Raw genomic sequence first — 57,671 nt, forward strand, 5'->3', positions numbered from 1 at the left:
GCAAATGTATGGACGAGCCACTCTCCCGCTCCTGCGCAAGCGCGTCCTACTCGCATGACGCTCCGTCACCGCATCACGAAAATCTTGACTGAACCTGTCGACGACACCGGCGCGCGCCCGAACCTGGGGACGCCGTGGCTGCACCCCTGTCGTCCGGGTGCGCGGCCGCTCCCGCCGGCGGGTCTCGATCGCCGCCCTGGCCTGCTACAAGCCTGGTGAATGATCCCGGCTGATCTATCGGCCCGGGCCGGACGACAGTCAGGGCCGGGCCAAAGGCCGCAAGAGCTTCGCTTGGACCGACTACCGAGACCTGATCGTCGCCGCGCACAACCAGCTCGGCGGCCCGATCGTCCTGATCTGGGACAACTGTGAGACTTGCGACGTGCCGCTGGGACCGGAAGCCTGACCCGTGGGACAACTGGCCGCAGTGCCCTGTTTAGGATCTGTCGGTGACCAATCCGGCGCTGGTCGCCACCTGCGTGGCACTGGGCGAGGATCGAGGTGAGGCCGTCTTCACGATGCGCCTGCTCGCCCGCCGGATCCAGAACCTTGGTCAGGAGATCAAGGAGTTGACCCGGCGAATGACCGCAGCTGTCCGGTCCAGCCGGCCCCAGCTCCTGAAGCTCGTCGGCGTCGGCCCCGACAGTGCCGCGGTCCTCCTCTCCGCCGCGGGTGACAACCCGGACCGGCTCACGGACGAGGCGTCGTTCGCCGCATTGTGCGGGGTCAGCCCAGTCGAGCAATCCTCCGGGAAGACCCAGCGGCGACGGCTGAACCGCGGCGGTCACCGGCAGGCCAACGCCGCCCTCTACCGCATCGTCCAGTCCCGCCCGCGCTGGGATGAACGCACCCAGGCCTACCTGCAACGGCGCACCGCCGAGGGCATGTCCAGGCGTGAGATCATCCGCTGTCTGAAGCGCTACGTCGCCCGAGAGCTCTACCGGCACATCCGGCCTTCTGCGAGTCCGGTCACTCCTTCGGCAGTTTGACGAACCATAGGGGCATCCTGAACACCCACCTGATGCCGCCGATGCAGGCGTTCATCCAGGCGAACCAGGACTGGCTGACCGTCTACCAACTGCCGGCGTATGCCCCCGATCTCAACCCGGTCGAGGGGATCTGGTCGCTGCTGCGGCGGGGGTTCCTGGCCAACGTCGCGTTCGCCGACCCGGAGCACCTGGTGCGGACGGTCAGACGAGGGTTACGGAAGGTCCAGTTCCGCCCGCACCTCATTGACGGCTGCCTGACTGGGACCGGGCTGGCCCTTGCCCCACCGTGACCACCGACATCGCGAGTTCAACCTGAGTAACCCAGCGGTGTTCGGGCTTCTCGGGGTCGAAGCGGCAGCCGGCGTCCCACGTCGACCGCTCGTTCTGCCCTCACCTCGACAAGGCCGGTCGGAGCGGCATGGGAGTGCGTTTGGCGGCGTGGCTGACGATGGCCGTCTCGACATGGGTGATGCCCAGGCCGACCAGGTCGCTGGAGAGGAAGCCGTAGAGGGTCGTCAGGTCCGGGAAGTACGCGGCCGCGTGGAGGTTCGAAGGTCCCGAGGTGGCGAAGGCGCCGTGCACCGCGGGGTGGTCGGCCAGCGCCCGGCCGGCGGCGGCCAGATGGTCCGGCGCCACCCGCAGCAGGAACTTGGCTTCGATGGGCAGCCCGAGGCGGCGGGGGTCGACCAGCACCTGGGTGATCAGTCGGCCCTGGGCGGCCATCTGGGCGAGGCGTCGCCGCACCGTGCTCTCCGGGTGGCCGGTGCGCTCGGCCACGGCCACCGCGGGCAGGCGCGCGTCGAGGATGAGGGCGTCGATGAGCTCCTGTTCCAGGGCATCGGTGTCGACGCCGTACGGGCCCGGGGATCCGGTACCGGCCGCCCCGGGGACCGGCTCGCCCGGGCTGAGAGCCTCGCGTTCGGACACCGTCAGCACCTGGTGGCGCCACTCGGAGGTGAGCCGGAAGACGTGCAGGATCGTGGCGCTCTCCAGGGACGTCACCGCCTGGGTGGAGGGCAGTCGGCGGAAGACCAACTGGTCGCGTGAGCCCGGCTCGGTGCGGGCGACCGCGAAGATCTCGTCACCCGACGTGGTGACGTCGATGAAGGGGATGTCCTCGCGCGCCGCGAGCGCGGCCACGATCGTGTCGAGCTTTCCCCGCAGGACCCGGATGCGCAGGAACAGGGCCCCGGCCGAGCCCCCGTTGCGCGGTCGGGCCACCGGTGAGATCACCACGCGCACGGTGCCGTCGGCGCCGAGCGCGTGCAGTCGGCGGCGGACGGTGGCGGGGCTGAGCCCCAGCACCTTGGCCGCCCGCTCCGCGGTGAGGCGGCCGTCCCACTGCAGCGCGGCCACCAGCCGCTGATCCGGGAGGCTCAGTACGGAATTCGTCGATTCGCGCGCCATGAAGGAAAGTTTCGCTCATCCCGTGGCCTCGCGGCGCCCGTTCCGGGGACGACGCCCCAACCATGGAGGTCATCCGCTCCGAGAACGACGGATCCACCACGGAGGTCCACATGCCCGTGTCCAAGGAACAGGACTCCAAGCAACGGGAGCCCAAGCAACAGGAGCCCAGGCAACGGGAGAAAGTACGCTTCGCCAGCGGCGACACCGCGTGCGCCGCCTGGCACTACCCGGGGTCCAACGGCGGCTGCGTGATCATGGCCGGCGGAACCGCGGTGACGAAGGAACCGGCCTCGGACCTGTTCGCCGCCCGGTTCAACGAGGCCGGCTTCGCGGTCCTCGCCTTCGACCACCGACGGTTCGGAGAGAGCGGGGGCACGCCGCGTCAGATCGTCCGCCTCGACGAGCAGATCGCCGACTGGCACGCCGCGATCGAGTACGCCGCCGCGCTGCCCGACGTCGACCCGGACCGGATCTCGCTCTGGGGCTTCTCGCTCGCGGGCGGCCACATCTTCCGCGTCGCGGCCGACCACCCGCGACTGGCCGGCGCGATCGCCCAGACCCCGCTGGTCGACGGCCTCGCGGTCGCTCCCCACGCGCTGCGCTCCATGACGCCCCTCGCGCTGCTGCGGCTCTTCGGGCGCGGTGTCGCGGACGCGCTCGGGGGCCTGCTCGGGCGGGCGCCGCTGCTGGTCCCCGCCGCCGGACCGCGCGGCGCCGTCGCCTCGCTCACCACACCCGACGCGATGGACGGCGACCGGGCCCTCGACCCCGAGCGTCGCCATACGAACTGGGACCAGACGGTCGCCGCACGGATCGCCCTCCAGGTCGGCGGGTACCGGCCCGGCCGCCACGCCTCCCGGATACGGTGCCCGCTGCTGGTGGTCGTCTGCGACCAGGACCGGAGCGTGCTCCCCGGCCCCGCCGTCCGGGCGGCCCGGAACGCGCCGGCGTCCGAGGTGGTCCGGCTGCCCGGCCGCCACTACGCCCCGTTCCTGGAAGCACACGAACAGGCCGTCGAGGCGCAGATCGCGTTCCTGCAGAAGCATCTGGCAACACCAGTCCGGACAGGAGAAAGCACATGATCATGGTCACCGGTGCGACCGGAACCGTCGGTCGCGACGTACTGAGACTGCTGGTGGCGGAGGGAGCCGAGGCGGCGGCAGTCACCCGTGATCCGGCCGCCGGCGGGTTCGCCGACGGTGTCCGGCCGATCGTCGGGGATCCGTCCACGCCGCGGTCGCTGGCGTCGGCGCTGGACGGTGTGGAGGCTCTCCTGCTCAGTCCGCGTGCCGTCGGCGGCGCGAGCGCCGAGCTGCTGGCGCTCGCGGCCGAGCGCGGCGTGCGGCGCGTGGTGGTGTTGTCGGCGGTCACCGTCGAGTACGGCGGCGGGTACCGGCGCTTCGCCGAGGAGTTCGAGCAGGTCGAGGCCGCAGTCAGAGCCTCCGGGTTGCCGTGGACGTTCCTGCGGTGCGCCGACTTCGCCGCCAACGCCCTGGCCTGGGCGCCGCAGATCCGCGCGACCGGCACCGCTCGGGGCGTGTACGGCGATGCGGCCACCTCCCCCATCCACCAGCGGGACATCGCCGAGATCGCCGTCCGGGCGCTGCTGGACGCCGCCCACGCGGGCCGCGCGTACGCGATCACCGGGCCGGAGTCGCTCACCCAGCGCGACAAGGCCCGGCTCATCGGCGAGGCCATCGGCAGGGAGCTGTCGTTCGAGGAGATCTCCCCCCAGGAGCTGCGCCGGGCGCTGCTCGCCCAGGGGCTGCCCGAGGACGTACCCGACCGGCTGATCGGCTACGCGGCCGCATGCCTGGACGAACCGGGCCCGACGACGGACACCGTTGCCCAGCTCCTGGGACGCCCCGCCCGGACCTTCGCCACCTGGGCCGCCGACCACGCGGCCGCCTTCCGCAGCTGAGGCTGTCATGAGGGGGGCTCACGGGTGAGCGTCAGGCCGGGGTCCGCCCACCGAGCAGATCCGGGTCACGGGTGAGGCGGAGGGTGTCGATGTCCACGTAGCGGCGGGAGTTGATCCCCCATTCCAGGTTGCCACGCATCCAGGCCTTCATGCCGTCGGTGAAGGTGCCGACGGCGGCCCGGTCGGCCTCCGGCAGGCCGTGCCAGCTGCCGCAGAGGGTGGTGAGCGACTCCTCGGCGTGCAGGAAGACCTCGATGTCGCGGGCGACCTTGCGGTACACGTGGTCGATGGCATCCTGGATGCCGCAGCGGAGTTCCCGGCTCACCGCGAGCACGCCGTTGGTGACTTCCCCCACGACGAGTTCCTTCTGCAGGGAGAGGACGTCGTTGACCCAGACGACGACGTCGGAGGCCTTGTTGACCATCGTGCGCAGCTGCTCGGACTCGTGGAGCAGGGCGGGTACTTCCAGGCCGGCCGCGTACTCCAGCAGGTCCAGTGAGGGGGTGATGCCGCCGGAGGCGCGGCGCAGCTGGGTGTAGCCGCTGACGGCGGGGACGTGCCGGTGTTCGCGGTTGACCGCCTCGTAGCGGAAGGCGTCCAGGAACTGCCCCATGTGGGTGATGAAGCGCAGCTGCCACTGGATGCTCTGCCGCCCGGCGAGGCGCCGCCACACCTCGGCGAGTTCGTCCACGAGCGGCGGTGCGTCCCCGGCCGGTGACGGTTCGGCGGAACGGAGCGAGAGGGCCGCGAGCATCCGCAGGGTGGCGCGGGTGTGGTCGGCGGCCTCCGCGGAGGCGCAGCCGTCGTACAGGTCGTCGATGACGAAGGCCCAGGTGAACCAACCGGCGAGCGGCGAGAGTCGCTCGGCGCGCAGGTGCGGGTAGCAGCGGGCGATGAGCTCGCCCAGGTGGGTGTCGGCGAGCCGTCGGCGGGCGCGCGGTCCGTCGACCAGGCCGTAGCGGTCGGCCCACTCCAGGATGAGCCGCTCCAACTCCTCCCGGTGCGGGGACATCCGGGGAGGCAGCCGGTACAGGACGTGGTCGGGGTCGGGCAGCAGTCGCAGGTCGAGGGGGACGGTTCGGGGGGTCGTCATGCGGGTGTCGGTCTCCTTCCGGCCGGTTCGTTCCGGTGCGGTTTCACGGGCGCCTGTGCAGCCGTAGGCGCAGCGGGGCCGGGTGGATCACCGTCCACGGGCGGGGCTCGACCAGGTGCGCGGGCAGTGGTCCCGGCAGCGGTTCCAGCCGCCACCGGGAGGTGATGACCGCGACGGCCAGGGTGAGTTCGGTCAGGGAGTAGACGTCACCGATGCACTTGCGGGAGCCGGTGCCGAACGGAACGTAGGCCTGGCGCGGGAGTTCGGCCTGGCGGGCGGGCGACCAGCGGTCGACGTCGAAGCGTTCGGGGTCGGGGTAGAGGTCGGGGCGGTGGTGGAGGAGGTAGGGGGAGAGCAGGACGGCGGTGCCCGGGCGGAGGCGTTCGCCGGCCAGCTCGACGGGCTCGGTGACGGTGCGGCTGTAGAACCAGGCGGACGGGTAGAAGCGGAGCGTCTCCGCCACCACGCGGCGGGCGAGGTCCAGGCGCGTGACGTCCGCCAGGGTGACGCCGGGGGGCGTGACGCCGGGGGGTGTGACGGCGGGGTCGGCGTCGGTGTCGGTGTCGTTCGGGAGGGTCTGGGCGGGGAGGACGGCGCGTGCCTCCTGGGCGACGGCGTCGGCCAGTTCCTCGTCCCGGGAGAGGAAGTGCAGGGCCCAGCCGAGCGCCGAGGCCGAGGTGCCGATGCCGCCGGTGAGCATGGTGACGACCTGGTCGCGCATCTCGCGGTCGGTCAGGCCCTCCTCGACCATCAGCGTGAGCAGGTCGTGATCGCTGTCATCGCCGCTGCCGCTGCCGCTGCCGCTGCCGCGACCGCTACCGCGCCGGCGGTCCTCGATCGCGCCGTCGACCACCTCGTCCACGGTGCGGCAGGCCTGGCGGAAACGGCGGTTGGCCCGCGTCGGCAGCCGGTCGAGCAGCCGGGACGGGGAGCGCATCTGCCGGCCGATGCCCTGGTGGAAGTCCGGGTAGACGGCGGCGATCCGGGCCACCGCGGCGGAGGGGCCGTCCGCGGAGAACATCGTCCGGGTGATGATCCTGGCGATCAACTGATAGGCGTGCTCCTCGACTTCGATCACCCGGCCGTCCGGCCAGCCGCCCGCGGTGGCGTGGATCTCCTCCAGCATCACCGGCAGGTAGCGGGTGAAGGCGTCCGGCCGGAAGGCGGGCTGGAGTTGCCGGCGCTGCCGGCGATGCACGTCGTGGGGTGTGGAGCCCAGCCCGTCGCCCAGGAACCAGCGCAGTTTGTCGAAGAGCGGGCCGCCCTTGTCGAAGTGCCGGGTGTCGGTGAGGACGTGGTGGAACAGGTCGGGGGTGCAGACCATCATCGCGCGCTGCGGTCCGAGCCGGAGCTCCACCAGATCGCCCTGGTCGGCGAGCGAGCGCAGGAACGGCAGCGGATTGCGGAAGAGGGCCGGGACGTGTCCGAGCAGCGGGAGGGCGCCGGCCGCCCGCGCGGCGCGGTGGGCGGTGGTGGTGGTTGCGGTGGGTGCCGTCATGTCTCCCCGTTCGACGCAGGGCGGAAGTCCGGAGGCCGGCGGGGGCGCCCGGCTTCCTGGGGCAGTCAATCTGGCACTCGGCGTCGGGAGTTGAGAAGGCCGGAACCGATCCGAAAATATGTCTTGGGACGGATTTCGGCCGGTGTGACGCATGCTGTCAGGAACATTTGCTCCCGGGGCCCTCAGCGGCGTCGCCCTGCACCTCGCGGGCCGCGTCCCCGGCGGCGCGGGCCGGAAGGCGCTGCTCCAGTGGTGATCGTGCGGTGCGCCCCGTGATGCGTTTCGACGAACTGAAGGCCGCTCCCCGTCACGCGAAATTCACAGACCGACGTCTACTCGCATAGACAACGATGGGCCATCCTGGTGCGATGCCGGCGCCCGAAGCCCGCCCCTCGTTCCCCGGGGAACCGCGGGCGGGGGTGCCGGACGGATAGGTCGGCCCTCGCGCCGGCGCACTGCCGCGTCACAGCACTGCGTACGACCCCGCCGTCCGAGCCGGTTCCGTGGGCCCGGCGCCGGGCTTACCGTCCTCCCGCCGAGGCGCGGCAGGAGGGCAGGAGGGCAGGAGTCGTCGCAGGCACACCATCCTCACCGGGAGATGCAGATGAAGCCACGCACCGCAGCCACCGTCGTCGCCCTGACCGCGGCCGGCCTCGCCGTCTCGGCGCCCACGGCCGGCGCCAGCGGTACCAAGCTGTCGCAGTCGGCGGCCGCCAGTCAGTTCAGCAACGCCGGCATCACGTGGAGCTCCAGTGGGGGCTGCACCACCAGGTCCAACCCCGCCTGTACCTCGTTCGAGCAGATCAACTCGGGCACGGTGAGCGCCGTCATCACCCTCAAGCGGGCCAGCGGCTGCGCCATCAACATCACGGGCGGGACCGAGGTGGGCCACGCCTCCGGCACCTACAGCCACTACAACGGCTACAAGGTCGACATCTCCCGCAGTTCCTGCATCGACGGTTACATCCAGAACAGCTTCACCTACATCGGCTACCGGGGCGACGGCTACCCGCAGTGGAAGGCCGCATCGGGCAACCTGTACTGCAACGAGGGCAACCACTGGGACATCCTCGTGTACTGACACCGACCTCGGGTGGGGCCAGTGCTCGCAGTGGACCAGCCGTGAGCAGACATCCGATCAGCGTCGCCCGCGGGATGGGGCTTCGGCGGGCCCCAGGGCCGGGGCCCGCCGGAGATCGGCGGGGTGGAGAGGGAAGGTTTCCTCCATGTCTCCGCGATCGGCCTGTGGTGATCAGCGGGCTCGGCGCCGGGTCAGATGAATCGCCACAGGTGGTCGCTGGTGCCGTTGTCGTCCCAGAGGACGGTCTGGGCGCCCTGGGCGGTGGAGCCACCGGAGACGCCGAGGACGCGGCCGCTGTTGGCGCACTGGATCCTGAAGGTGTCACCGCCGCCGTGGCGCAGGCGCCACCGGTGGTCGGCGGCGCCGCCATCCGCCCACTGGACGATCCGGGCGCCGTTGGCGGTGCCGCCGTTCTCCACGGCGAGGACCTTGCCGCTGTTGGCGTTGCGCAGGCGCAGGTAGCCGCCGGTGTCGACGACGGCCGTCCAGAGGTGGTCGGCGGTGCCGTTGTCGTCCCACTGGATGGCGAGGCCGCCGTCGGCGGTGGACATGCCCTGCACACCGAGGACCCGCCCGCTGGCGACGTTCTGGATGCGCCTGGCACCGTCGGGGACGAACTGCCACTGGCCGGCTGCGGCGCCGCTGTCGGGCAGTTGTACGGCTGCGGCGCCGTTGGCGGTGGAGCCGCCTTCGATACCGAGCAGCTTGCCGCTGTTGGCGTTCTGGAACTTGTGGTAGCCGTTGCCGGCGTCGACGACGGTCCACCGGTGGTCGGCGGTGCCGGTGTCGGCCCACTGGAGGATCGGGGCGTTGTCGGCGGTGGACATGTCCTGCACGCCGAGGACCTTGCCGCTGTTGACGTTGCGCAGCCGCAGTGCGGTGCCGTCGACGGTGAGGACCCAGTTGTGGTCGGCGGTGCCCGTGTCGGGCCACTGCAGGGCGAGGCCCCCGTCCGCGGTGGACATGTTCCGGATGCCGAGGACGAGTCCGCTGGCCGCGTTGACGAGACGGAAGCCGGCGGAGCTGTCGGTCCGCCAGTAGGCGGTGTAGTTGAAGCCCTGGGCGTCGTGGAACGGGGCGAGACCGACCGTCGCTCCGTCGGCGGTGGCCGTGAAGGTGAGGGCGGTACTGCTGGTCCGGGTGATCGAGGACGGGTCCAGGGCCGGGAGGGAGGACAGCGCGGTGCTGCCGTAGTTGCCGGCCAGGACGACGGGGCCGTAGGTGATCGCGGCGACACCGGGATTGTCGTTGGCGGCCTGGAGGGCCACCCGCATGGGGAGCTTCACGGTGACGGTGTCGCCGGAGGCCCAGGACCGGGTGAGGGTGGCGTAGGTGCCCGGGGTGGCCGTGACGGCCTGGGCGACGCCGTTGACGCTGATGGTGGCGCCGGAGGTCCATCCGGGGATGCGGACGCGCATCGACCAGGTCCCGCCGACGCTGCCGGTGACCTTGAGCGTCGTGGTGTCGTCGGCCGGGTACGAGGTGGTCTGGGTGACGGTGATGCCTCGCTGGGTCCAGTCCAGGACGGAGGGGAGGAACAGGTTCACCGTGAGGGTGGTGCCGTCGTGGAAGTAGATGGAGTCCATCAGCTTGGTGTTGGACTCCATGCCCGTTCCCTGGCAGCACCAGAACGTGCCGTAGTCGGTGCTCCAGGTGCCGCCGCCCCAAGCCGGCCCCTTGCCGCGCCGGGCGCCCGGGTTGAGGGACGTGAAGTAGGTGATGTGTCCGTGCGGGTCGGCCGGGTTCTGGGCGCCGATGACGTGGTTGAGCAGCGCCTTCTCGTAGAAGTCGAAGTACGACGCCCGGTCGGGGGTCAGCTGCCACAGTTCCCGGGTCAGCTTGAGCATGTTGTAGGAGTTGCAGAGTTCGCAGGTGTCGGGGACGAGGTAGCCGGAGATGGCGTTCGCGGCCCGGAAGTGCTCCGCCTGGCTGTTGCCGCCGATGGCATAGGTGTGCGAACCGGTGGTGAACGTCCAGGCGTTGGCGGCGATGTCGCGGTAGCGGGTCGTGCCGGTGGCCTTGTACTCGCGGACGGCTCCGATCCACTTGGGCACCTGCGTGTTGGCGTGCAGGCCGTCGAGCTGGTCCCGGTTCGCGGCGAGCGGGTCGAAGACCGCGGCATGGTCGAACCGCTGGGCGCAGGTCAGCCAGCGTGCGTCGCCGGTCTGTTGGTAGATGTCGGCCAGCACCTCGTTCATGCCGCCGAACTCGGTGCCCATCAACGACTGCATCGTGCTGTAGCCGAGCGGAGCGGTGCGTCGGTCGACCCAGTCGGCGAGCGCGAGGAGCACGTCGCGGGCCTGCGTGTTGCCGATCAGGCGCCACACGTCGAGCAGACCGGCCATGGTCTTGTGGATGCAGTAGTAGGGGACGTTGCCGTTGCTCAGCTTGCCTGCTTCGAGGCCGGCGAAGTCGGCCTCGGGGAAGCCCGAGAGATAGCCGGCGGAGAAGCCCGCGGCGGAGTTGTTGGCCTGGCACTTGGCGAGTTCGGCCACCATCTGGTCGGCCTTGTCACGGCAGGTGGTGTCCCCGAGTGCGGCGTGGGCCTGGGCCCACGCCGAGAGGAAGTGGCCCTGCACGTGAGTGCGGAAGGGGAACGCCGGGTCGTCCCAGCCTCCGGTCGGGGCTGCGGCGTTGGTGGAGAGCCGGTGGTTGGCGCGGAAGTTGTACAGCAGGCGGTCGACGTCGACGAAGCGGAGGTAGGCCAGGGTGCGGTTCTGGTTGTCGAGCCATCGACTGCTGGTGAGCGTGACCTGACCCAGGTCGAACGGCACCGTCGACACTCCGACGTCCGACCTGACCGGGGATGTCTGCGCCGCGGCGGAGACGGGGCTGAGGACAGGGTCGGCAGCTACGGCCACGGCCACAGCGCTCGTCGCCTTGATCACGGTGCGGCGGCTGAAGGGATGAGCCGGCATGGCGAACTCCTTGGTCCGTGGAAGACGTCGGGGACTGGGGCCGGTGGCAGTGCGGGAGTGCTGACGGCGACGCGGGTCCCTTCGAGCGGGTCGCGTCACGTTCGCTGCCTTCCCCGGCCGTCATGGCCTGTGGGGGGACGCAGCCGTATCCCTGTGCGTGGGCATGCGTCACCGGCCCTGGATTTCGGGGCGGCATCCGCCTGATGACATGAGTGTTAACGCTCACAATTTGCGTGTCAATACTTTTGTCGGTGAGCGGTCGAGACGTTCTCGCCGACCCGTCGTACCGGAAGGCGACCGACCGATCGCCACCGGGATGCGGACCGCACTCGCATCCGTGAAACGCGCGCGCCACTCGTCACCGGTCTCGACCCTCAGCTCCGACCATCGATCCGGACGGACGGCGAGTCGACCGAGACGTGCCGGTCGATGTCGGGCGCTCGCACATCCCTGGACACGATCGGGGCGCCGGGTCTATAAACGTGGAACTCACCCTCACTCCACCGCTGTTCTGCTGCCAGCATTTTGTTAGCGCTAACACTTCGCAGCCGTCTCCCTCCCCCACCCGAGCCGCTTGCTCAAGGATGACGAGGCCCCCCATGCACAGTCCTGGTTTCAACCGCAGACGTCCGCCTGCGGCGCTCGCCGCCGCGGTTGCGGTCCTGGCGGCATTGGCCGCACTGGCCGCGATGCTCGTCGCCGGCCCGGCTCAGGCGGCCACCGCCGGCGCCGTGCGCGGTACGGGTTCCGGTCGGTGTCTCGACGTCCCGGGCGCCGGCCAGACCGACGGCACGTTCCTGCAGATCTGGGACTGCACTGGCGGGACCAACCAGCAGTGGACGTCGACGGACAGCAACCAGCTGACCATGTACGGCAACAAGTGCCTGGATGTCCCGGGCCACGCCACCACGGCCGGTACCCGGGTGGAGATCTGGTCCTGTAGCGGCGCCGCGAACCAGCAGTGGCGGGTGAACTCCGACGGCACGATCGTCGGCGTGGAATCCGGGCTGTGCCTGGACGTCTCGGGCGCCGGCACGGCCAACGGCACGGCGGTGCAGCTCTGGAACTGCACCGGCGCCGGCAACCAGAAGTGGACCGGCCTGTCCGGGACGGGCAGCACATGCTCTCTTCCGTCGACATACCGGTGGACCTCGACTGGTCCGTTGGCACAGCCGACGAACGGGGCGGTCGCGCTGAAGGACTTCACCACCACGACGTACAACGGCAAGCACCTGGTCTACGCGACGACCTCTGACGGATCGTCGTGGGGCTCGATGGGGTTCAGCCCCTTCACGAACTGGTCGGACATGGCGTCGGCCGGCCAGACCGGGATGAGCCAGTCCGCGGTGGCGCCCCAGGTGTTCTACTTCGCTCCCAAGAACGTCTGGGTGCTCGCCTCACTGGGGTGGGGTACCGCCTGGCCCTTCACCTACCGCACGTCCAGCGACCCCACCAACCCCAACGGCTGGTCCGCGCCGCAGGCGCTGTTCACCGGCAGCTTCCCCACCGGCGTCACCGGCAGCCCGATCGACCCGACGCTGATCGCCGACGACCAGAACATCTACCTGTTCTTCGCCGGTGACAACGGCAGCATCTACCGGGCGAGCATGCCGATCGGGAACTTCCCGGGCAACTTCGGCTCCACCTACACGACGGTCATGAGCGACACGGTGAAGAACCTGTTCGAGGCGCCGCAGGTCTACAAGGTCCAGGGCCAGAACCAGTACCTCATGATCGTCGAGGCCCGGGGTGCGAACGAGCAGCGCTACTTCCGCTCGTTCACGGCCTCCAGCCTCAGCGGCGCGTGGACCCCGCAGGCCGGCACCGAGAGCAACCCCTTCGCCGGCAAGGCCAACAGCGGCGCCACCTGGACCAACGACATCAGCCACGGTGACCTGGTCCGCAACAACCCCGACCAGACCATGACCATCGACCCCTGCAACCTGCAGCTCCTCTACCAGGGCTACGCCCCCAACACGCCGACGAACACCACCTACCTGCAACTGCCGTACCGGCCGGGCGTCCTCACCCTGCAGCGCTGACCCGCACCCTGCAGCGCTGACCCGCCCCGATCCACAGTGATCGCGATGCGGTGCGGTCCGCCGACGCGTGGACGAGCGGTTCACGGCGTGGGTGACTCCACCTGCTGACCGATACTCACCGCCCTGAGGAACCCCAGCCGCGCGTCGGCTGGGGTTCCTCTCCTTCGTGGGGCCCGTCCAACCGACGGCTCTGTCCCCTTTTATCGGACTGGCGATCACCCGCGAGGGCGTCCCGGTCCGCTGCTGGACCTGGCCCGGCAACACCAGCGGCGCTACCGTGCCGATGGCCGAAGATGAGCGGCCTCCAGGCCCAGGAACAGCCCCTGACCAGGCCTTATCCCTCACGGAGTCGTGGACGCAGAACCCCCGGCGGCACCTCACGCCCATTCTTCCCAGGTCAACCCCCACGTTGAGCCCGCCCTTGGGCCTGCCGACTGTCGAACTCGGGCGGCTCGTCGAGTGGTCGACGAGGCCGACAGCACAGCCCGGGAAACCACTCCGACACATCGGGGTAACGGTTCGAAACCGGTCTCTTGACGTGCCTGTTGTTAGCGTTAACACTCAGGCAACGTAACCCGAGAGCAGCTGGCTCGGCAGCATTCGGCGCACCACTGGAGGAACTGTGCGTAAGGCAATAGCGGGACTCGCCACGGCGGCACTCGCCCTGACGCTGTCGGCCTGCGGGCAGAGCAGCAACGGCGTCGGCGACGGTGCCGCCAAGAGTGCCGACGCCAAGGGCGGCACCATCGGCATCGCGATGCCGACCAAGTCGTCGGAGCGCTGGATCAACGACGGTAACAACATGGTCAAGCAGTTCCAGGCCCAGGGCTACAAGACGGACCTCCAGTACGGCGACAACGTCGTCGAGAACCAGGTCTCGCAGCTCGAGAACATGATCACCAAGGGCGACAAGCTCCTGGTGGTCGCGGCGATCGACGGTGCGGCACTCACCGACGTGCTGCAGAAGGCCGCCGACGCGAAGATCCCGGTGATCTCGTACGACCGCCTGATCCGTGGCACCAAGAACGTCGACTACTACGCGACCTTCGACAACTTCAAGGTCGGCGTCCTGCAGGCCACCTACATCGCCGACCAGCTCGGGCTGAAGGACGGCAAGGGCCCGTTCAACATCGAGCTCTTCGCCGGCTCGCCGGACGACAACAACGCGGGCTTCTTCTTCAACGGCGCGATGAGCGTGCTCAAGCCGTACATCGACTCGAAGAAGCTGGTGGTCCAGAGTGGCCAGACCGAGTTCAACCAGGTCGCCACGCAGCGCTGGGACGGCGGGGTCGCGCAGTCCCGGATGGACAACCTGCTGAGCAAGTCGTACACCTCCGCGCACGTGGACGCCGTCCTCTCGCCGTACGACGGCATCTCGATCGGCATCCTGTCCTCGCTCAAGGGCGTCGGCTACGGCGGTACCGGCAAGGCACTGCCGATCGTGACCGGCCAGGACGCCGAGCTGGCCTCGGTGAAGTCGATCATCGCGGGTGAGCAGACCGAGACCGTCTACAAGGACACCCGTGAGCTGGCCAAGGTCACGGTGCAGATGGCCAACGCCGTGCTGACCGGTGGCAAGCCCGAGGTCAACGACGAGAAGCAGTACAACAACGGCGTCAAGGTCGTGCCGGCCTACCTGCTCGACCCGGTGAGCGTCGACAAGGCGAACTACCAGAAGGTGCTGGTGGACGGCGGCTACTACACCGCCGACCAGCTCAAGTAGCCTGTCGGCCCGAACCCGGGCCACACCCCGAGCCGGCGGAGCCGGCGGCGGACCGCCCCGACCGATCCCGCCGCCGGCCCCGCCCCCAAGCGAACGGATGCACCACATGGCCGGACCCGTCCTCGAGATGCGTTCGATCAGCAAGTCCTTCCCCGGCGTCAAGGCCCTCTCGGACGTGAACCTCACCGTCGCGCCGGGTGAGGTGCACGCCATCTGCGGCGAGAACGGCGCCGGTAAGTCGACCCTGATGAAGGTCCTCAGCGGCGTCCACCCGCACGGGTCCTACGACGGGGAGATCCTCTTCGAGGGCGAGCCCTGCGCCTTCAAGGACATCAGGGCGAGCGAACACCGCGGAATCGTCATCATCCACCAGGAACTCGCCCTGGTCCCCTACCTCTCGATCGCCGAGAACATCTTCCTCGGCAACGAGCACTCCCGCCGGGGGATCATCGACTGGAACCGGGCTCTCGGCCATGCGAAGGAGTTGCTCGCGCGGGTCGGCCTGCCCGAGCACCCGCAGACCAGGGTCGCCGACATCGGCGTGGGCAAGCAGCAGCTGGTGGAGATCGCCAAGGCGCTCGCCAAGCAGGTCAAGCTGCTCATCCTGGACGAGCCCACCGCCGCGCTCAACGACGAGGACAGCCGCAAGCTCCTCGACCTGATCCTCGAGTTCAAGGCGCAGGGCATCTCCTGCATCATCATCTCGCACAAGCTCAACGAGATCGCGCGGGTCGCCGACGCCGTCACCATCCTGCGCGACGGCCGGACCATCGAGACCATCCAGGTCGGCGAGGAGGGCATCGCCGAGGACCGGATCATCCGTGGGATGGTCGGCCGCGACCTCGACCACCGCTTCCCCGAGCGCGAGCCGTACACGGGCGAGGACGCGGGGGAGATCGCCTTCGCGATCGACGACTGGACGGTGTTCCACCCGATCGACCAGCACCGCAAGGTGGTCGACGGTGTCTCGATCAACGTGCGGCGCGGCGAGATCGCCGGCATCGCAGGCCTGATGGGCGCCGGCCGGACCGAGTTGGCGATGAGCGTCTTCGGGCGCTCGTACGGCCGGTACGCCGGCGGCCGGGTCGAGCTGAACGGCAAGGAGATCCGCACCCGGACCGTCCCCGAGGCGATCAAGCACGGCCTCGCGTACGTCACCGAGGACCGCAAGCACTTCGGGCTGAACCTGATGGACAGCATCGGCCGGAACATCTCGCTCAGCGCGCTGGGCAAGGTCTCGAAGCGCGGGATCGTCGACGAGTACGCGGAGTCCCGGGTCGCCGAGTCCTACCGCAAGAGCATGAACATCAAGGCCCCGTCGATCTTCGCGGCCACCGGCAAGCTCAGCGGCGGCAACCAGCAGAAGGTGGTGCTGAGCAAGTGGATCTTCTCGGCGCCCGAGGTGCTGATTCTCGACGAGCCCACCCGGGGCATCGACGTCGGCGCGAAGCACGAGATCTACACGGTCATCGGTGAGTTGGCGGCGCAGGGCAAGGCGATCCTGATGATCTCCTCCGAACTGCCCGAGCTCCTCGGCATGTGCGACCGCGTCTACACCATGGCCGAGGGCCGGCTGACCGGCGAGGTCCAGCGGGCGGACGCCACACAGGAATCACTCATGCGCCTCATGACCAGGGGCAAGGCGCCCGACATCGAGCAGGGAACTACCGAATGAGCGACGTGAAGACCGAAGAAAGCCTGCGCCCCGCGCCCACCGCGCCGGCCCCGGGCGACGGCACCCCCGGCACGCTCGGCCTGCTGGTGCAGGCCGTGCGCGGCAACCTCCGCCAGTACGGCATGCTGGTCGCCCTCGCCCTGATCGTGGTGCTGTTCCAGTTCTGGACCGACGGCATCCTGCTCAAGCCGCTCAATGTCACCAACCTGATCCAGCAGAACAGCTACATCCTGATCCTGGCGATCGGCATGATGATCGTCATCATCACCGGGCACATCGACCTCTCGGTCGGCTCGCTGGCGGCGTTCGTCGGCGCGGCGGCCGCGGTGATGATGGCCAAGGACCACATCTCCTGGCCGGTGGCCCTGGTAGCGGCACTGCTCATCGGCGCGGCGGCCGGCGCCTGGCAGGGCTTCTGGATCGCGTACATCGGCATACCGTCGTTCATCGTCACGCTTGCCGGGATGCTGCTCTTCCGGGGCGGCACGCAGATCCTGCTCCAGGGCCAGTCGGTGGCGCCGTTCCCGAAGGGCTTCCAGAAGATCAGCAGCGGGTTCCTGCCCGAGGTCGGTCCGCAGACCAACTACCACAACCTGACTCTGCTGCTCGGCCTGGCCGTCCTGGCCGTCTCCCTGCTGCAGGAGGTGCGCGGCCGCCGCCAGGCGCAGCGCCACGGCCTGGAGCCGCTGCCGGTCGGGCTCTTCCTGGCGAAGTGCGCGGCGATCACCGCCGCCGTCGTCGTCTTCACCCTGCTGCTCGCGAGCTACCACGGCTTTCCGATCGTGCTGCTGATCCTGGGCGTGCTGCTGGTGGCGTTCGGCTACCTGATGCGCAACTCCATCCTGGGCCGGCACACGTACGCCATCGGCGGCAACCAGGCGGCGGCGAAGCTGTCGGGTGTGAAGAGCAAGCGCGTCGTCTTCCTGGTCTTCGTCAACATGGGCGTCCTCGCGGCGCTGGCGGGCATGGTCTACGCGGCCCGGTTGAACGCGGGAACGCCGAACGCCGGTATCAACTTCGAGCTGGAGGCGATCGCGGCCGCGTTCATCGGCGGGGCCTCGGCCAGCGGCGGTGTCGGCACGGTGTTCGGTGCGATCGTCGGTGGCCTGGTGCTGGGTGTGCTGAACAACGGCATGTCGCTGGTGGGCATCGGTACCGACTACCAGCAGGTCATCAAGGGTCTGGTGCTGCTGGCCGCCGTCGGTTTCGACGTCTGGAACAAGCGCAAGAGCGGATCCTGAACCCTCCCCGCACGGCACTGTGCCCGCCTCTCGTGTGAGGGGCGGGCACAGTGCCGTGCGCGGGCAGGGCCGGGTGCGGGCGCCGGGCTGTCCGGACTACGCCCGGCTGCGAGCGGGTGCGGGCGCGGTGCTCAGGCGGACCACCATCTCCGGGGCCACCAGGACGCTGCCGGGTGCGCCCGAGCGGTTGTCCGGGGTGTCGTCGAGCTGGGCGACGAGGAGCTCGAGCCCGCGTCGGCCGAGCCCGCCGAAGTCCTGGCGGACCGTGGTCAGCGGCGGCACCAGATAGGACGCCTCCGGGATGTCGTCGAAACCGACCACGCTGATGTCCTCGGGCACCCGGCGGCCCGCCTCGTGCAGCGCCCAGAGCAGGCCGAGCGCCATGTGGTCGTTCGCGCAGAACACCGCCGTGACGTCCGGGTCCGCTGCCAGCTGCCGGCCGGCCTCGTACCCCGAACGGGAGCTCCAGTCGCCGGGCAGCGGGCGGGGTGCGGCCACGCCGGCATCGGCGAGCGTGGCGGACCAGCTCTCGGCGCGGTGCCGGGCCTCCAGCCAGCTCGGTGGGCCCGAGACGTGGTGCACCGTGCGGTGCCCGAGATCGAGCAGGAACCGCGTCGCCGCCCTGGCGCCTGCGATGTTGTCCGCGGCCACCGTGGGCACCCGGACCTGGCCGGACGTACCGAGGCGAACGACCGGGACGCTCACCGAGATGTGGGCCAGCGGGTCCGCCGCGGAGGTCTGGGGCGCGATCAGCACGATGCCCTCGACGCCCTGGTCGCGCAGGCGGTCGACGGCCTCCTGTACCGATCGGGCGTCCAGTGCGCGCGGCGAGACGATGCTGATGTAGTAGCCCGCCGCGCGAGCGGCCCGCTCGATGCCGTAGAGCATCGAGGCCGGGCCGAACAGCGTGGTGTCGAAGCTCACCACGCCGAGCATGTTCGACTTCCGGGTGACCAGCGTGCGGGCTGCCGAGTTCGGGCGGTAGCCCAGCTCCCGGATCGCCGAGAGCACGCGGTCGCGGGTGGCCGGGCGCACGTTCGGGTGATCGTTGAGAACCCGGGAGACGGTCTGGTGCGAGACTCCGGCCAGCGCCGCGACGTCGGCCATCACCGGCTGGCGGGGCCCGGCGGCAGCGGCCTCCTCCGACCTGCCCTGTCGACCTGCGGCGGTGCTCATGATCTCCGCTCCGTCCTGAGTTTGTGGATCACTCTCACGAGCCTACCGAGAGCGCGGGCGCGCTCCGGTTGGCGCCCCGGCACCGGCGCCGCCGGCCAGGCAACCGTCACAGCTCGCAGCGGCCGACGACACGCCGCGCCTCCGCACCGGGTGGGTGTGCGGAGGCGCGGCCGGTCGTCAGCCGACGGTGAGGACGGTGACCGAGTACGGCGGGAAGGCGCGCGTGAAGGAGCTGCCGAGCCCGGTCCTCGCACCACTCCGGGTACTCGAGCAGTCCAACCGGATGGACGAGGGCTTCAGCGCCTTGAGTTGTCGAGCTTCACCCAGGCGGACACCGAGAACGACTTCGAGGTGTCCACCACGGGTGCGGCGATGTCCGCGTCGGCGGTGGAGGATCCGGTCAGGCCCAGGCTGTGCGAGCCGACCTGGCCGACGGTGTGGGTCGCGCCCGACCCGAGTGTCGCGGTGTGCGCGTTCACCGGATTCTGATCCGGTGGCGCATGGGGATCCCTTGCTGGTGGGTGGCAAAGGGAAGGTGCCATGGCGCCGGTCCTGCGGGCGCCATGGCACCGGTGGTGGTGCTGGTGGTGTTTTCTTGCTGGTCCCCCGTGCGTGGTCCCCCGTTGAGCCCGCCGCCGTCCGTCAGGAGCGGCGGCGGGCCGTCATGATGCGCTGCAGCAGGACGAAGACGAAGAGCAGCGTGCCGACCGCGATCTTCGTCCACCAGGAGCTGAGCGTGCCCTCGAAGGTGATGATGGTCTGGATCACGCCGAGCACCAGGACGCCCAGCACCGTGCCCAGGACGTATCCCGAACCGCCGGTGAGCAGCGTCCCGCCGATCACCACGGCCGCGATGGCGTCCAGTTCGGTGCCGACCAGGTGCAGGCTGTAGCCCGACAGGGTGTACAGCGTGAAGAGCACGCCGCCGAGCGCGGAGCAGAGCCCGCTGACGGTGTAGGCCCGGATGACGGTCCGTCCGACCGGCACGCCCATGAGCAGCGCCGACTGCGGGTTGCCGCCGACGGCGTACACCGCCCTGCCGAACCGGGTGTAGTGCAGCACGACGAACGCGGCCGCCACCACCGATACGGCGATCACCACCGACCACGAGACGAACACCCCGCCGGGCAGCGTCAGATGGCTCTGCGCCAGGGTGGTGAACAGGTGGTCGGAGATCGGGATGGAGTCGGTGCTGATCAGGTAGCAGAGGCCCCGGGCGAAGAACATGCCCGCCAACGTGGCGATGAACGGCTGCACTTCGAAGTGGTGGATGGCGTACCCCATCCCGGCGCCGAACAGCCCGCCGACCACCAGGACCAGCGGGATCACCAACAGCGGTGGCCAGCCCTGACGTTCGACCAGGTCGGCACAGAGCATGGTGCTGAGCGCCCCGACCGCGCCGACCGAGAGGTCGATCCCGCCGGTCAGGATCACGAAGGTCATGCCGACGGCGATCACCAGCAGGTGGGCGTTGTCGACGAAGAGGTTGGCCAGGACCTGGCCGGAGAGGAAGCCGTAGTAGCGGTAGTTGCCGGCCTCCAGAGTGAGCGCGAAGAGCGCCGTGGTGGCGAGGACCGGGAGGTAGCCCCGGCGCTGTGCGGCGAACTCCCGCAGGGACGTCGTACTCATGCCGCCGTGGCCTCCTTCTTCCCTGGCTTGGCTTCGACGACACCGGCACGGCGGCGCGCCCGGCCGGGGAGCACCTTGGCGCGGAAGGCCGGGGACTGCAGCAGGCACACTGCGGTGACCACCAGGGCCTTGAACACCAGGGTGGTCTCCGGCGGCACGCCGATCGTGTAGACGGTCGTGGAGAGGGTCTGGATGACGAGCGCTCCGACGGCCGTTCCGCCGAGGTGGAAGCGGCCCCCGGAGAGCGAGGTCCCGCCGATCACGACGGCCAGGATGGCGTCGAGCTCGATCCACAGACCGGCGTTGTTGCCGTCCGCCGACGCGACGTTGGAGCTGATCATCAGCCCGGCGCCGGCCGCGCACAGGGCGCAGAAGGCGTACACCGTGACCGTGAGGCCCCGCGCCCGGATGCCGACCAGCCGGCTGGCCTCGCGGTTTCCGCCGACCGACTCCAGCAGCAGGCCGAGCGCGCTGCGTCGAACCGTGAGACCGGTCAGTACCAGCACTGCCGCCGCGATCAGGACCGAGAGCGGCAGGCCGAGTTCGTAGCCGCCGCCGATCAGGTGGTACGGCTCGCTGTTGACGGTGATGATCTGTCCGCCGGTGATCATCTGGGCGACACCGCGCCCGGCGACCATCAGCACCAGGGTGGCGATGATCGGCTGCATCCCGGCTCCCGCCACCAGCAGGCCGTTCCAGATCCCGAGGGCGACGCAGACCGCCAGCGCGAGCAGCACGGCCAGCACGACCGCCCCACTGTCCTTCTGGTTCGTCAGGTGACTGATGTTCAGGCAGGCGACGGCTCCGGAGATGGCCACCAGGGCGCCGACCGAGAGGTCGATGCCGCCGGTGGCGATGACCAGCGTCATCCCGAGGGCGACCAGCAGCAGCGGCGAGCCGAGGCGCAGGATGTCGATCAGGCTGCCGTAGAGGTGGCCGTCACGGACCCGGATGCTGAGGAAGTCCGGCGAGTAGATCACGTTGGTGACGAGCAGTGCGGCCAGCAGGGCCACCGGCCAGAACAGTCGGTGGCCTAGGAGTTGCCTCATCAGTGGGCACCTCCGCTCGCGATGGTCTCCATGAGCCGGTCCAGGGTGAGTTCGGGAGTGTTGGGGAGCGTCGCCACGAGCTCGTGGTCGCGCAGCACGCCGACGGTGTCGGAGAGGCGCAGGACCTCTTCGAGTTCGGCGGAGATGTAGAGGACTGCCATGCCGTCCTCGGCCAGCGAGGCGACCAGCTTCTGGATCTCGGTCTTGGCGCCGATGTCGATGCCACGGGTGGGCTCGTCCAGGATCAGCAGCTTGGGTTCGGTGATCAGCCAGCGCGCGAGCAGGACCTTCTGCTGGTTGCCGCCGCTGAGGTTGCGGACCAGGGCCGAGGGGTCGGCCGGATGGACGTGCAGCGCCTTGATCCACTTGTCGACCAGTTCGTCGGCCCGGCGGGTCGGCAGCGGCCTGGTCCAGCCGCGGGAAGCCTGCAGGGCTAGCAGGATGTTCTCGCGGACGGTGAGGTCCGGGACGATGCCCTCCGTGCGGCGGTTCTCGGAGCAGAACGCGATGCCGTGCCGGATCGCGGCCCGCGGGCTGCGCAGGCTGACGCTCTGTCCGGCGACGGAGATCTTGCCGGTGTCCGCGTGGTCGGCCCCCGCGATCAGCCGGGCGGCCTCGGAGCGCCCGGCGCCGAGCAGGCCGGCCAGGCCGACCACCTCTCCCGGGTGCAGGGCCAGGTCGAACGGCTCCACCGCGCCCTTGCGCCCGAGGCCGTGCGCGGCCACGTACGGCTCGCCGGCCGCACCGGACTCCCGGCCCGTCCGCTGGTGGTCGGAGACCTCCAGCTCGCCGAGTTCCTGGCCCAGCATCGCCGCGACCAGCTCCAGTTGGGGCAGCTCGGCAGTCAGGTACTCCCCCACCAGCTGCCCGTCGCGCAGGACGGTGATCCGGTCGCAGACCTCGTAGACCTGGTCGAGGAAGTGCGTGACGAAGAGGATCGCCACGCCCTCCTCGCGCAGCCGGCGGATGACCGTGAAGAGCCGCGCGACCTCGTCGCGGTCGAGGCTGGAGGTGGGCTCGTCCAGGATCAGGACCTTCAGCCCGCCGACGCCGCCGTCCTCGGTGTCCACGGCTCGGGCGATGGCGACCATCTGCTGCAACGCGAGTGGCAGGGTGCCGACTTCGGCCCGTACGTCGATGTCGAGGTCCAGGCTGCGCAGCAGCTCGGCCGCCTTGCGGCGCAGGGCGGACCAGTGGATGCCGCCGAGGCGGCGCGGTTCACGTCCGAGGAAGAGGTTCTCCGCGACCGAGAGGTTCGGGCAGAGGTTCACCTCCTGGTAGACGGTGCTGACTCCGGCTCCCTGTGCCTGCAGCGGGCCGCCGAAACGGACCGGCGCGTCGGCGAGGACGATCTCGCCGGCCTCCGCGGTGTGGACGCCGGTGAGTACCTTGATCAGGGTCGACTTCCCGGCGCCGTTCTCGCCCATCAGGGCGTGCACCTCGCCGGCGAATAGCCGGAGGTCGACGCCGGACAGAGCCTGGAATCCGGCGAACTCCTTGCTGATACCGGTCATTTCGAGGACCGGGCTGGCGGACTGTGGCGCCGGCATGGTTGCTCCTCTCCTCGCCTGGTGGCCGGGGCCCGGTGCGGGCCCCGGCGGGGTGGTCAGTACTGGCGGTTGGGGAGCTCGGCGGCGGCCTGGTCCTTGGTGAAGACGCCCTCCTTGGAGAGGACCCGGTCGGACACGTCCTGCTTGTCGTGGATCTTCTGGACCAGGTCCATGATCTGCGGGCCGATCAGCGGGTTGCACTCGACGACCTCCTCGATCTTGCCGTCGGCCATCGCCTGGAAGGCGTCCTTGATGCCGTCGATCGAGACGATCTTGATGTCCGTGCCCGGCTTGAGGCCGGCCTCCTCGATGGCCTGGATGGCGCCGACGGCCATGTCGTCGTTGTGCGCGAAGAGGATGTTGATGTCCTTGTGCGCCTTGAGGAAGGCCTCCATGACCTCCTTGCCCTTGGCGCGGGTGAAGTCACCGGTCTGGTCGGCGATGATCTTGAACTTCGGGTCCTTGAGGACGACGTCCTCGAAACCCTTCTTCCGGTCGAGCGCCGGGGCCGATCCGGTGGTGCCCTCGAGCTCGGCGATGTTCACCGGCCCGGGCGCGCTCTTCTCGGCGTCCACCAGCCACTGCCCGGCGCTGGTGCCCTCCTTGACGAAGTCCGACCCGATGAACGACTTGTAGAGCGTCTTGTCCTGGGTGTCGACGGCCCGGTCGGTGAGGATGACCGGGATGCCGGCCGCCTTGGCCTCCTTCAGGACGGTGTCCCAGCCCGTGGTGACCACCGGCGAGAAGCCGATGACGTCCACCTTCTGCTGGATGAAGGACCGGATCGCGGCGATCTGGTTCTCCTGCTTCTGCTGGGCGTCCGAGAACTTCAGCTCGAAGCCGGCCGCCTTCGCCGCGTCCTGGATCGACTTGGTGTTCGCGGAGCGCCAGCCGCTCTCGGCGCCGACCTGCGAGAAGCCGAAGACGAGCTTGTGCTGACCGCCCGCGTCGGCGGAGCCCGCGGGGGCCTTCTTGCCGTCGCAGGCGGCCAGCGAGACGGTCAGCGCGGCGGCGACCGCGACGGCGCCGAGGGTTCTGCTGATGGAACGGGACATCGTGCTCTCCTTGATGATGGCGGATCAGTGAGCGTTGTCTGAAGTGCGATCGGTGATGTTCCGGCCCCGGAGGGCGGCCGAGGGGCGGGCACCGACCGGCACGGTCGACGGGCCTCGAAGGCCGGCCACCGCCCCCGCCGCGAATGGCGATCCTCGGTGTCTGCGGGTACGCGCCGCTCGGGCGGCGGGCGAGCGTGCGGGCGCCGGACGGGACGGGTGCGACGTGAGTGGATCTTCCGCTCCCCACCGATGGCGCCGAGAGGGGCTGCGGCCGCCACGGGGTCGCCCGTGGAAGCGGGGGAACGGGCGGTCCCGGGCGGCCGCAGCCGTGCGGAGCAGCGGGCCCGGCCGGTCGCCTATTTGACCGTGAGGCCCCACTGCCTGGCCAGGACCCCGCCCTGCGGGTCACCAGGAGCGGTCCCGAAGGCCGACCGGCGGCAGGCGGCTCTGCCGGTCAGCTCCGCGGACGCCTCGGACGAGAAGCGGGTCGCGCCGACGGCGGCTCCGGTGGAGCTCATCTTTGATCTCCGTACTCGGTGGGGTCTACGGGCAATGTGGCAGTTGGCGCTGACAAAGAACCGTCGAGGAAGCGCGCCGACAGGTCACGGGGGCGCGCCTTGAAAGCTGCCGCAATTGAGCCCCTGTCAGGGTCCGGATCACTACCGACGTGTGAATTGTTATCGCTAACATTCTGTCCGTCAATGCCCTGTGCAGGTCACATTCGGGTCTCGCCAGGACACCCGGGCTCGCGGAATCCCCGTCCGCTTCCGGGCAAGGCGCGGAGGGAAAGGCGCGGAGGGAAAGGTGGGGGATCGGGGACCCGCGGGCAGGGCGATATTCGACGACATGCCTGCCTCGGCTCCGACCATGCGTCACATTGTGGAGAAGCAATAGCGGGTGGTGCTGCGGTACTCCTCACCGGGGCGCAGCACCGTGGACGGATAGTCGGGGTGGTGCGGCGAGTCGGGGAAGTGCTGGGTCTCCAGCGCGACACCCGCGTACGCCTCCGTACGGTCGGCCGCCGACACCGCTGATGGTCCCGTCGAAGTGGTTGCCGGTGTAGATCTGAAGGCCCGGCTCGGTGGTCAGGCGCTCGAGTCGCCGCCCACTTTCCGGGGTGGCTCAGGACGGCGGCGCGGCGCGGTGAAGTGGCCGCTCGCAGTGCCCAGTTGTGTCGATCGGCAGTTCCGCGCGGGCGATCCGGTTGGCGTACCGGCCCACGGTGGCGCCGAAGTAGCGGGCCGGGCCGATCGGATCGGCTACCGTCGCGGCGCCCAGGACGACGTTGGCCCGCCGCCCCTCCCGGTCGGGAGCGCGCAGCATGTGCAGGGTCGCACCGAGGTCGAGCATCTCCACCGTGACCGCGCTCTCGCAGCCGAACGTCCGGCACCTGATGGTCCGTCCGTCCGGGAGGACGGCATGCGGCTCGTGCCGGACGGACAGTGCGGCGGTCATGCTGCTGCGTTTTCGAGGGTGGGACATGGTGCTGTGGCGGCGCCCCGCCGGCGCCGGGCGCCGCCACGTCGGGGTGTCAGAAACCCTGGGCCAGCCGGTGGTAAGCCTGGTTCCAGCGGATCTCCTTGGTGAACTGGCGCATCGTGGTGTCCGCGTCGATGAGCAGCAGTTCGGTGCCGACCATCTCCGCGAGGTCGGTCAGCTCCTCGGCGCCGATCGCGCTGGAGAGCACGGTGTGGTGCGGGGCCCCGGCGGTCAGCCACGCCTCGGCGGAGGTCCGCAGGTTCGGCCGCGGCTTCCAGACGGCGCGGGCGACCGGCAGGTTCGGCAGCGGCTCGGCGGGCTCGACGACGTCGATCTCGTTGGCCACCAGCCGGAACCGGTCGCCCATGTCGGCCAGGCCCACCACCACGGCCGGCCCGGTCTGCGCGTCGAAGACCATCCGGACGGGGTCCTCGCGGCCGCCGATGCCCAGCGGGTGGATCTCGAGCGTGGGCGTCTCGGACGCGATGCTCGGGCAGACCTCCAGCATGTGGGCGCCGAGGATGACCTCCTGCCCGGGCTCCAGGTGGTACGTGTAGTCCTCCATGAAGGACGTGCCGCCGGGCAGCCCGGCGGCCGCCGCCTTGAGCGTGCGCAGCAGGACGGAGGTCTTCCAGTCGCCCTCGCCGCCGAAGCCGTAGCCGTCGGCCATCAGGCGCTGCACGGCGAGGCCGGGCAGCTGGCGCAGACCACCGAGGTCCTCGAAGTTGGTGGTGAAGGCCTTGAAGCCGCCTTCGTCCAGGAACCCGCGCAGGCCGAGTTCGATCCGCGCCGCGTAGCGCAGCGACTCGTGGCGGTCGGCGCCGTGGCGGAGTTCGGCCGACACCCGGTAGGTGTCCTCGTACTCCTTCACCAGCTCGGTGATCGCGTCGTCCGCGACCGCGTCGACCGCGTCGACCAGGTCGTTGACGCCGTAGGTGTTGACCGAGACGCCGAACCGCCGCTGCGCCTCGACCTTGTCGCCCTCGGTGACGGCGACATCGCGCATGTTGTCGCCGAAGCGGGCGAGCTTCAGGGTGCTGAGCTCGGCGCGGCCGGCGGCGGCGCGGACCCAGGAGCCGATCCTGGCGGCCACCGACGGGTCGCTCACGTGGCCGGCGACGGTCTTGCGGGCCACCCCGAGGCGGGACTGGATGTAGCCGAACTCGCGGTCGCCGTGGGCCGCCTGGTTCAGGTTCATGAAGTCCATGTCGATGGACGCCCACGGCAGCGCGACGTTCGCCTGGGTGTGCAGGTGCAGCAGCGGCTTGCGCAGCGCGTCGAGTCCGGCGATCCACATCTTCGCCGGGGAGAAGGTGTGCATCCAGGCGATCAACCCGACGCAGTCGTCGGAGGCGTTGGCCTCCAGACAGACGCGGCGGATCGCGGAGGCGTCGGTGAGCACGGGCATCCACCGGACCTTGACCGGCAGGCCGGTACCGTCGCCCAGCGCGTCGGCGATCTGCCGGGACTGCTCGGCGACCTGCCGCAGGGTGTCCTCGCCGTAGAGCCCCTGGCTTCCGGTGAGGAACCAGACCTCGCGGCCTTCGAGTGACGTCACTTCAGGACTCCTTAGCCGGCCACGGACTGCTGGCCGTACACGTTCTGGTAGCGGTGGTTGAGGCTGTCGATGTCCGCCTGGGCGATCGGCAGCGGCTCGCCGAGCTGGCGGGAGATGTGGACCGTGCGGGCGACGTCCTCGCACATCACGGCCGCCTTGACCGCCGCCTTCGCGTCCTTGCCGACGGTGAAGACGCCGTGGCTCTTCATCAGCACGGCCGGGGAGCGGTGGCCGCTGAGCGTCTCGACGATGCCCCTGCCGATCGAGTCGTCGCCGATCAGGGCGAACGGGCCGACCGGGATCTCGGCGCCGAACTCGTCGGCCATCGCGGTCAGTACGCAGGGCACGGCCTCGCCGCGCGCCGCCCAGGCGCAGGCGTACGTCGAGTGGGTGTGCACCACTCCCCCGACCTCGGGCATGTGCCGGTAGACGTACGCGTGGGCGGCGGTGTCGGAGGAGGGCGAGTAGTCGCCCTCGACGACCTTGCCGTCCAGGTCGCAGAGGATCATGTTCTCCGGCGACAGCTCGTCGTACGAGACGCCGCTCGGCTTGATCACCAGCAGGTCGTGGCCGGGCACCCGGGCGGAGACGTTGCCGGCGGTCCAGACGACCAGGTTGTAGCGCACCAGCTCCTGGTGCAGTTCGCTGACGTGGCGGCGCAGCAGCGCCACGGTTTCGGGCAGGGTGCTCACAGGGTCAGACCTCGCTGTTCGGGCTGGCGGCGGTGGCTGCCGCGGCGGCGGTCAGGGCGGCGTTGCGGATCGAGCGCAGGCGGTGCAGCGCCTTGTCGGGCCCGGTGCCGAAGTGGTCGTGCAGCAGCCGGTACTCGGCGTACAGGGCGTCGTACGCGTCGGCCCGGTCCGGGTCGGGCGTGTAGGCGGCGCGCTCGACGCGACCCATCGCGGCGGCGCCCGCACGGACGTTTGGGTAGGCCCCCGCCGCGACGGCCGCGTGGATGGCGGAGCCCACCGCGGGGCCCTGGGTGGAGACCGCGAGCGAGACCGGGCGGCGCAGCACGTCCGCGTAGATCTGCATCAGCAGCGCGTTCTTCTTCAGGCCGCCGGTGACGATGAACTCGGTCACCGGGACGCCGCCCTGCTCAAGGGCGTCGACGATGGCGCGGGTGCCGAAGGCGGTGGCCTCCAGCAGAGCGCGGTAGATCTCCTCCGGACGGGTGGCCAGGGTGAGCCCGACGATGACGCCGGAGAGATGGTGGTCGACCAGGGTGGAGCGGTTGCCGTTCATCCAGTCCAGCGCCACCAGGCCGTGGCCGCCGACCGGCTGGTCCGCCGCCTTGCGGGTGAGCAACTGGTGGATGTCCTCGCCGAGTTCGGCCGCCTCTGCGAGGTAGTCGGCGGGTACGCCCTGGCCGGTCCACCACGCAAAGATGTCGCCGACCGCGCTCTGCCCGGCCTCGTAGCCGTAGCTGCCGGCGATGATGCCGCCGTCGACCACACCGCAGATGCCGGGGACGTCCGCCAGGGTGGACCCGTTGACGACGTGGCAGGTGGAGGTGCCCATGATGGCGAGGAGCCGGCCGTTCTCGACGGCCTGGGCCGCGGGGGCGGCGACGTGCGCGTCGACGTTGCCGGCGGCCACCGCGATGCCCTCGGGCAGGCCTGTCCAGGCGGCGGCCTGCGCGGTCAGCGAGCCGACCCGGGAGCCGAGCGGGGAGAGCGGGTGGTCGAGCCGGGTGGCGGCGAAGTCCGCGAAGTCGGGGTGCAGGGCGGCGAGGTAGTCGGCGCTCGGGTACTGGCCGTCCTGGAAGATGCCCTTGTACCCGGCGGTGCAGGTGTTCCGGGTCTCGGTGCCGCAGAGCTGCCAGACGATCCAGTCGGCCGCCTCGATCCAGCGCTCGATGGCGGCGTAGGTCGGCGGGTCCTCCTCCAGCACCTGGAGCGCCTTGGCGTACTGCCACTCGGCGGAGATCTTCCCGCCGTAGCGCGAGATCCACTTCTCGCCGCGCTGGTGGGCCAGTTCGTTGATCCGGTCGGCCTGGTGCTGCGCCGCGTGGTGCTTCCACAGCTTCGGCCAGGCGTGCGGCCGGGCGGCGAACTCCTCGACCTCGGCGAGCGGGGTGCCGTCGGCCAGCACGGGCAGGACAGTGCAGGCGGTGAAGTCGGTGGCGATGCCGATGACGTCGGCCGGGTCGATGCCGGCTGCGGCAACGGCGGCCGGGACGGCGGTGCGCAGCACCTCGCGCCAGTCGTCGGGGTGCTGGAGGGCCCAGTCGGGCGGCAGCGTGGCCCCGCCGACCGGCAGTGTCCGGTCGATGACGGCGTGGGCGTAGTCGTGGACGGCGGAGGCGAGTTCCTCACCGTCGGCGACCCGCACCACCACGGCGCGCCCGGAGAGCGTGCCGAAGTCGATTCCGACGACGTACTGCTGCGGGTCGTCAGGCGCAGGAGTCACGGTCACGTCATCAGTCCTTCGTCCGGTGCGGGGGTGTCGGTGGGTGGTGGGAGGCAGGCCGCCGAGTCGTCCACCCGGAGGATGTCGGGCTCGGCGGCCTGCGGGCCCGCGCCGCGCCCACCCTCAGAGGTGCGGAACGGGGTCCGGGAAGCACGCGCCGCCGTTGCCGTCGCCGTGTCCGGGGATGGGCGGCGTCGGGGTCGTGGTGCGGGCGCTCCGGGAAATTGTGAGCGCTAACAATTGGCCTGTCAAGACATGCCTCGTAACCCGCTGTCAACGGGAACGAAACAAGGTCGTGGCCCGACCTGCCGGCTCCCGAGGGACGACGGCCACCGGTGGCGCGAGATGGATCCTGGCCGGCGGCGCAGCCGTCCTCCCCCTCCCGCTCCTCCTACGGGCCGGCCTCGACAACGGCGACTCGACGCCTCCTGGCGCCACCACGCCGACCGTGACCGCCAACGCCACCACACTGGCCGCCACCAGCACGACGACGCCACCGCGGCCCGACTGCCGCCCCACCCGTCACCCGAGGAGCAACGCACCCGCATCGAACGAGGAGTTCGGTGAGGGCGACGGACGTGCCGACGACCACTCGTTGCCGCACGGCCCTCTCCTTCCTGTTGCGACGGGGCGGGATCGGCTCAGGGCCTGCGCCCCACGTGCGCGGAGCCGCCGTTCGTGATCGCTTCGACCTCCGCCGGCGACGCCATGGACACGTCTGCGAGCCCGGTCATGACCAGGGCGTCGTGGGCCGTTCCGCTGGCCAGGGCCCGTTCCAGGCCACGCCGGTCAGCAGGCCGTCGATCAGCCCGGCGGCGAAACCGTCCCCGGAGCCGATGCGGTCCGGGTCGAGCCGAGGCAGCTTCCCGGGAACCGCGCTTGCCCTGGTGCGCGTGCGCGGCCATCGAGTCGGGAATGCGCAAGCCTTGACTGGGCTTCCGCGTCTACTTGATAGTGATGGCCGCACCGCACTCCTGGCGCGGCGACACCGTCGAAACTCTTGGCATTCCCTGTCGACCGCAATTGTTAGCGCTAACAGTCACCCGGAGTACGAAGCCGGATCGGACCGCCCCCAGGGGGGGCAGGCGCGCCGCCGATTCGGCCACGGCGAGGCTCTTGGTATCGCACCGAACAAGGGAGTCCATGCATGCTGCCCACCCTTCGCGCTGATCGCCGACCTCTGCGGGAACTGCTCGCCGCCCTCGTCACGGTCGCACTCGCCCTGACCGGCGTCCTCGCCCTTGCCGGCACGTCTCAGGCCGCCACGCAGGAACCGTGTGACATCTACGCCGCGGGCGGCACGCCGTGTGTCGCGGCGCACAGTACGACCCGCGCGCTGTTCGCCTCCTACAGCGGTCCGCTGTACCAGGTGCAGCGGACCTCGGACAGCGCGTCGCAGAACATCGGGGTACTGTCCGCCGGCGGCGTCGCCGACGCCGCGGCGCAGGACTCGTTCTGCGCGGGCACCGTCTGCACCATCACCCGCGTCTACGACCAGACCGGCAACAGCGGCAACACCCTGGTCTACCAGGGTCCCGGCGGGACCGGCGGCGCCGACACGGCCGCCCCCGCGACCACCGAAGCGGTGACCGTAGGCGGCCAGAAGGCGTACGCGCTCTACATCAACCCCGGCAACAGCTACTTCGCCAACGGCTCGGGCGTGCCGACCGGCAGCTCACCCGAGGGCGCATACATGATCACCAGCGGCACCCACGTCAACAACGGCTGCTGCTTCGACTACGGCAACACCGAGACCGACCACCACGCCGACGGCAACGGCGCCATGGACGCGATCAACTTCGGCACGGAATGCTGGTTCGGCGGCTGCAGCGGAACCGGGCCCTGGGTACAGGCGGACCTGGAGAACGGCCTGTTCACCGGCGGCAGCAGGGCGTGGAACCCGAACCAGGTCTCCGAGACCAGCCACTTCGTCACCGCGATGCTCAAGAACAACGGCACCACCCAGATGGCACTCAAGGGCGCCGACGCCCAGTCCGGGAGCCTGACCCAGTTCTACAGCGGCGCACTGCCCAGCGGATACAACCCGATGCACAAGCAGGGCGCCATCATCCTGGGCAGCGGCGGCGACTGCTGCCAGACCAACCGCAACGAGAGCGCGGGCACCTTCTACGAGGGTGCCATGGTCAAGGGCTACCCCTCCGACGCCACCGACGCCGCCGTCCAGGCCAACGTCACCGCGGCCGGCTACCGCACCAACACCACCACCCCCCTTCACGCCGGGCGCGAAGGTGTCGCTCCAGGCCACCAGCTCCTGCTGCACCAGCGACTACCTGCAGCACGACACGAGCGACGACAAGGTCGTGATCGCGCCAGTGACCTCCGGTAGTTCCGCCACGGACAAGGGCAACGCCACCTGGATCGTCCGCGCAGGCCTGGCCAACAGCAGCTGCGTCTCCTTCGAGGCGGCCAACGCTTCCGGCAGTTACCTCAGGCACTACGCGTTCCAGCTCCACCTCCAGCCCAATGCCGGCACCAGCCAGTTCGCCGCCGACGCCACCTTCTGCCCCAAGCCCGGAAACAGCGGCACGGGCTACTCCCTGCAGTCCTTCAACTACCCGGCCAAGTACGTCCGCCACTACGCCCTGACCGCCTACATCGCGAGCAACGGCGGAACCAACGCCTGGGACTCCGCGTCCTCGTGGGCCCAGGACACCAGCTGGCTCGCCGCCACCCCCTGGAGCTGACCAGCAACCCGCCCCGGGTCCGGTGCCGAAGACCGCCGAATCCGCGCCGGCTCCGGGCACGTCAACCCGACCCCCGCCGCCCGCACAGCCGGGCACCGGGAGTTCGTCGAGGCTCACCTCACACCCCACCCAGTGAAAAGAGTCCTTCATGACCAAGCAACCGTGGATCCGCCGCGCCGGTCGCGCGCTCCTCTCGGCCGGCACAACCGCCGTGCTCGCCGCCGGCCTGCTCACCGCCACGGCCACCACCTCGCAGGCCGCCACCCAGCAGCCGTGCGACATCTACGCCGCGGGCGGCACCCCGTGCGTCGCCGCGCACAGCACCACCCGCGCCCTGTACGCGGGGTACGGCGGCCCGCTGTACCAGGTCAGGCGCGCCTCCGACAGCGCGACCAAGGACATCGGCGTCCTGAGCACCGGCGGATACGCCGACGCCGCCGCGCAGGATGCCTTCTGCGCGAACACCAGCTGCGTCATCACCGTCATCTACGACGAGTCCGGCAAGGGCAACCACCTCACCCAGGCACCCGCAGGCGGAGCCGCCGGCGGGCCGGACAACCTCGCCAACGCCTTCGAGGCGCCGGTCACCGTCGGCGGCCACAAGGCGTACGGCGTCTACGTGGCCCCCGGCACCGGCTACCGCAACGACCACACCAACGGCATCGCCACCGGCGACCAGCCCGAGGGCATGTACGCGATCTTCAACGGCAAGCACTTCAACGACGGCTGCTGCTTCGACTACGGCAACGCCGAGACCAACGACCACGACACCGGCAACGGCCACATGGAGGCCATCTACTTCGGCAACAACAAGGTCTGGGGCTCCGGCAGCGGCAACGGCCCGTGGGTGATGGCCGACCTGGAGAACGGCCTGTTCTCCGGCGTGAACACCCGCTTCAACGCCGGCGACCCCACCGTCACCAACCGGTTCCTGAGCGCCATGGTCAAGGGCGCCCCGAACCAGTGGGCCATCCGCGGCGGCGACGCGCAGTCGGGCAGCCTGTCCACCTTCTACAGCGGCGTGCGCCCCAACGCCTCCGGCTACAACCCGATGCACAAGGAAGGTTCGATCATCCTGGGCATCGGCGGTGACAACAGCAAGGGTGCCCAAGGCACCTTCTACGAAGGCGTGATGACCTCGGGCTACCCCTCGGACGCCACCGAGAACGCCGTACAGGCCAACATCACCGCCGCCGGCTACAGCAGCGCCTCGACCAGCACCGGCTCGCTGACGCCCGGCTCCCGGATCTCCCTCCAGGCCACCACCGCCCCCTGCTGCACCTCTGACTACCTCCGCCACGACGACGCCGACAACAAGGTCGTCATCTCCACCATCAACTCCTCCAGCTCGGCCACCGACAAGGCCGACGCCACCTGGATCGTCCGCGCCGGCCTGGCCAACACCTCCTGCCTGTCCTTCGAGTCCGTCGACAACCCCGGCCAGTTCCTGCACCACTACAACTACGAGCTCTACCTGAGCGCCGACACCGGCAGCGGCTCCTTCGCGCAGGACGCCACCTTCTGCCCCACCACGGGCAACAGCGGGGTCGGCCACTCCTTCCAGTCCGTCAACTTCCCGACGAAGTACCTCCGCCACTACAACTTCACGGCCTACATCGCCAGCAACGGCGGAACCAACGCCTGGGACTCCACGTCCTCGTGGGCCCAGGACACCAGCTGGCTCACCGCCTCTCCCTGGAGCTGACGGAAACACTGTCCGGCGCGGCCGGGTGTGATGACGGTGCCGTCGGCGTCGAGCAGCTCCTGCTGGTCGACGCCGACGGCACCGTTCCACGTCCCGGCCCCCCTTCCTGCCAGGGGAGCACCGAATGAGCACCGTGGCCCTGACCTTCGACGACGGCCCACACCCCGACAGCACGCCCGCCCTGCTCGACGCGCTGACCCGGGCCGGCGTCCGAGCCACCTTCTTCGTGTGCGGCGACCAGGTCGTCCGTCACCCGGAGTTGCTGGGCGCCCTGCACGAGGCCGGGATGTGGCTGGGCAACCACAGTCACACCCACCCGCACCTGACGGGCCTCGACGACCACGCGCTGCGGCGTGAACTCCGGTTGCCACAACGGCTGTTGCACCGAATGACCGGCAGCTACCCGACCCTCTTCCGCCCACCCTACTGCGACACCGACGCCCGGGTGCGCGGCGCCGCGGCGGCACTCGGACTCACCGAGGTGCTGTGCACCACCGACACCCGTGACTGGGCGGGCGCCGACGCCGAGGCCATCGTGCGCGCAGCCCGGGACGAACCGCCGGGCGGCGTGGTGCTGATGCACGACCACGGCCGCCAGAGCACCGTCGAGGCCGTACCACATCTGCTGGCGGCCTGGGCCGAGCGGGGACTGCGGCCGGGACCGGTCCCGCCTCGATGACGGCGCCACAGCCGACAGTTGACGACTCTCCGTCACAGTGAGGAGCCACCTTGCCCTACAGCATCCGCGCGGGCGGCCTGGAACGGCACACCGCCGCAGAGGTCCTGCGCGTCGAGCCCTGGGGACCGGACGCCGTCCGCGTGCGGGCCTCGGCCGGGACCATCGATCCCGCTGCCCCCGGTGCGCTGGAGAGCCCTTCGCCCTCCCCGCACGCCGAGCTGTCGGTATCGGACGACGGCTGTGCCCGCCTGGTCAACGGACGCCTCGCGGTCGAGGCCTCCACGGACGGCCGACTGACGTTCCGTCATGCCGCGTCGGGCCGCGAACTGCTCGCCGAGAAGAGCCCGCACGCGCATCCCGCCGGCCATCGCGTCCACGCGGCGGCCGGCCGGACGGAGCAGCACTTCGCGGCCTACGGCGGTGAACGGCTGCACGGCCTGGGCCAGCATCCGCACGGGCACCTGGACCAGAAGGGCTGTGTGATCGACCTCGTCCAGAGCAACACCGTAGCCGCCATCCCCTTCCTGCACTCCTCGCGCGGCTACGGACTGCTGTGGAACAACCCCGCCACCGGCCGCGTCGAACTGGGTGCCGACACCACCGGGTGGACCGCCGACGCCGGTGGGCGCATCGACTACTGGATCACCGCCGGCGACACCCCGGCCCGGATCCTGGACTCCTACACCCGGGCCACCGGCCGCCCGCCGCTCCTGCCCGAATGGGCGTCCGGTTTCTGGCAGTCGAAGCTGCGCTACCGCACCCAGGACGAACTCCTGGCCGTGGCACGGCAGTACAAGGAGCGTGGACTGCCGCTGTCCGTCATCGTCTGCGACTTCTTCCACTGGCCGAGGATGGGCGACTGGCGCTTCGAGGAGAGCGAATGGCCCGACCCCGCCGCCATGGTCGAGGAACTGACGGACCTCGGGGTGAGACTCGCCGTCTCGGTGTGGCCCACCGTCGAGCCCGGCAGTGACACCCACGACGAGCTGCGTTCGGCCGGGCACCTCGTGCGCGACGCCGACGGCGGCTTGCTCACCTACCCGTGGCCGTCGCGGTACAGCGCGGATGCGCTGATCCGCCCCATGGCCTACTACGACGCCACCCACCCCGGCGCCCGCGCCGCGCTGTGGCAGCGACTGAACGACAACTACCGCTCTCTGGGCGTGGCGTGCTTCTGGCTGGACGCGTGCGAGCCCGACCTGCCCCGGGACCGGGCCGACCGCGCGGTCTACGCGGCCGGCCGGGCCGCCGAGGCCGCGAACCTCTACCCGCTGGAGCACACCCGCGCGGTGGCCGACGGCCTGCGCGCGGCGGGTGAGGACCGGCCGCTGTCGCTGGTCCGCTCCGCCTGGGCCGGCAGCCAGCGGCACGGGGCGCTGCTGTGGTCCGGCGACATCCCCACCACCTTCGACTCCCTCGCGCGCCAGATCAGGGCCGGGCTGAACGTCGCGATGAGCGGCATCCCCTGGTGGAACACCGACATCGGCGGCTTCTTCGGCGGCGCCCCGGACGACCCCGCGTACCGCGAACTGCTGATCCGGTGGTTCCAGTACGGCACCTTCAGCCCCGTCATGCGGCTGCACGGGGACCGCGAGCCCAACCACCCCACGTTCTCCGCGGACATGACCGGCGGGCCGAACGAGCTCTGGTCGTACGGGGACGAGGCTTACGGCATCCTCCGTGACCACCTGTTGCTGCGCGAGCGTCTGCGCCCCTACCTGAGGCAACTGTCCGAGGACGCCCACCGCACCGGCGCCCCGCCGATGCGCCCGCTGTTCTTCGACTTCCCCGAGGACGAGCAGGCCTGGGACGTGGACGACCAGTTCCTGCTCGGCCCCGACGTGCTGGTGGCACCCGTGTACGAGGCCGGCGCCCGGGCCCGCCGGGTGTACCTGCCGTCCGGCGCCCGCTGGCTCGACCTGGTCAGCGGACAGGTGCTGGAGGGCGGAACGACGCACGACGCCGAGGCCCCGCTGGAACGCATCCCGGTCCTCGTACGGGAAGGGGCCGAGGTCGCGGCCCGGCTCGGCTGAAGCGGCCGGAACAACAGGAACGGCGGGCGAGACCGCGTCACCGTCCACCTGGGTGGCGTCGACGACCGTGATGTTCGCATGGTCGTCGACGTCGACCGTCCGGGTCCGACAGTCGACGACCACGCGGGTCACGGACAGGAAGCAGGTCGGCTGCCGACGCGGACGCGGAACTCACATGGCAAACCCCTCGGGCAGGTTGGGCTCGACGGCGAACGTCGAAGCGCATCGACGCTGACATGAACCAGATTGGCTGTCAACCACCCCTGCACAGAAGGAATTTGGATTTGTTCAGGGCCTTGCTGAACCGGTAACACGCCATTAGTCTCGCCGAAACATCCAAGCGCTTCGACATCCTCCGCGGGGAAGGGCTGGCCCACCATGACCACCGAGCTGAACCGGAGAAGGTTCCTGTCCGCCGGCGCATCGATCGCGGGAGCCGTCGCCATGGCGCCGCTGCTCTCCGCCTGCGGCGGCGGCTCGCACCAGAAGACCGGGGCGAACACCTCGTCGGGCCTCAAGGTGGCACTACCGGCCTTCCTGCCGAGCACGGCCCTCACGCCGGACATCGCGTCGGTCGCGGGCGGCGCCGACGCGGCGACGGACCCCGGCTTCCTCAGCTACCCGGCCGCCCCGGCCGCCACGGTGTCCGGCCCGCCCGGCAAGGGCGGCAGCTACACGGCGGTCACCCCGCTGTGGGGCACCGTGCCACAGCCCGGCAACTCCTTCTACCAGGCCATGAACAAGGCCCTGGGCGTGAACCTCACCATGAAGCCGGCCGACGGGAACAACTACCACACCATCGTGCCGACCATGACGGCCGCCAAGAAGCTGCCCGACTGGATCAACCTGCCGGCCTGGTGGAACCCCAACTTCAACACGGGCGAGCTGGCCCGGACCCAGTTCGCGGACCTGACACCTCACCTCTCCGGCGACAACGTCAAGAAGTACCCCAACCTGGCCGCCCTCCCCACCGGTGCCTGGCAGACAGGCGTCTGGGGCGACAAGCTCTACGGCATCCCCTGCTTCGCCACCACGTTCCCCGGCCCCGGTGGCGTCTTCCACCGCAGGGACCTCCTCGAATCGCGCGGGATCACCAATGCCCAGGTGAAGTCCCCCGCCGACCTGATGAACCTCGGCAAGGAGCTGACCGACGCCAAGCGCGGCGTGTGGGCCTTCGACGACGTGTGGACCTACCTCTACCCCTCCTTCGGCGCGCCCGTGAAGTGGAAGGTCGACAGCGGCAAGCTGGTCCACCTCTTCGAGACCCAGGAGTTCCTGGAAGCCCTCGACTGGCACTACCGCCTGGCCACCTCCGGGTACATGCACCCGGACGCGCTCGCGGGCGACGGCGCCAACCAGGGCACCCGCTTCTACGCCGGAAAGGTGCTGATCGCGGGCGGCGGGCTGGGTGCCTGGAATCTCGCCGACTACCAGTCCGGTGTCGCCGCCGACCCGAACTACCGGCGCGGTGCCTTCGACATCCTGACCGCCGACGGCAAGAGCACGCCGGTGGCCTACATGGGCGCCCCCAGCAGCATGATCAGCTACCTCAACGCCGACCTGAAGCCGGATCAGATAGCGGAACTGCTCGCGGTGGCGAACTACCTGGCCGCACCGTACGGCTCGGCCGAGTACACGATGACCAACTTCGGGGTCGAGGGCGTCCACCACAATCGGGTCAACGGCGTGCCGACCTTCACCGACGAGGGCAAGAAGAACGTCCAGGCAACCACCTTCCCCTTCCTCTCCTCCGGCTCGTCCGTGATCAGCAACCCGGGCGGCGACGTCGTCACCAAGGACTACTCCGCCTGGCAGGCCGCCAACGTCAAGGCCCTGGTCAAGCCGCCCTTCTGGGCCATGAACTACAGCATGCCGCAGGACATCGCCACAGCCGAGGCGGCGCAGGCCGTCAACGACACCATCATCGACTGCTACCACGGGAAGAAGAAGGTCTCCGACGTCCAGGCGGCGGTCTCCACCTGGAAGTCCGGCCAGGGGGCGCGGCTCAAGCGGTGGATGACCGAGAACGTCCTCGACAAGTACGGCGCCGGCCAGTGAGCACCGCGCGGTCGGAACGCCGGGCAGCGCCCACCCGGTTGAGCCGGCGGATCAGGCTGCGGCGGGACAAGTCGCTGCTACTGATGACGATACCCGCGGTCGTCCTGCTCCTGGTGTTCAACTACGCGCCGCTGTTCGGCCTGGTGACCGCGTTCCAGAGCTACGACCCACTGGTCGGTGTCTGGCACAGCGACTGGGTCGGGCTCGACCAGTTCCAGGCGCTCTTCGGCGACCCGCTGTTCTGGGAGTCGATGAAGAACACGCTGTACCTGAGCTGCGTCCAGCTGGTCCTGTTCTTCCCGATCCCGATCGCGCTCGCCCTGCTGCTCAACTCGGTGCTGAGCGAGCGGATGCGCAACTTCATCCAGTCCGTGCTCTACCTGCCGCACTTCTTCTCGTGGGTGCTGGCCCTGACGATCTTCCAGCAGATGCTGGGCGGCGCCGGCCTGCTCAACCAGTTCCTGCGTCAGCACGGGATCGGCACCTGGGACATCATGACCGACCCGCACACCTTCGCGTTGCTGGTCACCTCCCAGGCGATCTGGAAGGAGGCGGGCTGGGGAATCATCGTCTTCCTCGCCGCGCTGAGTGCGATCAACACCGAGCTGTACGAGGCGGCGGCCGCCGACGGTGCGGGACGGTGGCGGCGGATGTGGCACATCACCCTGCCCGGCCTGCGCGGTGTGGTCATGCTGATGCTGGTGCTGCGCCTGGGCAACGCTCTGTCGGTCGGCTTCGAGCAGTTCCTGATCCAGCGGACGGCGGTCGGCCACGACGCGGCCGACGTGCTGGACACCTTCTCCTTCTACTACGGCATCGCCGCCGGCAACTACAGCTACGGCGCGGCGGCCGGGCTCTTCAAGAGCCTGGTCTCGCTGCTGCTGCTCTGGGGGGCCAACCGGCTGGCGCACGCCTTCGGCGAGGACGGGCTCTACCGGAAATGACCAACACACTCAGCATCGGCCGCGGCAAGCGCACACGCAACGCGGTGACCGCTCCCCCACGCTCCGCCCGGACCGCACGCCCGCCCTGGCAGGAGCCGCCGACCACGATCGGCCAGGCCGCCAAGGGGCTGACGCTCGGCGGGGTTCTGGCGGTCGTCCTGGTCCCGCTCTGGATCATCGTGGTCACCAGCTTCTCCACCCCCGGGGCCGTCAACCGGGCCGGCGGGATGGTGATCTGGCCGGACGGCCTGACCGTCGAGGCCTACCGCGCGATGCTGGACAACCCGACGGTGCTCACCGCGCTGCTGGTGAGCCTCGGCATCACCGGCGTCGGCACGGCAGTGTCCATGGTGGTGTCGATCCTGTGCGCCTACGGGCTCTCGCGCCCGCGCTCGCTCGGCCACCGCTTCATCCTGCTGCTGCTGGTCGTCACCATGTTCGTCGGCGGCGGCCTGATCCCGACCTTCCTGGTGGTCACCGGACTCGGCGGCTACGACCAGTGGTGGGCACTGATCCTGCCCAGCGCGGTCTCCGTCTTCAACATCCTGGTGCTGCGCGCCTTCTACTCCGAGACCTCCGCCGAACTGATCGACGCGGCCCGGATGGACGGCGCCGGCGACTGGCGGATCCTCTGGTCGGTGGTCCTGCCCACCTCGCGCGCCGTGACCGCGGTGATCGCGCTCTTCTATGGCGTGGGCTACTGGAACTCGTTCTTCAACGTCATGCTCTACATGCCGACCGACAGCCAGAAGTGGCCGCTGCAGTACGTCCTGCTCACCTACGTCAACCGGGGCAACGGAATGCCGGGTTCGGTCAACTCCGGCTTCGGCAGCACACACGCCCAGACCGCGCCGCTCTCCTTGCAGATGGCAGTGGTGGTCCTCACCCTGGTGCCGCTCGTTGTCGTCTACCCCTTCATCCAGAAGCACCTGCGAACCGGCGTGCTGACCGGGGCGATCAAGGGCTGACCCGGCCTCGCCCCCGGTGGCTCGCAGCGAACGGAGCGGTCCCGGCACACACCTCCCCGGCACGCACCTCCCCGGCACCCACCGGGACCGCTCTCCACCCCGACCCGAAGGAGCAGGACCGATGGTGACACTCGCCGACGTGGCCAGGCACGCCGGCGTCTCGGCAAGCACCGTCAGCTACGCGCTCAGCGGCAAGCGCTCGATCTCGACACAGACCCGGCAGCGAATCGAACGGGCCGTCACCGACCTCGGCTACCACCCGAACGCCGGCGCCCGGGCGCTGGCCGGCAAGCGTTCGCACATCATCGCCCTGGTGGTGCCGCTGCACACCGAGGTCTACGTGCCGACCATGATGGAGATCGCCATCGCGGTCACCGTCGCGGCCCGGGACCATGGCTACGACGTGCTCCTGCTCACCAACGACGAGGGCCCCGAAGGGGTGCAGCGCGTCGCCGCCAGCGGGCTGGCCGACGGCGTGATCCTGATGGACATCCGGCTGGACGACGACCGCATCCCGGTGTTGCACGCCCAGCGCACCGCGGCCGCGCTCATCGGGCTGCCCGACGACCCGTCCGGGCTGGCCTGCGTCGACCACGACTTCGCCACCTCGGGCGCCCTGTGCGCCGACCACCTGGCCGACCTCGGCCACCGCGACATCGCCTTCATCGGCTACGGCAGCGCCGTCTACCGGCGGCACGCCGGTTACGCCGAGCGGACCCTGAACGGCTTCCGCTCCCGGGCCGAGCAGCGCGGCCTGCGCTTCCTGCACCGACCCTGCGAGGGCACCTACGAGAGCACCGCCGGCACCCTGGCCCGGATCCTCGCGGACCGCCCGGACACCACCGGCTTCGTGGTGCAGAACGAGGGCGCGATCGGCCCGCTGCTCAGCCTGCTGCGCGCCGGCGGGCGGACCGTTCCGGAGGACGCGTCGGTGATCGCCATCTGCCCCGAGCAGCTGGCCGAGCAGCACGCGCCCAGGCTTACCTCCGTGACGGGCCCGAAGAAGGAGCTCGGCCGGGTGGCCGTGGAGCAGGTCCTGGCCCGGATCGCCGCAGTAGCAGCGGGCACCGAGCCGGCGGACGAACTGGTCCTGACGCCACCGGAGCTGGTGGTCCGTGAGAGCACCGGCCCGGCCCCGGTGCGCGGTCCACGCCAATGACGCCACCTTGACACGCCGTCAGCACGCCCTCCCCTCCCCACGCGAGGAAGACCACCATGTCCGAAGAGCGCCAGACGATCCGCTGGGGCCACCAGGCCCTGAGCGTGGAGATCGCCCTCGGCGAGGACGGCACCGCCCGCCTGGTCCACATCGGCCCGCCCTGCCGGCCCATCGGCGCTCCGCGTCCCGGCGCGCCGCTGCCCCTGGTGGAGGTGACCGCGGGGGGCCAGGGCCGCCACTGGTCGGGCCGGCACCTCATCGACACCGGCATCGGGGCGCGGCTGCGCCACCGGTCCCACCGCGCCACTTCATAGCCACCTGGTCCGGGAGTGACGCCAATCCCTCCGCCTTCCGGTTCAACGGCGCCGCCTGCGCGATCGGCTGAGCCCGCATGACCGGTGGCGCCCCGGCCGCCCCGAACAGCCGGGGCGCCACTCGCGAAGAACCATCCCCACGAAAGGAATTGACCACGTGTCAGGCCAGCAACAGCCGGACAGCACTGTCACCAACCCCGTGATCCCCGGGTTCCACCCCGATCCCAGCATCTGCCGGGTCGGCGACGACTACTACCTCGTCTGCTCCAGCTTCGAGTACTTCCCCGGCATCCCCGTCTTCCACAGCCGCGACCTGGTGAACTGGACCCAGATCGGCAACGCCCTGGACCGGCCGAGCCAGCTGCGCCTGCCCCGCGACATGCCCTCCTCCGCCGGTATCTTCGCGCCCACCCTGCGCCACCACGACGGCCGCTTCCGGCTGATCGTCACCAACGTCGGCGACGGCGGCAACATGCTCTTCACCGCCACCGACCCGGCCGGCCCCTGGTCCGACCCGCTCCGGCTGCCAGATGTCCCCGGCATCGACCCGGACCTCGCCTGGGACGAGGACGGCACCTGCTGGTGCACCGTCGCCGGCGTCTCCCAGGTCCGGATCGACCCGGCGACCGGAAGGACCTCCGGCGAGCCGCGCAAGCTCTGGTCCGGCACCCCCGGTGCACTGGCCCCCGAGGCGCCGCACCTGTACCGGATCGGCGAGTACTGGTACCTGATGATCTCCGAGGGCGGCACCGAGCGCGGCCACAGCGTCGCCATCTCCCGCGCCGACTCCCCCTCAGGTCCCTTCGAGCCGTGCCCGGCCAACCCGATCCTGACCCACCGCGGCACCAGCCACCCGATCCAGAACACCGGCCACGCCGACCTGGTGCAGGCCCCCGACGGCTCCTGGTGGATGGTGCTGCTCGCCGTGCGGCCGGGCGGCGGCACACCGGGCTGGCACGTGCTCGGCCGCGAGACCTTCCTCGCACCGGTGAGCTGGGTCGACGGCTGGCCCGTGGTCGGCGCGCTCTCGTCGGAGATGCCCGCGCCCGCATGGCCGCTCCAGCCCGCGCCCAGCGTTGCGGTCCGGGACGACTTCGACCAGGCCGAGCTGCACCCGCGCTGGATCTCGGTGCGGGAGCGCCGCGCCGAGCTCTGCACCACCAAGGAACGGTCCGGCTGGCTGACCCTGCACGCCGCCGGCGCCTCCCCGGACGAGCCCGACCTGGTGTTCGTCGGCCGGCGCCAGCAGCACCTGACCTGCCGGGTCCGCACGCTGGTCGACGCGACCGCCGGCCGCGGCGGGCTGGCCGTGCGGCTGGACGAGCAGCACCACTACGAGATCGAGGCCGGCGACGGCCAGGTGCGCGTCCTCGCCCGGATCGGCCCACTGCGCACCGAGGTGGCCGCCAATCCGCTGCCCGCAGGACCGGTGGTCCTCGGCCTCGGGATCGCCCCGGCACCGCCGCAGGGCTCGCGAACCGGCCCCGATCTGCTCTCCTTCGGCGTCGAGCAACCGGACGGCAGCTTCGCCGTGCTCGCCACCCTCGACGGCCGCTACCTGTCCACCGAAGTGGCCGGCGGCTTCACCGGCCGGGTCATCGGCATGTACGCCGCGGCCGGCACCGTCCACTTCGACTGGTTCGACTACGAGCCCCTCCCCCTTCCCTGATCGTCCGTCAGGGCTCCCCCACCCCCGTTTCACACGAAAGGGACACCCGTGAACGACGCACAGCAGACCGCACGCCCGCGCAACCGCCGGCTCCACCGCACGGCCTGTCTCGTGGTGGCGCTGGTCACCGCGGGCAGCCTCGCCGGCGGCACAGCCGTCGCCGCACCGGCCGAGCCGGCCAAGGACCGGGCCCGGGCGGCCTGGGTCCCGAGCGACCCGATGGCCGCGGTCGCCGCGATGCAGCCCAGCTGGAACCTCGGCAACACCTTCGACGCCCTCCCCGACGAGACCTCCTGGGGCAACCCGCTCACCACCAAAGCGACCTTCGACGGCCTCAAGGCGCAGGGCTTCCGCAGTGTCCGCATCCCCGTCACCTGGTACCCCCACCAGTCCACCACCGCGCCGTACACCATCGACGCGACGTGGATGGCCCGGGTCAAGCAGGTGGTCGACTGGGCGCTGGCGGACGGCCTCTACGTCGAGATCAACGTCCACCACGACTCGTGGCAGTGGATCGCGAACATGTCCGCCGACCACGACAACGTCATGGCCCGGTTCGACTCGACCTGGCAGCAGATCGCCACCGTCTTCAAGGACGAGCCGCGCGCGCTGCTCATGGAGAGCATCAACGAGCCGCAGTTCTCCAACGCGACCGACGCCCAGAAGACCCAGTACCTGCGCGAGCTCAACACCTCCTTCCACCGCATCGTCCGCAACTCCGGGGGGCGGAACAAGGACCGCCTGCTGGTCCTGCCCTCGGAGGAGACCAACAACGCCCAGCACTGGCTCGACGACCTGTCGACGACGATGAACTCGCTGCACGACCGCAACCTGGTGGCGACCGTGCACTACTACAGCTGGTACCCGTTCAGCGTGAACATCGCCAACGGCACGACCTACGACGCCACGGCCCAGGCCGACCTGAACGACGGCTTCGCCCGGGTGCACGACACCTTCGTCGCCAAGGGCGTCCCCGTCTACCTCGGCGAGTACGGCCTGCTCACCTCCCCCTACTCCGGCGTGGTCGAGCGCGGGGAGATGCTGAAGTACTTCGAGCACGTCAACTACGAGGCGCGGGTCAACGGCATGACCTCCGCCGTCTGGGACGCCTCCAACGACTTCCTGAACCGCTCCACCATGCAGTGGCAGGTCCCCGAGATGAAGGCCCTGATCCAGACCTCCTGGCGGACCCGCTCGGGCACCGCCTCCACCGACAACCTCTTCCTGCCGAACTCCGGCCCCCTCACCGCCCGGACCATCACCCTGAACCCCAACGGACAGTGGTTCACCGGGGTGTGGCAGGGCAACACCCCGCTGATCCCGTACCGCGACTACACCCTCAACGGCGACCAGCTCACGCTGACGGCGACCGCCCTCACCCGGCTGGCCGGCAACCGCGCCGCCGGGGTCAACGCCACCCTCGAGGTCCGGTACTCCGACGGCGTGCCGTGGAAGCTCTTCGTGCGCTCGTACGACCAGCCCGTGCTGTCCGACGCCACCGGAACCGCCGACGGGCTTACCATCCCGACCCGGTTCAACGGTTCCCTGCTGGCCAACGTGGAGTCCACGTACGCCGACGGCACCGCCGCCGGCCCGGCCTCCTGGACCACCTACCAGTCGTTCGACAACTACCGCGCCGACTACGGCGCCGACACCACCACCGTCAAGGCCGACTTCCTCAAGTCGCTCAAGGACGACGCCCCGGTGACGCTCACCTTCCGCTACTGGACCGGCGCCACCGTCACCTACCACGTGACCAAGTCCGGCAACACGGTGACCGGCACCGCCTCCTGACCAGCCCCCCGCCCGCCCGGCTGCCGGTCCCCACCTGCGGCCGGGCGCCTTCCCGAGATGAGCCCTCCATGTTCTCCCTACGGTCCCACGGGCGGCGGCTGCGTCTTCTCGCAACCACCGCACTGATGCTCACCGCGTGCGTCACCGCATCCACCGGCGCGACCGCCCAGGCCGCACCGGGCAGCCCTGCGCTCACCCCGCCGCTGGGCTGGAACAGCTGGAACAGCTTCGGGTGCGGTGTCAACGAGTCACAGATCCGCCAGGCCGCCGACGCAATGGTGTCCTCGGGCATGAAGGCCGCCGGCTACCAGTACGTCGTCGTCGACGACTGCTGGTTCGACCCGCAGCGTGACGGCGCGGGCAACCTCCGGGCCGGCCCGACCAAGTTCCCCAGCGGCATGAAGGCGCTCGGGGACTACATCCACAGCAAGGGCCTGAAGTTCGGCCTCTACGAGGCGCCCAACGAGCGCACGTGCGCACAGGCCGTGGGTTCCTACTCCGGCTCCACCGGCAGCAAGGGCCACGAGGCCCAGGACGCCACCACGTTCGCCTCGTGGGGCGTGGACTACCTCAAGTACGACTGGTGCTCCTCCAGTGGCACGTTGGATGAGCAGGTCGCACAGTTCACGCTCATGCGCGACGCCCTCCGCGCCACCGGCCGTCCCATCGTCTACAGCATCAACCCCAACAGCCTGCACGCCATCACCGGCTCCTCGTACAACTGGGGTCAGGTCGCGGACCTGTGGCGGACGACCGAGGACCTGCTGGACATCTGGCAGAACGGCAACACCAACAACTACCCGATGGGCGTGGGCAACGTCCTTGACATCGACGCGCCGCTGGCCGCTCAGTCGGGCCCTGGCCACTGGAACGACGCCGACATGCTCGTGGTCGGCCGCCCCGGTCTGTCGCTGACCGAGTCCCGTTCCCACTTCGCCCTCTGGTCGCTGCTCTCGGCGCCCCTCATAGCGGGCAACGACATCCGGACCATGTCCGGCGACGTGAGCGCGATCCTTCGCAACCCCCGCCTGCTGGCGGTGGATCAGGACGCGCTCGGCGCGGGCGGCCGCCGGGTGCGCGACGACGGCGACCTCGAGGTCTTCGCCAAGCCCCTGTCCGACGGTTCGGTCGCCGTGGGCCTGTTCAACCGGGGCACCGGCACCGCGACCGTCACCGCCACGGCCGCGCAGGTCGGCCTCACCGGAGGGCCGTTCACCCTCACCGACCTGTGGACCGGCGACACGTCGAGCACGTCCGGCCAGATCTCGGCGAGCGTCCCGGCGCACAGTGTCGCCGTGTTCAAGATGACCGGCGGCAGCCCGCTGGCCTCCACCACCGCCCGCCTGCGCGGAACCGGGTCCGGCCGCTGCCTGGACGTGGACCGCGCCGCCACGACAGCCGGGACGACGGCGCTGATCTGGGACTGCCACACCGCCGCCAACCAACTGTGGACCACGTGGGCCGGCGGCGAGATCCGCGTCTACGGCGACAAGTGCCTGGACGCCTCCAACCAGGGCACCACCGACGGCACGAAGGTCGTCATCTGGCCCTGCAACGGTCAGGACAACCAGAAGTGGACCGTGCAGACCGACGGGTCGATCCGCAACGTCCACGCCGCGCTGTGCCTGGACGCCGACCACGCCGGAACCGTCAACGGGACGCCTGTGATCCTGTGGACCTGCACCGGTCAGAACAACCAGAAGTGGACGACGCTCCCGTAGCCCGTTCCCCTGCCGGTTCGTCGAGGAACCGGCGCCCTGACGGGGCGCCCCGGCGGCGGTGGAGCCGGGTGAGGCAGTGTCAGATTCCTCGCCCGCGCCGGAACCGCGCCGGGGTGGTTCCGCACTCGTCGGTGAAGACCCGGTAGAAACGGCTGACCGAGCCGAAGCCGGCGGCTGCGGCCACCTGGCTCGCGGGGAGGTCGGTGGTCAGCAGCAACCGGCGCGCTTCGGCGAGCCGGTACAGCTTCACGTACTCGCCGATCGTGGTGCGCACGACCTTGCGGAACTGGGTCATGGCGTAGGTCGGGTGGACGTTCACCGCCGCGGCGACGTCCCCGACAGTGATCGGCTCGCGGAAGTGGCGGGCGATGTGGCGCGCCATGGACACCGCCTGACGCAGAGCCGGATCGTCACCCGCGTAGCGGTGTACCGGGTCACCGCCCGCGGCGAGCGCCAGGCGCCGCACGCGCGCCTGGATCTCCAGCATCGCGATGCGGTGCAGTTCGTCGTCGCCCGCGGCCAGATCCGCGGCCCACTGGGTGAACTTCGCCGGGTCGCTCTCATCGGCACGGGCCGGGGGAGCGATCACCGGCACGCCCGAGAGCACCCGGGCGAGGAGCGACTGCGGCAACCCCCAGGCCAGGAACCGGTCGAAGGGCACGTGCAACCAGTGGACGCTGGTCGCCCGGCTCGCCACCAGCTGGTGCGGGATCGCGGCCCAGAACACGGCGAGGCCACCCGCCGCCACTTCGAGGAGTTCGCCGCCGTAGAGGTAGAGCATCGGCCCGCCGCCGGCCACGAAGTTGATCTCGAGGTCGTCGTGCCGGTGCGCTGCCGACATCAGCAGCGGGCGTCCGGACCAGCCGCGCAGGTGCGACGGTTCGTCGACCAGGGCACCCTGAGGATCCAAGAAGTTCTCACTTCGAAACGGTGCAGACATCGCAGTTGCTCGGATCCTATCGTCGTAGAGCAGCGCCGATGCTCGCACCGCCGTGCATCCGGCGACACCGCACGCCCACCCCTGCGTTCCTGATGGAGATCTCACGTGTTCTCACTCGGCATCGTCGGCGCCGGCCAGTTCGCCGGCTCGTTCGCCAAACTCTGGCGCCTGCACCCGAACGTCGGTGACATCAAGGTCACCGACCTCCTCCCGGAGCGCGCCGAGCATCTCGTCGCCGAATACGACCTCGCCGGCACGCTCCCCTCGTTCGAGGACATGCTCGACTCCGATCTCGACGCCATCGCACTCTTCACCCAGCGCTGGACACACGGCCCACTCGCGGTCCAGGCACTGCGCGCGGGCAAGGACGTCTACAGCGCGGTCCCCATGGCCGTGACCGAGGCCGAGATCGCGGACATCATCGCCGCGGTCGAGCAGTCCGGCCGGATCTACATGATGGGCGAGACGAGCTACTACCACCCGGCGACCGTCTACGCGCGCGCCCGGATCGCCTCGGGAGCGTTCGGCCGGATCTTCTACGCGGAGGGCGACTACGTCCACGACATGGACTGGGGCTTCTACGACGCCTACAAGTACAGCGGCGGTGCGAACTGGAAGGCCACCGCCAGCTACCCGCCGCTGCTCTACCCCACCCACTCGATCGGCGGCGTCCTCGGCGCCTGGCAGACCCACGCCGTCAGCGTCTCGGCGATCGGCGTTCCGGACGAGCGCGGCGACGGCGTGTTCGACCGCGAGATCAGCCAGTTCGACAACGACTTCTCCAACGCGACCGCACTGTTCGAAGCCGCGGGCGGCGGAAGCTTCCGCACGAACGAGTTCCGCAGGGTCGGATACATCGGCAAGGAGTCGCGCTTCCGCTACTTCGGCACAGAAGCGGTCTTCGAACAGCTCGGCTCGATCAGCCTGTGGCAGGACAAGAAGGGCGAGCACGACGTCACCGCGCACCTGGACCCCGCACCCACCCTCGCACCGGACGACCCGGCACTCGCCCACCTCGCCCCGGAACTACGCGGCGCCTTCGCCTCCGGCACCGCGCCGGTGCACGATCGCTCCCGCCTCCCGCGCGAGTTCGCCCACGCACCCAACGGCCACGAGGGCAGTCACCACTTCCTCGCCGACGACTTCGCCACCGCGGTCACGACCCGAACGCCTCCACCGCTGCACGCGTGGACCGCCGCCCGCTACACCCTCCCCGGCATCATCGCCCACCAATCCGCCCTCCGAGCCGGAGCGCGCCTGCCCATTCCCGACCACGGAGACGGTCCCCGGTCCGCGTGACACCGCTCGACTGCACCGTCCGGTCACAGACCATCTGACAGTCCGACGGAAGGGAGATACTGATGCCGGGAACCGGCCGGCCGTGCTGCTCCGAGTGCGCGGTGCCGCTCACGGGGCCGCCGCCCGTGCGGCCCCGCCCGGTGCCGGACCACGAACCGGGCTGACCCGTGGACCCGGTAAGGCATCCGTATGAGCAGCGACACCTTCCCCTGCCCCGGCGATCGGCAGCGGGCCGAAGCGGGCCTGTTCGGCCCGTCCTCGGTGACCTGGCACCTGCACGCCGACCCGGCGATGTGGATCGGCGGGATCAGCGCCCTCCACCTGCAGGCGCTGCACCCGATCGCGGCTCTCGGCATAGCCCAGAACTCCTCGTTCGAGGACGATCCCTTCGGCCGCCTGGTGGGGACGGGTTCGTTCATCGTGGCGACCACCTGGGGCAGCCGGGCACAGGCCGAGCAGGCCGGCGCCCGGGTGCGCGCCGTGCACGAGCGCCTGCGCATCCACGATCCGCACAGCGGCGCGCAGTACCGGCTGGACGCCCCCGACCTGCTGCTCTGGGTGCACTGCGCACTGGTCAGATCGAACCTGCACGCCGTGCGGCACGGCGGCATGCGGCTGACGAGCCCGCAGGCGGACCGCTACGTGGACGAGCAGCGTCACGTCGCGGCCCTGGTCGGGCTGGCGGCCGGTGACGCCCCCGGCTCGGTCGGCGAACTGGAGGACTACCTGACCGGCATCCGGCCGGTCCTGGCCGCTTCCCCCGAGGCCCTGCTGATCCACCGCTTCGTCAACCGGCCGCCACTGCCCGGACGATGGCGGCCGCTGCGACCACTGTGGACGGCGGCCTCCCAACTCGGGTACACGCTGCTGCCGGCCTGGGCTCACGAGCTGTACGGACGCCGGGGCCTGCCCGCCACCGTGGCAGCCGCCACCCTTCGCACCGCCCGTTCGACGGCCTCGCTGCTTCCCGCGCGCAAGCGGCTCGACTTCCCCGCCCCCTATCTCAGCCAGGCCGTCGAGCGGCTCGGGAGGACGGCCGTGCCCTCCGCCCGACGACTGCGCGAGCAGCCGTCATGACGCCTCCCGCCGGCCCGGCCCGGCCCCGGGAACGGCGGGGCCCGAACAGCAGTGTTCGGCGTCAGGCTCAAAGAGGGCGGGGGCCGACGTGACGCCGGCCCCCGCCCTCTTTCGCTACCCGCCCCAGGCTGCCTGCCCTACGGCGCTCGCAGGGTCAGTCGACCGCACCGTCCTGCGGGCCGTCGGGGATCCAGGAGCCGTGCAGTCCGGCGCCCACTCGGTGCGGCAGGTGCACGGTGGCGATCCGGTCCAGGCTGCCCGCGTCGAGCACCAGTAGCTGCGAGGCGTCCTGCTTGAGGTCGGAGACCACGGTGAGCAGGTAGCCGTCGTCCTCCCGGGTGGCCCCGGCGGCGGGGACGTAGACCGCCTCGCTGGGCATCCGGGCGTCGCCGACCTGGTGGATGCGCCGGGCACCGGTGGTGCGGTCGTACTTGACCACGCCGTAGCTGCCGAAGCCCTTCTCGTCGGGGAAGGAGACGGCGTACTGGTAGCGGTTCTCGGCGCCCAGGAACTCCTCGTTGAGGGTCGGGAACTCCACCGGCAGGTCGTCGATGATCTGCTCGTCGACGGTGCCGGCGGCCAGGTCGACCAGCCAGCGGCGGGAGTAGGAGCGGGCGACCGGCTCGGTGCCGCGCCCGGGCCGCCCGGTCCACCAGTTCCAGGAGAGGTCGAAGCCCTCGCGGTCCACGGTCGGGCCCTCCAGCACGATCCGGCCCCGGCCGTCCTCGTAGGCGTTGGCGACGTGCAGCACGTTGCCCGGTTCGATGGAGAACCAGCGGACCTGCCGGGCCCCGTCGCCGCCGCGCGGCATCACGCCGATCCGGGCGGGCTGGGTGTCGCTCCACCCGTAGGGGATACCCGAGTGCTCGGCGGGGTCGAAGGTGACGTTGCCCTCGATGAAGACCACGTGGTGGCGGGTGATGGCGAAGTCGTGCTTGAGCGCGGCGCTCGCCCCGGGGACCTCGGCGCTGTGCACGATCTCGCCCTTGGCGTCGGCGACGTAGTGCACCAGGTACGGCGGGAACGGCGAGGACCCGAAGAAGTGCAGCTCGCCCGTCACCGGGTCCTCCTTGGGGTGCGCGGTCATCGCGGTGCGCAGCTTGCCGCCGAAGTCGAAGGCGCCGACCGTCTCCAGCTCGCGGGTGAGTTCGAAGGGCAGGTTCGCCTCGCAGAGCGCGAGCAGTCGGCCGGCGTGCTCGATCACGTGGGTGCCGGCGGCGCTGGCGGTCAGGTCGGGGCCTCGGTCGGTCATGTAGGGCGCGCCGTCGAGGGCCGGGGTGTGCACCCAGCGGTTGCGGTACCACTCGGCCCGGCCCTCCCGCAGCTGGATGCCGTGCACCATGCCGCTGCCCTTGAACCAGTGGGTGGGGGTGACACCGGGCTTCGGGTTGTGACCGTTGCGCAGCAGCCGGCCGGTCAGCTCCGGGGGCAGGGTGCCCTCCACGGTCAGTCCGAAGGCGGTGGCCTCCTCCGCGACGGGGGTGAAGTGGCCGGTCAGGTAGGGCTTGTCGGCGGTCATGTCAGGAATGCCTTCCGGTCGGTGTGGCGGTGCGGGGATGTGACGGAGCGAGCAGGAGGGGCGGGGAGCCGGGGCTCAGTGGGTGGTCGGGGGCTCAGGTGGCCCGGACGGCCCGTCCGGTCCGCCGGTCGGCGGCCGGCCGGGTGGCGGTGTCACCGGCCCGTTGGCGGGTGCACCGGCCGAGTACTGCCGCGAGCAGGGCGGTCGCGGCCAGCACGGCGGCCGAGGCGGCGAAGGCGGCCCGATAGCCGGCGGTCAGCGCCACCGCGTGCGGCCCGTGGGCATGGGCGGTGACCGAGCCGGCCAGGGTGGCCAGCGCGGCCAGGCCGATCGCGCCGCCGACCTGGCGGGTGGTGTTCACCAGCCCACCGGCCAGGCCCGCGTCCTGTGCCGGCAGGCCCTCCACGGCGAACGAGGTCAGCTGGACGAAGGCGACGCTCAGACCGAGGCCGACGAGCACGCTCGGGCCCAGGACGTCGGCCAGGTAGCTCCCGTCGGCCCGGATCCCGGCCAGCCACAGCAGACCGGCCGCCTCGGTGAGCAGCGCCAGCGTCACGGTCGCGGTGGCGCCGATCCGGCGGGCCAGCCGCGGGGCGAGGCCGGACCCGAGCATGTTGGCCGCGGCGAGCGGGAGTTGGCCGGCCCCGGTGGCCAGCGGGCCGGAGCCGAGCACCTGCTGCTGGTAGAGCGGCAGGAAGAAGAACAGGGCGATCCACACCGACCCCAGCAGGGCCATCAGCAGGTTCCCCGCCGCCACCCGGCCGGTGCGCAGCAGCCGCGGCGGGATCAGCGCGTTCGGCCGGCGGCGCTCGACGGCGGCGAAGGCCGCGGCCAGGACGACGGCCGCGCCGAGGGCGCCGAGCACCCGGCCGTCGGTCCAGCCGGTGCCGCGCGCGGTGGTCAGCCCCCAGACCAGGCAGGCCAGGGCGAGGGTGACGGTGGTGGTGCCCAGCAGGTCGAACCGGCCGGCCGCACGGCCGGGCTGGTGCGGGCCCAGGGCCGGTACGGCGAGCAGCACCAGCGCCGCTCCGAGCCCGACCGTGCCGAAGATCCAGGGCCAGCCCCAGAGCTGGGTCAGGGCTCCGCCCAGCAGGACGCCGCCCGCCCCGCCCGCGCCGGAGACCGCGCCCCACACCGCGAGCACCCGGCCGCGCCCGGGACCCGGTGGGTACAGGTCCACGGCCAGGGCCAGCGCGGCCGGGGCGATGGCGGCGGCGCCCAGACCCTGGGCCACCCGGGCCGCGATCAGCACCCCGGGGGCGGACGCCGCGCCGGCGGCCAGCGAGGCGGCCGCGAACAGCGCCAGGCCCACGGTCAGTACCCGGCGGCGGCCGAGCAGGTCCCCGGCCCGGCCGCCCGCCGGCAGCAGCGCCCCGAAGGCCAGCCCGTAGGCGTTGACCACCCAGGTGGTACCGGAGTCCGACAGGCCGACTCCGGCACGGATCTGCGGCAGCGCCACGTTGACGACCGAGGTGGCGAGCATGACCGTGAACTGGGCCGCGGCGAGCACCGTGAGGACGGCGGCGGGCCGGGCGGCGGGCCGGAGTGGACCCGGCTGGGTGCGCTGGAGGTTCATGACGCACAGCCTCGGGCGGATCGCTGTCCACTCTCCAGGCCCGGACGGGGCGGGGACTGTCCACTGCTGTCCGCAGCTGTCCACTCCGCCCGGGCCCGGTGCGGGCCCGGGCGGGACGTCGGTCAGCGGGCCCCGTGCAACTCCTGCTGCCACAGGGCCTCGCACAGCAGGTCCAGGCCCTGGCGCAGGTGGCGCCGGTAGGTTCCGTACGGCAGGCCGAGGCGGCGGGCCGCCGCCTCCTGGGTCGGCGCGCCGGAGAAGTAGCCGGCCGTCAGGGCCTCGCGGGCACGCACCCCTCGCGGGTCGGCGGCAAGCTCGTCGACGGCCTGGCGCAGCAGCGCGCGCAGCTCACCGGCGGGGTCGGTGAAGTCGGCGGTGAGGCGGGTGCGGGTCAGCACGCCGACCGCGAAGGCGGCCGGGTCGCGCCAGTGCGCGAGGGCCTCGCGCACGGCCTGGTCGAACGCGGACCGCGAGAAGCCCGACGGCCCGGACGGGGCCGGCACGTCGGTGGCCGAGATCAGGTGGCGCAGCCAGGTCTCCACCGGCACCTGGCGCCAGTCCACGCAGAACAGCCCGTAGCTGTGGTCACCGACCCGGGGCCGGGCACCGGTGTCGTGCATGATGCCCCGGAACCGCTCGGCCCAGGCTTCGGCGTCCTGGTAGACGACGAAGCCGTGCGCGCGGCCACGGGCCCGGGCGGCCTCGGCGTGCGAGCGGGAGTTGCTCAGGTCGATGACCCGCGAGGGGATCTGGTACCGCTCCGGGTAGACCGAGAACCGGGTCATCCCGATGTGCTCACCGGGCCGCACCGCGTTTCCCGCCTGGGTGTACTCCCAGGCGGCCGCGACCACGGGATCGGTGGCCAGGTCCACCGGGTCCGGCGGCGCCGCCAGCACCAACCGGGCCGTGAACGCGACCGGCACACCGGAGCCGACCAGCCGGTAGACGGCGAAGGCCTGCGGCTGGCGCTCGATCCAGTACCGGACCAGCTCCGCCGAGGCCGCGCCCTCGGTCACCTCGGCCATCCGCAGCACGGCGTCGATGTCGCCGGGCTGCAGCGCGCGCTCGTGCACCTCGTCCTCGCGCGACCACGAGTGCAGCCGCGGCGAATCGGCCTTGATGCCCCGGAACATGTAGAAGAGCTCGTTGGTGACGCCGCGCACCGCCTCCTCCGGCGCCTCCCGCAGCTGGCGCAGGTACTCCTCCGCCAGGCGCTGACGGATCGCCACGAACGCGTTGGGCGCCCGCCAGCGCAGGTCGGCGGCGAGCGTCTCGCGGGCCGCGTCGTGCGGGTAGAGGCCCTGCGGCGTGGCCTCCATGAACGGCAGCTCGCGCAGCCAGCCGAACAGCAGGTGGGTGTCCTCCTCGGGCAGCACCGCCGCGAGCAGCTCCTCCGAGGTCGAGTGCGCCTGGGCCACCACTTCCAGCGCCCGGCGGTGCGCCGCCGTCGGCACGTCCCCGATCAGGCCGCTCAGCAGGGTCCGCAGCAGGTCGGCCGAGGGCTCCCAGGCCTCTACCCGGTCCCACCCGACCGTTCCGGTGGCCGCGGCCAGCGCCAGCGCCAACGGGTTGCCGCTGGCGAACCCGATCACCCGCTCCCGCACCTCGGGCCGGACCTCCGCCGCGGCCAGCAGGCTGCGCGCCTGCTCCTCGGTGAACGGCCCCAGCTCACGGACGCTCAGCAGCCCCTGCCAGGCCGGGTCGGCGGCCCACTGCGGCTGCGGAGCGAGCCGGCCGGCCAGCACGACCAGCGCGTCGTCCGCGGCCCGGGGCAGGAACTGCTGCCACAGCCAGCTCTCCAGCCACTGGCAGTCCTCGAAGGTGTCCACGAACAGCACCGTCCCGGGGACCTCCAGGAAGGACGCGGCCGCCCGCTCGAAGTCGGCCGGATCCCGGCTGACGAAGCGTCCGTCCATCTCCAGCAATCCCCGCCCGGCGGCCCCCGCCCGGTCCGCCAGGCAGCGCAGCAGTGCCGACTTGCCGATCCCCCCGGGCCCGTGAACGTAGAACGCGAACGGCGCCTGCCCGTCCCCGGCCAACGCCTCCTCGAACCGCCGGAGTTCCTCCTCGCGGCCGATGAAGGCCCGCTTCCGCTCCCGGCTGAGCCGCTCCCGCACTGACGCCACGTCGGTTCCCCTCGCTGTCTGACTGGCTTCACGCCACCCACCCGGCGCAATCGTAGGACTTGCACTGTTGCGGCTCGTGCCGCACGGCGCCCGCCCGAGGGGGCCGGCGGCCGCGTTCGGGAAGCTCGGATCGGCGACGCCGGTGCCCTGAAGGGCGGTCAGGCAGAACTGTCCGACCGGCGGCCTCCTTGGCTGCGCCCACCTGCGAGCCGCCCGCCGGCGGAGTAAGGGCTGCGAACGACACCCTGAGCGGGCCGGCGACCCGTCAGTCACGTCATGGCAGTGGCGCGACAGCAACAACCCGCTGCGGTACCGCCTCCCGAGCTCCGACACCAGCAACTTCAACACCCCGGCGTCGCCATCACCGCCTCCAGGAGGAGCCGCAGTGCTCGCACTGCGGCTCCTCCTGCTCTCACGGCTTCAGCAGCCCTCGCTCGTAAGCCTTGACCAGGTTGCGCGGCACCAGGTGTTCACGGCCCTCGATGGCGATCGGGACGAGCTGCGGGGCCGCAGCCTTCCACTGCGACCGGCGGTGGCGGGTGTTGCTGCGGGACGTCTTGCGCTTGGGTACGGCCATGGGACCTGCTCCTATCGGGTGGTGGAGGCGTAGGGCAGCAGGGCCGTCTCTCGGGCGCTCTTGATCGCCCGGGCCATCGCCCGCTGCTGCTGGACGGTCAGCCGGGTGACCCGGCGGCTGCGGATCTTGCCGCGGTCGGAGACGAACCTGCGCAGCAGGTTGGTGTCCTTGTAGTCGATGTAGGTGATGCCCGCCTCGAACAGCGGGCTGGGACGTGGACGGGCCGGACGTCCGCCGGTGGGGCGCTTGGCCATTACGAGTCTTCTCTCTGGTCAGGACACGGGTTCGAGCAGGTCCTCGAAGGCGTCGGGCAGGGCCCTCCAGCCGGTCTCCCCCGCCATCAGTTCGGCGTCGGTGAGCAGGCAGGAGTCGAGCAGTTCGGTGATCCCGTCGACGTCCAAGCCCTCGGCGATGAAGACGAGTTGCTGGACGCGGTCGCCGTGCGCGGGATGCCAGTCGAGGGCGGCGGCGGCCCTGCGGGCCGGCGGGTAGAACTCCCAGGCGGCGTCGGGAAGTCCGGCCAGCCACGGACCGCACTCCTCGACCGCGAGGTTCGCACCGGCGGCGTCCCAGGCCAGCATCGACCCAGGCCGGTTGGCCAGCCAGAACCGTCCACGGCTGCGCTGGGCGGCCGGGACGAGCAGCTCCAGCGCCTCGTACAGCCGGCCCGGGTGCAGCGGGCGGCGGCGCTCCCAGACCAGGGTTGCCACGCCCGCGTCATCGGCCTGCTGCGGCAGCAGGGCAAGCGCCGGGTTCACGCGGTCGCGGGCGGCTGCCACGTCGAAGCCGCCGAGCGCGGCACGCAGCAGTTCACCGGTGCCGAGCAGCACCCGCCGGGCGGTCGGGTGCAGCTGGCGCAGCATCGCGAGGCCGGTCTCGCCACCACGGGCGACCGCGATGGTCGTGGCGTACTCGATCTGGTGGGCGAGCGCCTCGGCCCGAGTGCGGGTGTCGTCCGGCGACGTGTGCTCGCCGTGCTCGGCCAGGTCGTCGGGGACGGAGAGTTCGCCGAGCAGCCGGTCCGGGTCGACCGCGACCACCACGCCCGCCAGTTCGATGAACTCCTCCGCCGACTGGCCGTCCACCTCGCCGCCCGCGATCACCTCGACCGCCGGGTGCGGGTCGCTGCCGCCCCACAGCTCCACGACTGCCAGCCCGTGCTGCCCGTCCTCGGCCACGCGCAGCAGCTCGGGCAGCAGGTCCTCGCGCAGCGCGCAGCAGGCGCAGTCGTTGCTCAGCGGGACGTCCGCCGTCGCGATAGCGCCGGAGGCGTCACGGAGTTCACGGTGGACCGTACGACGCGAGGCGTCGC

The 57,671-nt window shown here is 70.8% G+C and carries 44 protein-coding genes and 5 pseudogenes (1 of these 49 running past the window's edge); 25 read left to right on the plus strand and 24 right to left on the minus strand.

Translation table 11 applies throughout. The features are described 5' to 3' along the window. Positions 1 to 97: 97 nt before the first annotated feature. The 3 pseudogenes from ACZ52J_RS28510 to ACZ52J_RS28520 all read left to right on the plus strand — a co-directional run. Positions 98 to 367, plus strand: a pseudogene (locus ACZ52J_RS28510) (IS630 family transposase); the annotation flags it as partial. Positions 368 to 449: 82 nt separating this feature from the next. After that, a pseudogene (locus ACZ52J_RS28515) lies at positions 450 to 989 on the plus strand (transposase); the annotation flags it as partial. A gap of 17 nt (positions 990 to 1,006) precedes the next feature. Beyond that, positions 1,007 to 1,279, plus strand: a pseudogene (locus ACZ52J_RS28520) (transposase); the annotation flags it as partial. Positions 1,280 to 1,379: 100 nt separating this feature from the next. Here ACZ52J_RS28520 and ACZ52J_RS28525 read toward each other — a convergent pair. Next, positions 1,380 to 2,396 (minus strand): Lrp/AsnC family transcriptional regulator, encoded by a 1,017-nt coding sequence (locus ACZ52J_RS28525; protein ID WP_465622786.1) that lies wholly within the window; start codon positions 2,394 to 2,396, stop codon positions 1,380 to 1,382. Positions 2,397 to 2,506: 110 nt separating this feature from the next. Between ACZ52J_RS28525 and ACZ52J_RS28530 the strand changes: the two genes are divergently transcribed. Both ACZ52J_RS28530 and ACZ52J_RS28535 read left to right on the plus strand, forming a co-directional pair. Beyond that, on the plus strand, positions 2,507 to 3,478 hold the full coding sequence (locus ACZ52J_RS28530) for an alpha/beta hydrolase (protein ID WP_465622788.1): 972 nt from the start codon (positions 2,507 to 2,509) through the stop codon (positions 3,476 to 3,478). Next, positions 3,475 to 4,317 (plus strand): NAD(P)H-binding protein, encoded by an 843-nt coding sequence (locus ACZ52J_RS28535; RefSeq protein WP_465622790.1) that lies wholly within the window; start codon positions 3,475 to 3,477, stop codon positions 4,315 to 4,317. The genes ACZ52J_RS28530 and ACZ52J_RS28535 overlap by 4 nt, the downstream gene beginning before the upstream one ends. A 31-nt stretch (positions 4,318 to 4,348) precedes the next feature. Here the strand turns inward: ACZ52J_RS28535 and ACZ52J_RS28540 are convergent, their stop codons facing one another. Then, on the minus strand, positions 4,349 to 5,410 hold the full coding sequence (locus ACZ52J_RS28540) for a terpene synthase family protein (protein WP_465622792.1): 1,062 nt from the start codon (positions 5,408 to 5,410) through the stop codon (positions 4,349 to 4,351). Positions 5,411 to 5,453: 43 nt separating this feature from the next. Next, positions 5,454 to 6,908, minus strand: coding sequence for a cytochrome P450 (locus tag ACZ52J_RS28545; protein WP_465622793.1), 1,455 nt, complete (start codon positions 6,906 to 6,908; stop codon positions 5,454 to 5,456). 604 nt (positions 6,909 to 7,512) lie between these two features. Here ACZ52J_RS28545 and ACZ52J_RS28550 point away from each other — a divergent pair. Further along, positions 7,513 to 7,989, plus strand: a complete 477-nt coding sequence (locus tag ACZ52J_RS28550) for a hypothetical protein (protein ID WP_465622795.1) — start codon at positions 7,513 to 7,515, stop codon at positions 7,987 to 7,989. Between the two features lie 191 nt (positions 7,990 to 8,180). Here the strand turns inward: ACZ52J_RS28550 and ACZ52J_RS28555 are convergent, their stop codons facing one another. After that, a complete protein-coding gene (locus ACZ52J_RS28555) occupies positions 8,181 to 10,907 on the minus strand; it encodes a beta-L-arabinofuranosidase domain-containing protein (RefSeq protein WP_465622796.1) in 2,727 nt (908 codons plus the stop codon). A gap of 599 nt (positions 10,908 to 11,506) precedes the next feature. Between ACZ52J_RS28555 and ACZ52J_RS28560 the strand changes: the two genes are divergently transcribed. The 4 genes from ACZ52J_RS28560 (at position 11,507) to mmsB (ending at position 17,588) form a co-directional block, all read left to right on the plus strand. Next, positions 11,507 to 12,949 (plus strand): non-reducing end alpha-L-arabinofuranosidase family hydrolase, encoded by a 1,443-nt coding sequence (locus tag ACZ52J_RS28560; RefSeq protein WP_465622798.1) that lies wholly within the window; start codon positions 11,507 to 11,509, stop codon positions 12,947 to 12,949. A 622-nt stretch (positions 12,950 to 13,571) separates the two neighbouring features. Continuing rightward, positions 13,572 to 14,672 carry a multiple monosaccharide ABC transporter substrate-binding protein gene (chvE, locus tag ACZ52J_RS28565; RefSeq protein ID WP_360501618.1) on the plus strand — a complete coding sequence of 367 codons (1,101 nt, stop codon included), beginning with the start codon at positions 13,572 to 13,574 and terminating at the stop codon, positions 14,670 to 14,672. A gap of 106 nt (positions 14,673 to 14,778) precedes the next feature. Continuing rightward, the gene (mmsA, locus tag ACZ52J_RS28570) at positions 14,779 to 16,347 is read left to right on the plus strand and encodes a multiple monosaccharide ABC transporter ATP-binding protein (RefSeq protein ID WP_465622799.1); all 1,569 of its coding nucleotides are present in this window, start codon (positions 14,779 to 14,781) and stop codon (positions 16,345 to 16,347) included. Then, on the plus strand, positions 16,344 to 17,588 hold the full coding sequence (gene mmsB, locus ACZ52J_RS28575) for a multiple monosaccharide ABC transporter permease (protein ID WP_465622800.1): 1,245 nt from the start codon (positions 16,344 to 16,346) through the stop codon (positions 17,586 to 17,588). Before mmsA ends, mmsB begins: the two co-directional genes overlap by 4 nt. Before the next feature lie 96 nt (positions 17,589 to 17,684). On the opposite strand, the gene ACZ52J_RS28580 is transcribed toward mmsB, so the two are convergent. From ACZ52J_RS28580 to ACZ52J_RS28640, 13 genes and pseudogenes are all read right to left on the minus strand, one after another. Continuing rightward, positions 17,685 to 18,764, minus strand: coding sequence for a LacI family DNA-binding transcriptional regulator (locus tag ACZ52J_RS28580; protein WP_360501626.1), 1,080 nt, complete (start codon positions 18,762 to 18,764; stop codon positions 17,685 to 17,687). 296 nt (positions 18,765 to 19,060) lie between these two features. Beyond that, the gene (locus tag ACZ52J_RS28585) at positions 19,061 to 19,243 is read right to left on the minus strand and encodes a hypothetical protein (protein WP_465622802.1); all 183 of its coding nucleotides are present in this window, start codon (positions 19,241 to 19,243) and stop codon (positions 19,061 to 19,063) included. Between the two features lie 163 nt (positions 19,244 to 19,406). Further along, positions 19,407 to 20,393, minus strand: a complete 987-nt coding sequence (gene yjfF / locus ACZ52J_RS28590; protein WP_465622803.1) for a galactofuranose ABC transporter, permease protein YjfF — start codon at positions 20,391 to 20,393, stop codon at positions 19,407 to 19,409. Next, a complete protein-coding gene (locus ACZ52J_RS28595; protein WP_465622804.1) occupies positions 20,390 to 21,442 on the minus strand; it encodes an ABC transporter permease in 1,053 nt (350 codons plus the stop codon). The genes yjfF and ACZ52J_RS28595 overlap by 4 nt, the downstream gene beginning before the upstream one ends. Continuing rightward, on the minus strand, positions 21,442 to 22,992 hold the full coding sequence (locus ACZ52J_RS28600; RefSeq protein ID WP_465622806.1) for a sugar ABC transporter ATP-binding protein: 1,551 nt from the start codon (positions 22,990 to 22,992) through the stop codon (positions 21,442 to 21,444). The genes ACZ52J_RS28595 and ACZ52J_RS28600 overlap by 1 nt, the downstream gene beginning before the upstream one ends. A gap of 56 nt (positions 22,993 to 23,048) precedes the next feature. Further along, positions 23,049 to 24,047 (minus strand): ABC transporter substrate-binding protein, encoded by a 999-nt coding sequence (locus tag ACZ52J_RS28605; RefSeq protein WP_465622807.1) that lies wholly within the window; start codon positions 24,045 to 24,047, stop codon positions 23,049 to 23,051. Positions 24,048 to 24,403: 356 nt separating this feature from the next. Beyond that, positions 24,404 to 24,565 (minus strand): hypothetical protein, encoded by a 162-nt coding sequence (locus ACZ52J_RS28610; protein WP_465622808.1) that lies wholly within the window; start codon positions 24,563 to 24,565, stop codon positions 24,404 to 24,406. A gap of 354 nt (positions 24,566 to 24,919) precedes the next feature. Next, positions 24,920 to 25,163: pseudogene (locus ACZ52J_RS28615) on the minus strand (aldose epimerase family protein); the annotation flags it as partial. Positions 25,164 to 25,169: 6 nt separating this feature from the next. Beyond that, positions 25,170 to 25,502, minus strand: a complete 333-nt coding sequence (locus ACZ52J_RS28620) for an aldose epimerase family protein (protein WP_465622810.1) — start codon at positions 25,500 to 25,502, stop codon at positions 25,170 to 25,172. A 76-nt stretch (positions 25,503 to 25,578) separates the two neighbouring features. Continuing rightward, positions 25,579 to 27,084: an L-arabinose isomerase gene (gene araA / locus ACZ52J_RS28625; protein WP_465622811.1), complete on the minus strand. Its 1,506-nt coding sequence runs from the start codon at positions 27,082 to 27,084 to the stop codon at positions 25,579 to 25,581. Between the two features lie 11 nt (positions 27,085 to 27,095). Further along, on the minus strand, positions 27,096 to 27,776 hold the full coding sequence (locus ACZ52J_RS28630; RefSeq protein WP_465622814.1) for an L-ribulose-5-phosphate 4-epimerase: 681 nt from the start codon (positions 27,774 to 27,776) through the stop codon (positions 27,096 to 27,098). A gap of 4 nt (positions 27,777 to 27,780) precedes the next feature. After that, positions 27,781 to 29,496 carry a ribulokinase gene (locus tag ACZ52J_RS28635; RefSeq protein ID WP_465622938.1) on the minus strand — a complete coding sequence of 572 codons (1,716 nt, stop codon included), beginning with the start codon at positions 29,494 to 29,496 and terminating at the stop codon, positions 27,781 to 27,783. Positions 29,497 to 30,137: 641 nt separating this feature from the next. Next, a pseudogene (locus ACZ52J_RS28640) lies at positions 30,138 to 30,340 on the minus strand (sugar kinase); the annotation flags it as partial. Between the two features lie 303 nt (positions 30,341 to 30,643). Here ACZ52J_RS28640 and ACZ52J_RS28645 point away from each other — a divergent pair. The 13 genes from ACZ52J_RS28645 (at position 30,644) to ACZ52J_RS28705 (ending at position 47,245) form a co-directional block, all read left to right on the plus strand. Next, positions 30,644 to 31,843, plus strand: a complete 1,200-nt coding sequence (locus tag ACZ52J_RS28645; RefSeq protein ID WP_465622815.1) for an arabinofuranosidase catalytic domain-containing protein — start codon at positions 30,644 to 30,646, stop codon at positions 31,841 to 31,843. Next, entirely contained in the window at positions 31,746 to 32,201 is a 456-nt protein-coding gene (locus ACZ52J_RS28650; protein WP_465622816.1) for an AbfB domain-containing protein, read from the plus strand. The genes ACZ52J_RS28645 and ACZ52J_RS28650 overlap by 98 nt, the downstream gene beginning before the upstream one ends. A 148-nt stretch (positions 32,202 to 32,349) precedes the next feature. Next, positions 32,350 to 33,906: an alpha-L-arabinofuranosidase B gene (locus ACZ52J_RS28655; protein ID WP_465622817.1), complete on the plus strand. Its 1,557-nt coding sequence runs from the start codon at positions 32,350 to 32,352 to the stop codon at positions 33,904 to 33,906. A 124-nt stretch (positions 33,907 to 34,030) separates the two neighbouring features. Beyond that, a complete protein-coding gene (locus ACZ52J_RS28660; RefSeq protein ID WP_465622819.1) occupies positions 34,031 to 34,585 on the plus strand; it encodes a polysaccharide deacetylase family protein in 555 nt (184 codons plus the stop codon). Positions 34,586 to 34,635: 50 nt separating this feature from the next. Then, positions 34,636 to 36,618 carry a glycoside hydrolase family 31 protein gene (locus ACZ52J_RS28665; RefSeq protein ID WP_465622821.1) on the plus strand — a complete coding sequence of 661 codons (1,983 nt, stop codon included), beginning with the start codon at positions 34,636 to 34,638 and terminating at the stop codon, positions 36,616 to 36,618. Between the two features lie 378 nt (positions 36,619 to 36,996). Next, positions 36,997 to 38,676: an ABC transporter substrate-binding protein gene (locus tag ACZ52J_RS28670; RefSeq protein ID WP_465622823.1), complete on the plus strand. Its 1,680-nt coding sequence runs from the start codon at positions 36,997 to 36,999 to the stop codon at positions 38,674 to 38,676. Beyond that, positions 38,673 to 39,620: an ABC transporter permease gene (locus ACZ52J_RS28675; protein ID WP_465622825.1), complete on the plus strand. Its 948-nt coding sequence runs from the start codon at positions 38,673 to 38,675 to the stop codon at positions 39,618 to 39,620. Before ACZ52J_RS28670 ends, ACZ52J_RS28675 begins: the two co-directional genes overlap by 4 nt. Further along, positions 39,617 to 40,588 carry a carbohydrate ABC transporter permease gene (locus tag ACZ52J_RS28680; protein ID WP_360501666.1) on the plus strand — a complete coding sequence of 324 codons (972 nt, stop codon included), beginning with the start codon at positions 39,617 to 39,619 and terminating at the stop codon, positions 40,586 to 40,588. The genes ACZ52J_RS28675 and ACZ52J_RS28680 overlap by 4 nt, the downstream gene beginning before the upstream one ends. A 121-nt stretch (positions 40,589 to 40,709) precedes the next feature. Beyond that, on the plus strand, positions 40,710 to 41,747 hold the full coding sequence (locus ACZ52J_RS28685) for a LacI family DNA-binding transcriptional regulator (RefSeq protein ID WP_465622827.1): 1,038 nt from the start codon (positions 40,710 to 40,712) through the stop codon (positions 41,745 to 41,747). 56 nt (positions 41,748 to 41,803) lie between these two features. Next, on the plus strand, positions 41,804 to 42,061 hold the full coding sequence (locus tag ACZ52J_RS28690; RefSeq protein WP_465622829.1) for a hypothetical protein: 258 nt from the start codon (positions 41,804 to 41,806) through the stop codon (positions 42,059 to 42,061). A gap of 157 nt (positions 42,062 to 42,218) precedes the next feature. Then, positions 42,219 to 43,730 (plus strand): glycoside hydrolase family 43 protein, encoded by a 1,512-nt coding sequence (locus ACZ52J_RS28695; protein ID WP_465622830.1) that lies wholly within the window; start codon positions 42,219 to 42,221, stop codon positions 43,728 to 43,730. A gap of 48 nt (positions 43,731 to 43,778) precedes the next feature. Further along, positions 43,779 to 45,524, plus strand: a complete 1,746-nt coding sequence (locus ACZ52J_RS28700; RefSeq protein ID WP_465622832.1) for a cellulase family glycosylhydrolase — start codon at positions 43,779 to 43,781, stop codon at positions 45,522 to 45,524. Between the two features lie 68 nt (positions 45,525 to 45,592). Then, on the plus strand, positions 45,593 to 47,245 hold the full coding sequence (locus ACZ52J_RS28705; protein WP_465622833.1) for a glycoside hydrolase family 27 protein: 1,653 nt from the start codon (positions 45,593 to 45,595) through the stop codon (positions 47,243 to 47,245). Positions 47,246 to 47,324: 79 nt separating this feature from the next. On the opposite strand, the gene ACZ52J_RS28710 is transcribed toward ACZ52J_RS28705, so the two are convergent. Next, positions 47,325 to 48,155, minus strand: coding sequence for a helix-turn-helix domain-containing protein (locus ACZ52J_RS28710; protein ID WP_360501677.1), 831 nt, complete (start codon positions 48,153 to 48,155; stop codon positions 47,325 to 47,327). A gap of 135 nt (positions 48,156 to 48,290) precedes the next feature. Here ACZ52J_RS28710 and ACZ52J_RS28715 point away from each other — a divergent pair, with 135 nt between their 5' ends. Continuing rightward, positions 48,291 to 49,484: a Gfo/Idh/MocA family protein gene (locus ACZ52J_RS28715; RefSeq protein ID WP_465622836.1), complete on the plus strand. Its 1,194-nt coding sequence runs from the start codon at positions 48,291 to 48,293 to the stop codon at positions 49,482 to 49,484. A gap of 189 nt (positions 49,485 to 49,673) precedes the next feature. Beyond that, positions 49,674 to 50,561, plus strand: a complete 888-nt coding sequence (locus tag ACZ52J_RS28720; protein ID WP_465622838.1) for an oxygenase MpaB family protein — start codon at positions 49,674 to 49,676, stop codon at positions 50,559 to 50,561. Between the two features lie 154 nt (positions 50,562 to 50,715). Here the strand turns inward: ACZ52J_RS28720 and ACZ52J_RS28725 are convergent, their stop codons facing one another. The 6 genes from ACZ52J_RS28725 to ACZ52J_RS28750 all read right to left on the minus strand — a co-directional run. Then, positions 50,716 to 52,080, minus strand: a complete 1,365-nt coding sequence (locus ACZ52J_RS28725) for a carotenoid oxygenase family protein (RefSeq protein ID WP_465622840.1) — start codon at positions 52,078 to 52,080, stop codon at positions 50,716 to 50,718. Positions 52,081 to 52,174: 94 nt separating this feature from the next. Next, positions 52,175 to 53,656: an MFS transporter gene (locus ACZ52J_RS28730; RefSeq protein ID WP_465622842.1), complete on the minus strand. Its 1,482-nt coding sequence runs from the start codon at positions 53,654 to 53,656 to the stop codon at positions 52,175 to 52,177. Positions 53,657 to 53,778: 122 nt separating this feature from the next. After that, positions 53,779 to 55,782: an AAA family ATPase gene (locus ACZ52J_RS28735; protein WP_465622844.1), complete on the minus strand. Its 2,004-nt coding sequence runs from the start codon at positions 55,780 to 55,782 to the stop codon at positions 53,779 to 53,781. A gap of 412 nt (positions 55,783 to 56,194) precedes the next feature. Further along, on the minus strand, positions 56,195 to 56,359 hold the full coding sequence (rpmF, locus tag ACZ52J_RS28740; protein WP_396530468.1) for a 50S ribosomal protein L32: 165 nt from the start codon (positions 56,357 to 56,359) through the stop codon (positions 56,195 to 56,197). 11 nt (positions 56,360 to 56,370) lie between these two features. Beyond that, positions 56,371 to 56,613, minus strand: a complete 243-nt coding sequence (gene rpsR, locus ACZ52J_RS28745) for a 30S ribosomal protein S18 (protein WP_465622846.1) — start codon at positions 56,611 to 56,613, stop codon at positions 56,371 to 56,373. A gap of 18 nt (positions 56,614 to 56,631) precedes the next feature. Further along, positions 56,632 to 57,671 carry the 3' portion of a CobW family GTP-binding protein gene (locus ACZ52J_RS28750; RefSeq protein WP_465622848.1) on the minus strand. Its footprint extends 124 nt past the window's final position, so 1,040 of the gene's 1,164 nt are visible here — the last part of the coding sequence; its start codon lies beyond the right edge, outside the window; its stop codon occupies positions 56,632 to 56,634.

The organism is Kitasatospora sp. NPDC034035 (assembly GCF_055575755.1).

Bases quoted from the DNA above. Each gene is read 5' to 3' on its own strand.
- ACZ52J_RS28525 (WP_465622786.1), bottom strand. From the start codon at position 2,396: ATGGCGCGCGAATCGACGAATTCCGTACTGAGCCTCCCGGATCAGCGG.
- ACZ52J_RS28530 (WP_465622788.1), top strand. From the start codon at position 2,507: ATGCCCGTGTCCAAGGAACAGGACTCCAAGCAACGGGAGCCCAAGCAA.
- ACZ52J_RS28535 (WP_465622790.1), top strand. From the start codon at position 3,475: ATGATCATGGTCACCGGTGCGACCGGAACCGTCGGTCGCGACGTACTG.
- ACZ52J_RS28540 (WP_465622792.1), bottom strand. From the start codon at position 5,410: ATGACGACCCCCCGAACCGTCCCCCTCGACCTGCGACTGCTGCCCGAC.
- ACZ52J_RS28545 (WP_465622793.1), bottom strand. From the start codon at position 6,908: ATGACGGCACCCACCGCAACCACCACCACCGCCCACCGCGCCGCGCGG.
- ACZ52J_RS28550 (WP_465622795.1), top strand. From the start codon at position 7,513: ATGAAGCCACGCACCGCAGCCACCGTCGTCGCCCTGACCGCGGCCGGC.
- ACZ52J_RS28555 (WP_465622796.1), bottom strand. From the start codon at position 10,907: ATGCCGGCTCATCCCTTCAGCCGCCGCACCGTGATCAAGGCGACGAGC.
- ACZ52J_RS28560 (WP_465622798.1), top strand. From the start codon at position 11,507: ATGCACAGTCCTGGTTTCAACCGCAGACGTCCGCCTGCGGCGCTCGCC.
- mmsA (WP_465622799.1), top strand. From the start codon at position 14,779: ATGGCCGGACCCGTCCTCGAGATGCGTTCGATCAGCAAGTCCTTCCCC.
- mmsB (WP_465622800.1), top strand. From the start codon at position 16,344: ATGAGCGACGTGAAGACCGAAGAAAGCCTGCGCCCCGCGCCCACCGCG.
- ACZ52J_RS28580 (WP_360501626.1), bottom strand. From the start codon at position 18,764: ATGAGCACCGCCGCAGGTCGACAGGGCAGGTCGGAGGAGGCCGCTGCC.
- yjfF (WP_465622803.1), bottom strand. From the start codon at position 20,393: ATGAGTACGACGTCCCTGCGGGAGTTCGCCGCACAGCGCCGGGGCTAC.
- ACZ52J_RS28595 (WP_465622804.1), bottom strand. From the start codon at position 21,442: ATGAGGCAACTCCTAGGCCACCGACTGTTCTGGCCGGTGGCCCTGCTG.
- ACZ52J_RS28600 (WP_465622806.1), bottom strand. From the start codon at position 22,992: ATGCCGGCGCCACAGTCCGCCAGCCCGGTCCTCGAAATGACCGGTATC.
- ACZ52J_RS28605 (WP_465622807.1), bottom strand. From the start codon at position 24,047: ATGTCCCGTTCCATCAGCAGAACCCTCGGCGCCGTCGCGGTCGCCGCC.
- ACZ52J_RS28610 (WP_465622808.1), bottom strand. From the start codon at position 24,565: ATGAGCTCCACCGGAGCCGCCGTCGGCGCGACCCGCTTCTCGTCCGAG.
- ACZ52J_RS28620 (WP_465622810.1), bottom strand. From the start codon at position 25,502: ATGACCGCCGCACTGTCCGTCCGGCACGAGCCGCATGCCGTCCTCCCG.
- ACZ52J_RS28645 (WP_465622815.1), top strand. From the start codon at position 30,644: ATGCTGCCCACCCTTCGCGCTGATCGCCGACCTCTGCGGGAACTGCTC.
- ACZ52J_RS28655 (WP_465622817.1), top strand. From the start codon at position 32,350: ATGACCAAGCAACCGTGGATCCGCCGCGCCGGTCGCGCGCTCCTCTCG.
- ACZ52J_RS28660 (WP_465622819.1), top strand. From the start codon at position 34,031: ATGAGCACCGTGGCCCTGACCTTCGACGACGGCCCACACCCCGACAGC.
- ACZ52J_RS28670 (WP_465622823.1), top strand. From the start codon at position 36,997: ATGACCACCGAGCTGAACCGGAGAAGGTTCCTGTCCGCCGGCGCATCG.
- ACZ52J_RS28680 (WP_360501666.1), top strand. From the start codon at position 39,617: ATGACCAACACACTCAGCATCGGCCGCGGCAAGCGCACACGCAACGCG.
- ACZ52J_RS28685 (WP_465622827.1), top strand. From the start codon at position 40,710: ATGGTGACACTCGCCGACGTGGCCAGGCACGCCGGCGTCTCGGCAAGC.
- ACZ52J_RS28690 (WP_465622829.1), top strand. From the start codon at position 41,804: ATGTCCGAAGAGCGCCAGACGATCCGCTGGGGCCACCAGGCCCTGAGC.
- ACZ52J_RS28705 (WP_465622833.1), top strand. From the start codon at position 45,593: ATGTTCTCCCTACGGTCCCACGGGCGGCGGCTGCGTCTTCTCGCAACC.
- ACZ52J_RS28720 (WP_465622838.1), top strand. From the start codon at position 49,674: ATGAGCAGCGACACCTTCCCCTGCCCCGGCGATCGGCAGCGGGCCGAA.
- ACZ52J_RS28725 (WP_465622840.1), bottom strand. From the start codon at position 52,080: ATGACCGCCGACAAGCCCTACCTGACCGGCCACTTCACCCCCGTCGCG.
- ACZ52J_RS28730 (WP_465622842.1), bottom strand. From the start codon at position 53,656: ATGAACCTCCAGCGCACCCAGCCGGGTCCACTCCGGCCCGCCGCCCGG.
- rpmF (WP_396530468.1), bottom strand. From the start codon at position 56,359: ATGGCCGTACCCAAGCGCAAGACGTCCCGCAGCAACACCCGCCACCGC.
- rpsR (WP_465622846.1), bottom strand. From the start codon at position 56,613: ATGGCCAAGCGCCCCACCGGCGGACGTCCGGCCCGTCCACGTCCCAGC.